At 63.3% G+C, this 55,500-nt stretch carries 65 protein-coding genes and 2 tRNA genes (2 of these 67 only partly in view); 9 read left to right on the top strand and 58 right to left on the bottom strand.

All coding sequences use genetic code 11. From position 1 onward, the window contains the following. The 16 genes from R2823_07950 to R2823_07875 all read right to left on the bottom strand — a co-directional run. On the bottom strand, window positions 1-476 hold the 5' end (the start) of the coding sequence (locus R2823_07950; GenBank protein ID MEZ5176122.1) for a D-alanyl-D-alanine carboxypeptidase family protein. 571 nt of this gene lie to the left of the window's left edge; 476 of the gene's 1,047 nt are visible here — the first part of the coding sequence; its start codon is at window positions 474-476; the stop codon falls past the left edge of the window. Then, window positions 476-1,195: a MerR family transcriptional regulator gene (locus R2823_07945; protein ID MEZ5176121.1), complete on the bottom strand. Its 720-nt coding sequence runs from the start codon at window positions 1,193-1,195 to the stop codon at window positions 476-478. Before R2823_07945 ends, R2823_07950 begins: the two co-directional genes overlap by 1 nt. After that, window positions 1,188-1,622, bottom strand: a complete 435-nt coding sequence (locus R2823_07940; GenBank protein MEZ5176120.1) for an FHA domain-containing protein — start codon at window positions 1,620-1,622, stop codon at window positions 1,188-1,190. The genes R2823_07945 and R2823_07940 overlap by 8 nt, the downstream gene beginning before the upstream one ends. 69 nt (window positions 1,623-1,691) lie before the next feature. Then, window positions 1,692-2,069, bottom strand: a complete 378-nt coding sequence (gene gcvH / locus R2823_07935; protein MEZ5176119.1) for a glycine cleavage system protein GcvH — start codon at window positions 2,067-2,069, stop codon at window positions 1,692-1,694. A 103-nt stretch (window positions 2,070-2,172) separates the two neighbouring features. After that, on the bottom strand, window positions 2,173-2,733 hold the full coding sequence (locus R2823_07930) for a CDP-alcohol phosphatidyltransferase family protein (protein ID MEZ5176118.1): 561 nt from the start codon (window positions 2,731-2,733) through the stop codon (window positions 2,173-2,175). Further along, entirely contained in the window at window positions 2,730-3,137 is a 408-nt protein-coding gene (locus R2823_07925; protein MEZ5176117.1) for a hypothetical protein, read from the bottom strand. The genes R2823_07930 and R2823_07925 overlap by 4 nt, the downstream gene beginning before the upstream one ends. Beyond that, window positions 3,134-4,510 carry an MFS transporter gene (locus R2823_07920; protein ID MEZ5176116.1) on the bottom strand — a complete coding sequence of 459 codons (1,377 nt, stop codon included), beginning with the start codon at window positions 4,508-4,510 and terminating at the stop codon, window positions 3,134-3,136. The genes R2823_07925 and R2823_07920 overlap by 4 nt, the downstream gene beginning before the upstream one ends. Before the next feature lie 27 nt (window positions 4,511-4,537). Further along, window positions 4,538-4,611, bottom strand: a tRNA-Ser gene (locus R2823_07915). Window positions 4,612-4,686: 75 nt separating this feature from the next. Further along, entirely contained in the window at window positions 4,687-4,965 is a 279-nt protein-coding gene (locus R2823_07910) for a type II toxin-antitoxin system RelE/ParE family toxin (GenBank protein MEZ5176115.1), read from the bottom strand. Next, entirely contained in the window at window positions 4,962-5,231 is a 270-nt protein-coding gene (locus R2823_07905) for a type II toxin-antitoxin system Phd/YefM family antitoxin (protein ID MEZ5176114.1), read from the bottom strand. Before R2823_07905 ends, R2823_07910 begins: the two co-directional genes overlap by 4 nt. Window positions 5,232-5,407: 176 nt before the next feature. Next, a tRNA-Pro gene (locus R2823_07900) sits at window positions 5,408-5,481 on the bottom strand. A 37-nt stretch (window positions 5,482-5,518) separates the two neighbouring features. After that, on the bottom strand, window positions 5,519-6,358 hold the full coding sequence (locus tag R2823_07895) for a penicillin-binding transpeptidase domain-containing protein (protein ID MEZ5176113.1): 840 nt from the start codon (window positions 6,356-6,358) through the stop codon (window positions 5,519-5,521). Between the two features lie 4 nt (window positions 6,359-6,362). Then, window positions 6,363-6,539 carry a hypothetical protein gene (locus R2823_07890; protein MEZ5176112.1) on the bottom strand — a complete coding sequence of 59 codons (177 nt, stop codon included), beginning with the start codon at window positions 6,537-6,539 and terminating at the stop codon, window positions 6,363-6,365. Further along, window positions 6,536-8,056 (bottom strand): acyl-CoA carboxylase subunit beta, encoded by a 1,521-nt coding sequence (locus R2823_07885; GenBank protein MEZ5176111.1) that lies wholly within the window; start codon window positions 8,054-8,056, stop codon window positions 6,536-6,538. Before R2823_07885 ends, R2823_07890 begins: the two co-directional genes overlap by 4 nt. Further along, window positions 8,056-9,366, bottom strand: coding sequence for a ribosome biogenesis GTPase Der (gene der / locus R2823_07880; protein ID MEZ5176110.1), 1,311 nt, complete (start codon window positions 9,364-9,366; stop codon window positions 8,056-8,058). The genes R2823_07885 and der overlap by 1 nt, the downstream gene beginning before the upstream one ends. Further along, window positions 9,363-10,751: a DUF512 domain-containing protein gene (locus tag R2823_07875; GenBank protein ID MEZ5176109.1), complete on the bottom strand. Its 1,389-nt coding sequence runs from the start codon at window positions 10,749-10,751 to the stop codon at window positions 9,363-9,365. The genes der and R2823_07875 overlap by 4 nt, the downstream gene beginning before the upstream one ends. 80 nt (window positions 10,752-10,831) lie before the next feature. Between R2823_07875 and ispH the strand changes: the two genes are divergently transcribed. Further along, the gene (gene ispH, locus R2823_07870; GenBank protein MEZ5176108.1) at window positions 10,832-11,878 is read left to right on the top strand and encodes a 4-hydroxy-3-methylbut-2-enyl diphosphate reductase; all 1,047 of its coding nucleotides are present in this window, start codon (window positions 10,832-10,834) and stop codon (window positions 11,876-11,878) included. Here ispH and cmk read toward each other — a convergent pair. The 33 genes from cmk to R2823_07705 all read right to left on the bottom strand — a co-directional run bounded on the left by cmk (window position 11,875) and on the right by R2823_07705 (window position 40,239). Continuing rightward, complete coding sequence (gene cmk, locus R2823_07865) at window positions 11,875-12,516, bottom strand: (d)CMP kinase (protein MEZ5176107.1); 642 nt, start codon at window positions 12,514-12,516, stop codon at window positions 11,875-11,877. The genes ispH and cmk overlap by 4 nt on opposite strands. After that, window positions 12,507-13,781 (bottom strand): 3-phosphoshikimate 1-carboxyvinyltransferase, encoded by a 1,275-nt coding sequence (gene aroA, locus R2823_07860; protein MEZ5176106.1) that lies wholly within the window; start codon window positions 13,779-13,781, stop codon window positions 12,507-12,509. The genes cmk and aroA overlap by 10 nt, the downstream gene beginning before the upstream one ends. Then, entirely contained in the window at window positions 13,778-14,434 is a 657-nt protein-coding gene (locus R2823_07855; protein MEZ5176105.1) for a pseudouridine synthase, read from the bottom strand. Before R2823_07855 ends, aroA begins: the two co-directional genes overlap by 4 nt. Before the next feature lie 38 nt (window positions 14,435-14,472). Then, window positions 14,473-15,051 carry an SMC-Scp complex subunit ScpB gene (gene scpB / locus R2823_07850; GenBank protein ID MEZ5176104.1) on the bottom strand — a complete coding sequence of 193 codons (579 nt, stop codon included), beginning with the start codon at window positions 15,049-15,051 and terminating at the stop codon, window positions 14,473-14,475. Then, entirely contained in the window at window positions 15,048-15,824 is a 777-nt protein-coding gene (locus tag R2823_07845; protein ID MEZ5176103.1) for a ScpA family protein, read from the bottom strand. Before R2823_07845 ends, scpB begins: the two co-directional genes overlap by 4 nt. 43 nt (window positions 15,825-15,867) lie before the next feature. Next, a complete protein-coding gene (locus R2823_07840; protein ID MEZ5176102.1) occupies window positions 15,868-16,323 on the bottom strand; it encodes a hypothetical protein in 456 nt (151 codons plus the stop codon). Window positions 16,324-16,326: 3 nt separating this feature from the next. After that, the gene (locus R2823_07835; protein MEZ5176101.1) at window positions 16,327-16,677 is read right to left on the bottom strand and encodes a TraR/DksA C4-type zinc finger protein; all 351 of its coding nucleotides are present in this window, start codon (window positions 16,675-16,677) and stop codon (window positions 16,327-16,329) included. An 84-nt stretch (window positions 16,678-16,761) separates the two neighbouring features. Further along, window positions 16,762-17,661, bottom strand: a complete 900-nt coding sequence (locus R2823_07830; protein ID MEZ5176100.1) for a tyrosine recombinase — start codon at window positions 17,659-17,661, stop codon at window positions 16,762-16,764. Beyond that, on the bottom strand, window positions 17,639-18,190 hold the full coding sequence (locus R2823_07825; GenBank protein ID MEZ5176099.1) for an NUDIX hydrolase: 552 nt from the start codon (window positions 18,188-18,190) through the stop codon (window positions 17,639-17,641). Before R2823_07825 ends, R2823_07830 begins: the two co-directional genes overlap by 23 nt. Beyond that, window positions 18,187-19,833, bottom strand: a complete 1,647-nt coding sequence (locus R2823_07820) for a CTP synthase (GenBank protein MEZ5176098.1) — start codon at window positions 19,831-19,833, stop codon at window positions 18,187-18,189. Before R2823_07820 ends, R2823_07825 begins: the two co-directional genes overlap by 4 nt. 73 nt (window positions 19,834-19,906) lie before the next feature. Continuing rightward, entirely contained in the window at window positions 19,907-21,511 is a 1,605-nt protein-coding gene (locus tag R2823_07815) for an AAA family ATPase (protein MEZ5176097.1), read from the bottom strand. Then, window positions 21,504-22,283: an NAD(+)/NADH kinase gene (locus R2823_07810; GenBank protein MEZ5176096.1), complete on the bottom strand. Its 780-nt coding sequence runs from the start codon at window positions 22,281-22,283 to the stop codon at window positions 21,504-21,506. Before R2823_07810 ends, R2823_07815 begins: the two co-directional genes overlap by 8 nt. Then, window positions 22,280-23,068, bottom strand: a complete 789-nt coding sequence (locus R2823_07805) for a TlyA family RNA methyltransferase (GenBank protein ID MEZ5176095.1) — start codon at window positions 23,066-23,068, stop codon at window positions 22,280-22,282. Before R2823_07805 ends, R2823_07810 begins: the two co-directional genes overlap by 4 nt. Then, a complete protein-coding gene (locus tag R2823_07800) occupies window positions 23,065-23,238 on the bottom strand; it encodes a hypothetical protein (GenBank protein ID MEZ5176094.1) in 174 nt (57 codons plus the stop codon). Before R2823_07800 ends, R2823_07805 begins: the two co-directional genes overlap by 4 nt. Window positions 23,239-23,274: 36 nt before the next feature. Next, the gene (locus R2823_07795; protein MEZ5176093.1) at window positions 23,275-24,633 is read right to left on the bottom strand and encodes a M20/M25/M40 family metallo-hydrolase; all 1,359 of its coding nucleotides are present in this window, start codon (window positions 24,631-24,633) and stop codon (window positions 23,275-23,277) included. Then, a complete protein-coding gene (locus R2823_07790) occupies window positions 24,626-25,117 on the bottom strand; it encodes a GNAT family N-acetyltransferase (GenBank protein MEZ5176092.1) in 492 nt (163 codons plus the stop codon). Before R2823_07790 ends, R2823_07795 begins: the two co-directional genes overlap by 8 nt. Window positions 25,118-25,148: 31 nt before the next feature. Beyond that, window positions 25,149-25,877 carry a polyprenol monophosphomannose synthase gene (locus R2823_07785; protein MEZ5176091.1) on the bottom strand — a complete coding sequence of 243 codons (729 nt, stop codon included), beginning with the start codon at window positions 25,875-25,877 and terminating at the stop codon, window positions 25,149-25,151. 60 nt (window positions 25,878-25,937) lie between these two features. Then, entirely contained in the window at window positions 25,938-26,357 is a 420-nt protein-coding gene (locus R2823_07780; protein ID MEZ5176090.1) for a DUF4193 family protein, read from the bottom strand. Between the two features lie 69 nt (window positions 26,358-26,426). After that, the gene (locus tag R2823_07775) at window positions 26,427-27,341 is read right to left on the bottom strand and encodes a YegS/Rv2252/BmrU family lipid kinase (GenBank protein ID MEZ5176089.1); all 915 of its coding nucleotides are present in this window, start codon (window positions 27,339-27,341) and stop codon (window positions 26,427-26,429) included. Continuing rightward, on the bottom strand, window positions 27,341-29,851 hold the full coding sequence (locus tag R2823_07770) for a DEAD/DEAH box helicase (protein MEZ5176088.1): 2,511 nt from the start codon (window positions 29,849-29,851) through the stop codon (window positions 27,341-27,343). The genes R2823_07775 and R2823_07770 overlap by 1 nt, the downstream gene beginning before the upstream one ends. A gap of 32 nt (window positions 29,852-29,883) precedes the next feature. After that, on the bottom strand, window positions 29,884-30,204 hold the full coding sequence (locus tag R2823_07765) for a hypothetical protein (protein MEZ5176087.1): 321 nt from the start codon (window positions 30,202-30,204) through the stop codon (window positions 29,884-29,886). Between the two features lie 78 nt (window positions 30,205-30,282). Continuing rightward, window positions 30,283-31,215, bottom strand: coding sequence for a WYL domain-containing protein (locus R2823_07760; GenBank protein ID MEZ5176086.1), 933 nt, complete (start codon window positions 31,213-31,215; stop codon window positions 30,283-30,285). Window positions 31,216-31,235: 20 nt separating this feature from the next. After that, the gene (locus R2823_07755; protein MEZ5176085.1) at window positions 31,236-32,159 is read right to left on the bottom strand and encodes a WYL domain-containing protein; all 924 of its coding nucleotides are present in this window, start codon (window positions 32,157-32,159) and stop codon (window positions 31,236-31,238) included. 40 nt (window positions 32,160-32,199) lie between these two features. After that, the gene (gene pafA, locus R2823_07750; protein ID MEZ5176084.1) at window positions 32,200-33,555 is read right to left on the bottom strand and encodes a Pup--protein ligase; all 1,356 of its coding nucleotides are present in this window, start codon (window positions 33,553-33,555) and stop codon (window positions 32,200-32,202) included. A 45-nt stretch (window positions 33,556-33,600) separates the two neighbouring features. Further along, on the bottom strand, window positions 33,601-34,281 hold the full coding sequence (prcA, locus tag R2823_07745) for a proteasome subunit alpha (GenBank protein ID MEZ5176083.1): 681 nt from the start codon (window positions 34,279-34,281) through the stop codon (window positions 33,601-33,603). Further along, window positions 34,278-35,069, bottom strand: coding sequence for a proteasome subunit beta (prcB, locus tag R2823_07740; GenBank protein ID MEZ5176082.1), 792 nt, complete (start codon window positions 35,067-35,069; stop codon window positions 34,278-34,280). Before prcB ends, prcA begins: the two co-directional genes overlap by 4 nt. Then, window positions 35,066-35,254 carry a ubiquitin-like protein Pup gene (locus R2823_07735; GenBank protein ID MEZ5176081.1) on the bottom strand — a complete coding sequence of 63 codons (189 nt, stop codon included), beginning with the start codon at window positions 35,252-35,254 and terminating at the stop codon, window positions 35,066-35,068. Before R2823_07735 ends, prcB begins: the two co-directional genes overlap by 4 nt. Then, a complete protein-coding gene (gene dop / locus R2823_07730) occupies window positions 35,247-36,731 on the bottom strand; it encodes a depupylase/deamidase Dop (GenBank protein MEZ5176080.1) in 1,485 nt (494 codons plus the stop codon). The genes R2823_07735 and dop overlap by 8 nt, the downstream gene beginning before the upstream one ends. 4 nt (window positions 36,732-36,735) lie before the next feature. Then, window positions 36,736-38,448, bottom strand: coding sequence for a proteasome ATPase (gene arc, locus R2823_07725; GenBank protein MEZ5176079.1), 1,713 nt, complete (start codon window positions 38,446-38,448; stop codon window positions 36,736-36,738). Window positions 38,449-38,539: 91 nt separating this feature from the next. Continuing rightward, window positions 38,540-39,322: a tRNA (adenine-N1)-methyltransferase gene (locus R2823_07720; protein ID MEZ5176078.1), complete on the bottom strand. Its 783-nt coding sequence runs from the start codon at window positions 39,320-39,322 to the stop codon at window positions 38,540-38,542. Between the two features lie 124 nt (window positions 39,323-39,446). Further along, on the bottom strand, window positions 39,447-39,707 hold the full coding sequence (locus tag R2823_07715; GenBank protein ID MEZ5176077.1) for a hypothetical protein: 261 nt from the start codon (window positions 39,705-39,707) through the stop codon (window positions 39,447-39,449). Next, window positions 39,704-39,901 (bottom strand): hypothetical protein, encoded by a 198-nt coding sequence (locus R2823_07710; GenBank protein MEZ5176076.1) that lies wholly within the window; start codon window positions 39,899-39,901, stop codon window positions 39,704-39,706. Before R2823_07710 ends, R2823_07715 begins: the two co-directional genes overlap by 4 nt. Further along, entirely contained in the window at window positions 39,898-40,239 is a 342-nt protein-coding gene (locus R2823_07705) for a hypothetical protein (protein MEZ5176075.1), read from the bottom strand. The genes R2823_07710 and R2823_07705 overlap by 4 nt, the downstream gene beginning before the upstream one ends. 77 nt (window positions 40,240-40,316) lie before the next feature. Between R2823_07705 and R2823_07700 the strand changes: the two genes are divergently transcribed. Beyond that, the gene (locus R2823_07700; GenBank protein MEZ5176074.1) at window positions 40,317-41,618 is read left to right on the top strand and encodes an MFS transporter; all 1,302 of its coding nucleotides are present in this window, start codon (window positions 40,317-40,319) and stop codon (window positions 41,616-41,618) included. 22 nt (window positions 41,619-41,640) lie between these two features. On the opposite strand, the gene R2823_07695 is transcribed toward R2823_07700, so the two are convergent. The 3 genes from R2823_07695 to R2823_07685 are packed head-to-tail and all read right to left on the bottom strand — an operon-like array spanning window position 41,641 to window position 43,481. Further along, complete coding sequence (locus R2823_07695) at window positions 41,641-41,763, bottom strand: hypothetical protein (protein ID MEZ5176073.1); 123 nt, start codon at window positions 41,761-41,763, stop codon at window positions 41,641-41,643. Then, window positions 41,760-42,923, bottom strand: a complete 1,164-nt coding sequence (locus R2823_07690) for an OmpA family protein (protein ID MEZ5176072.1) — start codon at window positions 42,921-42,923, stop codon at window positions 41,760-41,762. Before R2823_07690 ends, R2823_07695 begins: the two co-directional genes overlap by 4 nt. 39 nt (window positions 42,924-42,962) lie before the next feature. Further along, entirely contained in the window at window positions 42,963-43,481 is a 519-nt protein-coding gene (locus tag R2823_07685; GenBank protein ID MEZ5176071.1) for a DivIVA domain-containing protein, read from the bottom strand. Between the two features lie 129 nt (window positions 43,482-43,610). Between R2823_07685 and R2823_07680 the strand changes: the two genes are divergently transcribed. After that, window positions 43,611-44,291 (top strand): hypothetical protein, encoded by a 681-nt coding sequence (locus R2823_07680; GenBank protein MEZ5176070.1) that lies wholly within the window; start codon window positions 43,611-43,613, stop codon window positions 44,289-44,291. Further along, entirely contained in the window at window positions 44,288-45,274 is a 987-nt protein-coding gene (locus R2823_07675) for a threonine/serine dehydratase (GenBank protein MEZ5176069.1), read from the top strand. Before R2823_07680 ends, R2823_07675 begins: the two co-directional genes overlap by 4 nt. Window positions 45,275-45,300: 26 nt before the next feature. Here the strand turns inward: R2823_07675 and R2823_07670 are convergent, their stop codons facing one another. From R2823_07670 to R2823_07660, 3 genes are read right to left on the bottom strand one after another with little or no spacing between them, the layout of a single operon-like run. Continuing rightward, window positions 45,301-46,065, bottom strand: coding sequence for a hypothetical protein (locus R2823_07670; GenBank protein MEZ5176068.1), 765 nt, complete (start codon window positions 46,063-46,065; stop codon window positions 45,301-45,303). A gap of 33 nt (window positions 46,066-46,098) precedes the next feature. Beyond that, entirely contained in the window at window positions 46,099-47,292 is a 1,194-nt protein-coding gene (locus tag R2823_07665) for a THUMP domain-containing protein (protein ID MEZ5176067.1), read from the bottom strand. A 35-nt stretch (window positions 47,293-47,327) separates the two neighbouring features. After that, window positions 47,328-48,908 carry a DUF389 domain-containing protein gene (locus tag R2823_07660; protein ID MEZ5176066.1) on the bottom strand — a complete coding sequence of 527 codons (1,581 nt, stop codon included), beginning with the start codon at window positions 48,906-48,908 and terminating at the stop codon, window positions 47,328-47,330. 93 nt (window positions 48,909-49,001) lie between these two features. Between R2823_07660 and R2823_07655 the strand changes: the two genes are divergently transcribed. From R2823_07655 to R2823_07635, 5 genes are all read left to right on the top strand, one after another. Beyond that, entirely contained in the window at window positions 49,002-49,949 is a 948-nt protein-coding gene (locus tag R2823_07655; protein ID MEZ5176065.1) for an ABC transporter ATP-binding protein, read from the top strand. Beyond that, entirely contained in the window at window positions 49,946-50,629 is a 684-nt protein-coding gene (locus R2823_07650; protein MEZ5176064.1) for an ABC transporter permease, read from the top strand. The genes R2823_07655 and R2823_07650 overlap by 4 nt, the downstream gene beginning before the upstream one ends. Next, the gene (locus tag R2823_07645) at window positions 50,605-51,333 is read left to right on the top strand and encodes an ABC transporter permease (GenBank protein MEZ5176063.1); all 729 of its coding nucleotides are present in this window, start codon (window positions 50,605-50,607) and stop codon (window positions 51,331-51,333) included. The genes R2823_07650 and R2823_07645 overlap by 25 nt, the downstream gene beginning before the upstream one ends. Window positions 51,334-51,420: 87 nt before the next feature. Next, window positions 51,421-52,323, top strand: coding sequence for an ABC transporter substrate-binding protein (locus R2823_07640; protein ID MEZ5176062.1), 903 nt, complete (start codon window positions 51,421-51,423; stop codon window positions 52,321-52,323). A gap of 32 nt (window positions 52,324-52,355) precedes the next feature. Then, window positions 52,356-52,724, top strand: a complete 369-nt coding sequence (locus tag R2823_07635) for a cupredoxin family copper-binding protein (GenBank protein ID MEZ5176061.1) — start codon at window positions 52,356-52,358, stop codon at window positions 52,722-52,724. 3 nt (window positions 52,725-52,727) lie between these two features. Here R2823_07635 and tyrS read toward each other — a convergent pair whose 3' ends face one another. The 3 genes from tyrS to pheT form a co-directional block, all read right to left on the bottom strand. Next, complete coding sequence (gene tyrS / locus R2823_07630) at window positions 52,728-53,936, bottom strand: tyrosine--tRNA ligase (GenBank protein MEZ5176060.1); 1,209 nt, start codon at window positions 53,934-53,936, stop codon at window positions 52,728-52,730. A gap of 28 nt (window positions 53,937-53,964) precedes the next feature. Beyond that, window positions 53,965-54,501 (bottom strand): DNA-3-methyladenine glycosylase, encoded by a 537-nt coding sequence (locus R2823_07625; GenBank protein ID MEZ5176059.1) that lies wholly within the window; start codon window positions 54,499-54,501, stop codon window positions 53,965-53,967. A gap of 66 nt (window positions 54,502-54,567) precedes the next feature. Then, window positions 54,568-55,500 carry the end of a phenylalanine--tRNA ligase subunit beta gene (gene pheT / locus R2823_07620; GenBank protein ID MEZ5176058.1) on the bottom strand. It continues 1,458 nt past the right edge of the window, so 933 of the gene's 2,391 nt are visible here — the last part of the coding sequence; its start codon lies beyond the right edge, outside the window; it ends in the stop codon at window positions 54,568-54,570.

Here is a 55,500-nt window from a genome sequence, read left to right as displayed (position 1 = left end):
TTTGCGAAGTGGGTGTCTCGCAAGCCGAGCTCCACCGCCTTGGCGTTCATCATGTCGACAAACGACGAGACGGAATCGCCGCCGACATGGTACGCGAGGGTGAGGGCGGCATCGTTGCCGGACCGTACGAGCATCGCGATGAGCAGATCACCGATCGTCCACTCCTCCCCTGCCACAAGACCTGCTGTCGATCCCCTCGATCCGGTGGCAAACCCGGGTACGGTGACCGTCGTGTTCAGGTCGGCGTTCTCGAGGACGATGATCGCCGTCATCACCTTCGTGACCGAAGCCATCGGTGCCCGATCGTTTGCGTTCCATGAGGCGAGGACGACATCGGCGCTCGCGTCGTACACGATCCAGCGGTCGGCGGTGACCGTCGGGATCGATGGCGCGTCTGACGGTTCGGCCGGCGGGAGCCCGGGTGGGCCGAGGAGGGACGCGGTGAGCGCCATGGAGACGAGCGGGAGTGCAAACATCAGTGGTCGAGTAGCTTGCGAAGCCTACTGCGGATCAGCGTTTCCTGGATGATCGATGCCGCCTGGGCCGTGTCCGACAGGATCTCTTCGGACCGTCGCTGATTGTCGGGATTCCGGTGGCGGAGCATGGGAGCGACCAGCTGGCCAAGGAGATCGGTCTGTCGATCGGCCGCAAGGCGGATCCCACGCAGATGGCGAACCTCGATCCCCCGACCGAGGAGACGATGCACCGCTCTCGCAATAGTGAGATCTGCGTCGGAGAAGGTCCGTGTGCCGTCCGGAAGCGTCGTAGGAGCAAGGATTCCCTCCTTGATGACGGCCTCGGCCTGGTCGGGACTCAAGCCGGACGAACGCACAATCTCGGAAAACGACAGAGACACGCCTGAGGTCGCGAAGTATGCCTCTGGAGGGGCTCCCTTGTCTGGCGCGACCGGCGATTCCTCGCCATGCTCCCATGCTGTGAGCTTGGATTTGATCACCTTGAGCGGCAGATAGTGATCCCGTTGTTCGGAGAGCACGAAACGAATGCGTCGCACATCGTCGTCGGTGTAGATCCGGTATCCGGATGACGAACGATCAGGGGACACCAACCCCTTGGATTCAAGAAAGCGAAGCTTCGAAACCGACACTTCGGGATAGTCCTCACGGAGCAGGTTGATGACCTCGCCGATGGTGTGGGTGCGTCGTGGGGCCGATCCGACCGCCCGCAGCTCAGCCATGTCCGCGCGAAACCCGCAGGTGGAACTTGCCGATCATCAGCTCGTCCCCCTCGTTGAGCCGACCGGCTTCGTACCGCTTGCCGTTCACATAGGTACCGTTGGTCGACCCGAGATCGGTGACGGATAATGTGTTGGCGTCTACCGAGAAGCGAGCGTGCTCGCGCGACACCGTGACATCCGCCAGAAAGATCGCGCAGTCACCGCCGCGGCCTGCAACCGTATTGCCGGGTCCCAGCACATAGGTCAGGCCGGCTTGGGGCCCGTTCTCGATGGTCAACGCCCAGGCAAACGCGCCGGCAACGCGGCTGCCGGTGGTTTCGGATGCGGCGTCGGACCCTGCGACCGGTTTCCAGACGATCGTCGGGTCTTGGTCGATCGGGACATGGCCGGCGGTCCCGTCGCCTTCTGGAGCTTCCCTGTCGGACATGGGACCATGCTACCGGCAAACCCTCAAGTTGTGGTCGAACCTCATCCCTGAACGGTGGGAGGAAACCCGCTATGCGAGGTTGGCGCGGTAGGTCGAAGCATCGGCGAGCGCTTCGAGCTCGCCCGGATCGCTCATTTCGATCTTGAGAATCCAGCCTGCGCCGTACGGATCGCTGTTGATGAGTTCGGGCTGGTCTGCAAGCACCCCATTGACGCTCGTCACGGTTCCCGACACCGGTGCGTAGATATCCGAAAGAGACTTGGTCGACTCGACCTCGGCAAGGGCATCCCCCGCCGAGACCTTCGCACCGATCTGTGGGAGGTCGACATAGACGACATCGCCGAGGGCGTCCTGGGCGAAGTCGGAGATACCAACCGTCACGACATCACCGTCGCGTCGTGCCCACTCGTGGTTCGCGGCGTATCTGAGATCATCGGGGAAGTTCATGCCGGTGGTGCTCCCTGTTGGTCCGGTGCTGGCGCAAACGACGATATCAGACCGGCTTGCGGAACCCGGTCGCCACCCGCACCGGTTCTTCGCCGAACCCTGCCTACGGTGCCTCCGGCTGCGCGCGTCGGGCCGCCACCATGTCGCCTGCGTACCACAGCGCCACCCAGTAGTAGAGGATGAGGCCCGGGACACCGACAAGGTAGGCGCACACCGTCAGCCACTCAAGGTCGAACCCGTCCCCGATGTAGAAGCCCGACACGGCAGCGTACAAGGCGAAGGTCGCCACCTTGCCGGTCCATCGAACATCGAGCCGCGTGATGCCGTGCATCCACCCGTAGATGGCCCCGAGCCCGACCAGCAGCTCTCGGACGATGAGTGCCCAGCCGAACCATGCTGGAAGGATCCCCGCCCACAGCCCAGCAATCACGGCAACGGCAACGGCAATGCGGTCAGCGATGGGATCGAGGAGCTTCCCGATCTCGGTCACCTGATTCAATCGACGGGCCAGGTAGCCATCGACCCAATCGGTTGCTCCGATCACCGCGAGGAGTACCCCCGCCCAGCCTTCGTTGTCCGAGACGATGAGCCATACGAATACCGGGATGCAGAGGAGTCGGATGATCGAGACCGTGTTCGGAGCATTGAACAGTTCCCGATTCAAGAGATCAGGACCACCCGGAATCTCACCCTGCCAAGCTCTTCGCCGTTGAGGCTCACTTGAAACGAGTAGCCCTTGGCTTCCGGGAAGGTGATGTTGTGAAAGGGGCTCACAATCGGGATGAGGCTCGGCTCGCCAGCGGGAAGGTTCGGCGGTGTCCCGACCCGAAGACGGCCGGTTGCCTTGACCCCGACATCGGATCCGTCCTCGTCCACGAGCGTGATCGATAGTTCGAGGTCATGCTGGCGGTCCTCCGCATCGACCTCGGCAACCATCGCGAGGGAGAGACTCCGATGTGTTGCCGGCAGGGACCGAACGCTGATCGTGTCGAAGCCGCCTCCGAGGACGAACAGTTTGCCTGACTGGACCTGGGCAGCATCACAGAGCATCGCTGATGTCAGCTTCACGGTGTGTCGCTCCTTGTGTCGATGTCGGCACCAGCCGACGGTTCGATCTCGACACCATACGGTTCTTCGGTCCGATACTTCAGAGAATCGGGCGGGTCCTGGTTGGTCGATCCGACCGCAGTGTGGGGTAAGGAACCGAAATGGTTCGGCATTCGTGCGAACGCAACAAGCATCGCTGACAGGGCCATGGCCACCGCACCAAGGATCCAGCCGACGGCGATGCTCGTCGCGCCGGCGATCGGGATCAGCAGCAGTGATGCTCCCACATTTCCGAGTTGGCCGGCGAGTGAGTCCACGCTCACGATCGTGTTGCGTTGCTCGTTCGGCACCCATTCGTGCAGCATCTCCTGGCGAAGCACTCCCGAGAGCGACACAAACACATACACGACGAACAACAATCCGCCAAGCATCCAAGGATTCATCGACCTGGCCATTCCGACGAGGCCGATACTGCCACCGAGCAGCACCGCGCATGCCGCTACGCCCGGGCGATGGGCGAGGCCCTTCGGGAGGAACTGTGCAAGCCATGAACCAACCACACTTGCGGCGGCGATGACCGCGACGACGAACCCTGCAACCTGCGCCGCAGACTCAGGGCCACCGAGGATCTCGGCATACCTCGGCTGCCAGAGCACTTCGATGGTGACAAGGGCAACGGCGACGAGAAAGGTGGTCCCGAGGAGGATCCGAATCGACGGTGTGCGGGACGATATCCGAACTCCTTGCCTCACCACAGACGGCACATCGGCGATCACCTGACGAAGGGTCGAACGCGACCTATCGGGTTCATGCAGCGTGACGAGCACCACGGCCAGGAAGACACCGTCGGCGACAGCGGCTCCGAGGATCGGAAGCTGCACATTGGTGAAACCCGGGAGCAGCGTGTCTGGGAGGTTGGTGAACACAACACTCGCCAAGGCTCCTGCTGTGAGCGCGACGCCGCTGAGCACACCGGCGAGGGAGAGATCCTTGCGAAGCACCAGTGTCGGATCCACGGCGCGTGCGGAGTCCACATACCACGATTCGAGCGGCCCGCTCGACAGTGCACGGCCCGCGCCTCCGAGGGCGGCGACAGCCACGAACCATGGAAGGGACGACGCCATCACAACCCCGACATCGAACACGACGAACAGGACGCCGGCGGTGACGAGGGTCGGCTTCCGGCCGATCGCATCGGACAGTCCTCCGGTTGGCAGCTCGAACAGGACCGTCGTGGCCCCATACACGGCGAAGACGACGCCGACCTCAGCGAGACGGAGGCCGCTCGAAGTGAGCACGAGGACGAGTACCGGAACAATGAAACCGGGCCCAACCCAACGGAGGAAGCTGACGGCCAAAAAAACGCGTCGAAGGTTCGGAACCGTTGTGGACATGGGCTACCCCACAGGCCGCCAGCACGGTCGGGCTGGCCGGATTTGAACCGGCGACCCCTGGTCCTCCAGACCAGTGCGCTGCCTGACTGCGCCACAGCTCGTTGGGGTAAGGTTAGACAAGGTCATCCGTCACCAAGTCCGTGTTCGGGAATGACTGGACTCATGCGTGGCATTCGTCAGCGTGTGCGGTAGATATCGCGGCGATGTCCCACACGGAGAACGATGACCTCTCGCCGGCGAACATCAATCCGGTACAGAATGCGGTAGGTACCACGCCGAGCGCTCCAGATTCCGCCCAATTCGTTGCGAAGCGCCGCGCCAACCCGACGCGGATTCTCACGAAGGGGACCGGTGATGAAGTCAATGACCGCAAACGCGACCGCTTCCGGGAGCGTCTCCCTGATCACCCGCGCTGCAGGAGCGGCTACGACGATCTCATAGATCGGTTCGGTCACCGAGGCCGCAATGCCTTGACCGCGTCGACACCTCGGACCACATCACCTTCGAGATAAGCACGATGCGCGTCGACGAGTTCCGCGACTGCATCGGAGTCCCCAAGCACCGCAGCGGTTTCTTCGAGCGACTCGAGATCCTCGGGGCTGATGAGCACGGCAGCCGGCGTTCCGTTCCTGGTGACAGTCACGCGTTCGTGGTGTGAGTGCACTCGATCGATGAATTCGGAGAACCGGTCTCGCACTGTTCGCAATGATTCACTTGCCATGTACACAATTGTGCCACACCAACGAGACAATGGGAAGACCCACACTGATCAACAAATCGCCGATGAACACATCGAAGATGAGAACGAGCGTTTCGTCGGGTACAAGCTGATCGCCAAAGAAAGACGCGTCGAAGGTTCGGAACCGTCGTGGGCTACCCCGCAGGCCGCCAGCACGGTCGGGCTGGCCGGATTTGAACCGGCGACCCCTGGTCCCCCAGACCAGTGCGCTGCCTGACTGCGCCACAGCCCGTTCGGGCAAGGTTAGGCCAGGGCTACCCCTGTAACGCTCATCCCCCGTCGCCCGAGATGATCCCCACCTCGGCGAGGAGTGCCGTCGCCAAGCGCAGACGCTTGTCCGGGTCGATGGTCCGGTCCCAACCGACATCCATATGCATCCCGAGTGCCCACATGTCGTCGCCCGTGTCAAGGATGCCGACGAGCCATCCGATCCGATCCTCGGTTCCTGTGCCGGGCACTCTCCCCTGCTGGTAGGAGAGGGTCCAGCCTTCCCCGGCCTGTTGTGGGAGTGACTCGATGACCTCCCGGACCGCGACGGGGTTGAATGGCGAGGTGCCCGACGCGAGCTGTGCGAAGAACTCGACTTGGCCGAAAGTGTCGATCAGGAGCGTTCCGTCCATCCAGAACGAACCACGGCTCCCCCTGACATTGGCATTGCCGTAGCCAACCCGGTTGATCCAGACCTCGTAGGGGTCCTCACCGATCTTGTCTGCGGTTTGTTCGTACAGCCACTCCGCATCGGTCGCGATGGCCGTACGAAGGGAGTGTTCCCGGTGCCAGTCCTGGACAAACTTGCCCTCGCGGTTCCAGGTAAGCGGTTCGTCGAGTGACGACACGGTGTCCGATTCGACAAGGATCAGGGTTGCGAGGGGTCGAAAGGTCTCGGCGGGTGGCATTGGTGTTCTCGCGCGCTCGATGTTGTATGCGATCGGGGGCGAGTCGGACCCGATGTGGTCAGCGACGAACGCCCCCTCTGAGCCCTCCGCTGCGAACAGCCGCCGAAACTCGTGGTGAAGCTCGTATGGGGCCGCCGGTGTCGAGCTGCACGACGACATGACGAGGACAACGGCAAGGAAAGCCAAGGGTCCGAGGTGGGTGCGAGCACTCATCGCGTCATGTCACGAGGGACCTGACAAGCTCGAAGAGCCGAAGCAGGAGGTACAGCGCACCGGCGGTGACGAGGAGGAGAAACGAAAGGGGCCATCCGGGGTCGTCCTCGCCGTCGGTGTGGTCGTTGCCACCAGAGCCGTCGTCGCGCTGACCTCGGTGGCGTTCGTCGGATGCACTCATACCGGCGGGATTCCGTGGTGTCTCCCGGAGAAGGTGCGATCCTTGCGCTGAGCGATCGCGAAACGGCGAATGAGTTCGGACCGCAGGTCGGTTGGATCGACGACCGCATCCACGATGATCTCGCTCGCGAGACGGTACAGATCGACATCCTCCGTGTACTCGGCTCGCTTCGCCTCGATGAACTCGGCTCGCTGCGGCTCTTCGAGCGCTTCGATCGCGTTGAAGTACACAGCGTTGATGGCGGCTTCTGGCCCCATGACGGCGATCTCCGCCGTGGGGAGCGCGATCGTTGCTTCGGGTCGGAATCCCGGCCCCGAAAAGGCGTACAGGCCGGCCCCGTACGCCTTGCGAACGATCACCGAAATCCTCGGTACCGTCGCCTCGGCCATTGCGGTGAGCATCTTGGCGCCGTGGCGGATGATCCCCTCGGATTCGACTTGTGAACCGATCATGAACCCCGGGACATCGGCGAGGAACAACAGCGGGATGTTGAAAGCGTCACACAGCCACATGAACCGGGCTGCCTTGTCTGCGGAATCGACGAACAACACACCGCCGAGATGTGCGGGCTGTGATGCAACGATGCCGATCGACTTGCCGTCGAGGCGCCCAAAACCAGTGATGAGTTCCGGAGCGAAGAGATCTTTGATCGGGAAGAACGAACCCTCGTCGACGAGGCCGTCAATGAACCGATGCATGTCGTACGAAGCGCTCGGGGTGTCCGGAAGGATTGAAGCGAGATCAGCGTCGGGTGGTGGCGGTGCCGGTGCCCACTCAGCTGGCCGTACCCGATAATGGTCGGCCACATACGAGAAGTACTCCCGAGCCCATTCGATCGCACCCTCGTCGGATGCTACGAGAGCATCGCCGCATCCGGACACTTCGCAGTGCATGCGTGCGCCTCCCATGGCTTCGAGCGTGGTCGTCTCCCCAACCACCATCTCGGCCATGCGCGGCGATCCGAGGTACATCGACGCGCGCCCTTCGACCATAACGACGACATCACAGAAGGACGGGATGTACGCCCCACCAGCCGCCGAAGGGCCGAACAGGCAGCACACCTGTGGAACCCGACCCGAGAGCCTGATCTGGTTGTAGAAGATGTTCCCTGCACCCCGCCGTCCCGGAAACAGCTCGATCTGGTCGGTGATGCGCGCCCCTGCCGAATCGACGAGGTAGAAGACGGGAAGCAGCTCGTCGTACGCAGCTTCGAGCGCGCGAATGATCTTTTCGACCGTGACCCTCCCCCACGATCCGGCCTTGACCGTTGGATCGTTCGCGATGACCATGACCGGCCGCCCCTCGATTCGCGCCCGGCCGGTTACAACACCGTCGGCTGCGAGAACCTCATCGTCGTTGCGCGCCAAAAGGCCGTCCTCGACGAAGGAACCATCGTCGGTGAGCAGTGCAATTCGGTCCCGCACAAAAAGCTTGCCTTGCTCGGCGAGCTTCTCGTGGTACCGGGGAGGTCCACCCCTGAGGGCCCGCTTGGTCGCCTGTTCGAGCCGGTCGTCCATCAGTGCCTGTCCCTCGTTCTGATCCTGATCGGTGTCCCACCGAAATCGTAGGTGTCCCGAAGCCGGTTCTCGATGAACCGAAGGTAGTCGGGTCCCAGGTCACCGCCTCGCACGAACAGGACGAAGGTGGGCGGCTCGGTCTCTGCCTGCACGGCGTAGAGGATCTTCGGTCTCCGTCCCTTCCGGATGGGCGGAGGATGTGCCTGCTGGAGCGTTCGAACCAGCCGATTCACCTCAGCTGCGGGGATGTGCCGGCGCCGCTGTTCGAGGACGGCGCGGATGGTCTTCGCGAGCCGGTGGGTCCTTGCCCCCGTTCGGGCTGACATCCGCAAGACGGGTGACCAAGCAACAAATGCGAGGCGATCGGCGACGGAGTCCTCCGTATGGAGACGCTGGTCTTCGGTGAGGTCGTCCCACTTGTTGAGGACGAGGACGAGCCCCTTTCCCGCCTTGACGATTTCTTCGGCAAGTCGCTGTTCCTGGTGCGTTGCTCCGCGTTGGCCGTCGATGACGAACAGCACCACATCGGCCTGTCGGATGACATCATGGGCGCGAAGCACCGAGTAGTAGTCGGCGTCGTCGCTGATGCGGGTCCTGCGTTTGATGCCAGCCGTGTCGATCACCTCGAATGGCTCCCCATCGATGGACAGAACCAGGTTGATGGGATCCCTCGTGGTCCCGGGAACATCTGAGACGAGCACCCGTTCTTCGCCAGCGAGCCGATTCAACAGCGTCGACTTGCCCACATTGGGTCTGCCGATGATGGCGAGACGGGCCAGTGCCTCTTCGGGAGGTGTGCCGTCCACTTCGTCCGGAAGTACGGCAACGAGGCGGTCCAGAAAGTCGCCGGTCCGGCGGCCGTGAAGGGCCGAAAGCGGGAGGGGCTCGCCGAGACCGAGTCGCCACAGGTGCGTCAGGTCGGCTTCGACCGTCGGTGAGTCGGCCTTGTTGGCGACGAGGAGATACGGGATCGCGGCACGCTGGAGAATGCGCGCGATGCCAAGATCGTCATCGGTCACCTCGGTCGTGGCATCAGCAACAAACACCGCGACATCGGCGGTCTCGACGGCGATCTCGGCCTGTTCCCTGATGTCGGCCGTGAGCTCCTCCCCCGGCCGGGCTTCCCAGCCTCCCGTGTCGACGACATGGAACTCGCGACCGAGCCATTCGGCGTCGAACTGCCGCCGGTCTCTCGTGACACCTGCAACCGAATCGGTCACGGCTGCCTTGCGCCCGACGATACGGTTCACGAGTGTCGACTTGCCGACATTCGGACGCCCCAGGATGGCGACGACAGGTCGCCGGGTCACCGCAATGCCCCGATGAGGCCCGCGGCAGTCGCTTCGGCGACAACGACCGGGGCTTTCGCGACCGATGCAACCTCGGCGAGCGGCATGTCGTCGATGAACCGATCCGCCGCGAGCGCAACATCGGGAACGACATACGCGCCAGCAGGCTCCGCGTCTGCGTTGAGGCGATGCTTGATGTCCTCCCCTGCAAGGAGACCGGCGACAGCGGTGTTGCCCCCGAAAAAGTCGTTGCGCACGACGAGCAGACGCACCGATCGATTGGTGAGCTGCTCCAACCGGTCGAGCAGCGGTTCGAGAACCGATTCCCCGTATTCACCCGTCACGATGACGCCGGGGCCGTCGGACACGGCCGGATCGTCCGCGAGGTGTTTCGGGAGGCGATAGCCCTCCGCGGGCGCGGCGGGGACGGAGCGCCACTCTCCCGTGACGATCGGTCCCGCTATGTCGAGTCCCCGTTCGATTCCGTCGAGTTCGTCGTAGAGAGCCCGGATCATCCCGATGCCGTTCTCGTGCTGTGCGAACGCCTCGTACGCGGCGGCGGGTGGCACTCCTACGCCTGCCCTCACATAGAGCTCGTCGGATGCTTGGAAGATCCGGCGACCGACTGCATCGAAGGCGCGCTCAGCCCAGAAGTGGATGATCTCGAGGTCCTCGGCAGCCTCGGCATTCGTGTGGGTTCGCAGATCCGGTTCACGGTTGTACTTGGACAACCCGAGCGGCACGATACCGAGGGTTGCGAGTCGCGGGTAGCGAGCGATGATCTCGGCGAGGGTACGCTCGAGGACAACTCCGTTGTTGACGCCCGGACACAGGACCACTTGGCCGTGGACCGGGATGTCGGCATCGAGCAGGGCGGCAAGCCAGCGGAGGCTGGTTGCTCCCCGTCGGTTCCGGAGCATCGCGGCCCTGACATCGGGATCAGTCGCGTGAATCGAGACATACAAGGGTCCGAGCTTGTCCTCGATGACCCGTGCGAGGTCGAGTTCCGTGAATCGGGTCAGGGTCGTGAAGTTGCCGTAGAGGAACGAGAGCCGATAGTCGTCGTCCTTCAGATACAGGGTCTTGCGCATCCCTGGTGGTAGCTGGTAGATGAAGCAGAACGAGCAGTGGTTGTCACATGTCTGGACTCGGTCGAAGAGGGATGCATTGAGCCGCACTCCGATCGGTTCGCCAACTCCCTTGACGACCGCGACCGAGTGCTCGGCGCCCATGCGCCGAATCGAGAATGTCGGGTCATGGTCGTCGACGAGCTGCTGGTATTCGATGACATCGGTTGGCACGACGCCGTTGATCGAGATGAGCTCATCGCCCACACACAGGCCCGCCCGCGCAGCCGGTGAGCGCGGGACGATGTCGAGCACGGTTGGAAGGGATTCGGCGGCCATATCGTCGGAGGATACCTGCCCGTGCCTGTGCCGCCGGCAGGCAGGCGACGAGTTCCGATCCCACCCGTATCCTCCACGCCATGGTCACCAGGATCGTTCTCGCCGAGCCCCGCGGTTTCTGCGCAGGGGTCGAAATGGCGATCAAGGCGCTGACATGGATGGTCCAAGTGTTCGATTCCCCCGTGTACTGCTATCACGAGATCGTCCACAACGGTGCCGTTGTCGCGGCGTTCGAACAAGCCGGTGTCGTGTTTGTCGACGACATCGCCGAGGTGCCCGTCGGCCGTCCCGTGATGTTGTCGGCACACGGCTCGGCGCCGGAGGTCGTTGCCGCGGCACATGACAGGGCAGCGGTCATGGTCGATGCGGTGTGCCCGTTGGTCACGAAGGTGCATCATGAGGTTCGCCGAATGGCCGACAAGGGGTATCACATCATCTATGTGGGACACGACGGTCACGATGAGGCCGTCGGTACGGTCGCTGAGGCTCCCGAGGTCGTTCACCTTGTTGACCCCGTGGTCGGGCTCGACCCATCTGGCGTTCGCGATGGTGCGCCGGTTGCATTGCTCGCCCAGACGACGCTGGGTATGTATGAATGGGACGGTGTACTCGCGGCGGCAAGGGAGCGGTTCCCGGATCTGTGGACCGCCCGAAAAAGCGACCTGTGCTACGCAACCACGAACCGGCAGCTCGCCGTTGAGTACCTCGCCGGTCGCGCGGACCTCATTCTCGTCATTGGTTCGGAGAATTCGTCCAACACACAGGCGCTGGTACGCGTCGGGCGCAATGCCGGGGTTCCCACGCATCGCATCGATGGGCCGGAGGGAATCGGGCCCGACTGGCTGCGGGATGTCTCAACGGTCGGGGTGACCGCAGGTGCGTCCGCGCCCGACCAACGAGTTCGGGCCGTGATCGATCTGCTTGCGCCATCGGAGGGCATCGAGATCGTACCGGTGACGGATGAGGACGAGTATTTCCCGCTTCCGCCACAGCTCCGGAGCTTGATGACGGCACTTCAGGCCCTCGTCGAGGGGGGCTTTGCCTGCCGCACGCCTGGGCGATACGGGCCGGGAGAGCTCGACCGTGAGCTGACGGCAACCGAGGCCCTCGCGATTCTCGGTGTCTAACCAACCACCTTGGCCCTGATCTTCCGGACGACCTCATCGATTGTCAAGGCTCCCGTGTCGATGATGATCGCGTCGTCGGCCGGTCGCAGCGGAGATGCTTGCCGCGTGGCATCGGCACGGTCCCGCCGCGCAAGGGCATCCGATATCTCGTCGAGCGACTTGCCGGCGGCCTCCCTATCGGACGCCCGCCGGGTTGCTCGAACGGCCGGTGATGCGGTCAGGTAGACCTTGACGGTCGCACGCGGAAACACAACGGTACCGATATCGCGGCCCTCGACGACCGCCTTCCCGCCACGGTCGTTGACCCATCGGCGCTGAATCTCGACGATCTCGGCCCGAACGGCTGGATGTGCCGAAACGGCGCTCACGGCGTCGGTGACCGCTTCGGTCCTGATGTCCCGAACGACACACCGGCCATCAAGCAGGATGCCGTCGGCGCCATAGTCGATCACGCGGTGCGCGATCGCATCGAGGACGGCACCCTCCTCGGAGGGGTCGGCTCCTGCCTCGAGCACCGCAAGCGTGGCAGCACGATAGGTCGCACCGGTGTCGAGGTATGCAAGCCCGAGGTCCTCGGCGAGTCGTTTCGACACCGTGGACTTCCCGACGCCGCTCGGCCCATCGATCGCTATGACCACAACGACTCCAGCGTCTCGTAGAAGTCGGGCCACGACACGCCTACCGCATCGGCATCCCTGATCTGTATGGGATCACGCGCTCTGGTCCCCGCGACGGCCGCTGCCATCGCGATCCGGTGATCGCCGAAGCTGTCGACCGTACCGCCTTCGAGCCTGCCGGTTCCGACGATGTCGAAGCCGTCCGGTTTCGAGACGATGGTTCCTCCGAGAGCTGAGAGCATCGCAGCGATGGAGTTGATCCGATCGGACTCCTTCACGCGTAACTCTGCGGCACCAGACACCGCGGTGACCCCTTCGGCGTTGGCGCCAAGGACCGCAACGAGCGGTAGTTCGTCGAGGGTTGCGGCTACCAGCTCGCCGTTCATCTCCACCCCGACGAGTCGACCGGCACCGACCCTGACATCCCCGACCGGATCGCCGCCGATCGAGCCCGTGACAACAACCTCGATGTTCGCTCCCATGTCGTCGAGCACCTGAAGGAAACCCAAGCGACCCGGATTGAGCGAGATGCCCGGTGTGATCACCGTCGAGCCTGGGGCGATGGCTGCGGCGGTCCAAAGAAACGCCGCCGATGAGGGATCGCCCGGGATGTCGTACCGTGCCGGCGGAATGGGGCCAGGATCGACCCTGAACCGGGTCTTCGTCTCCCAGTCACCCCGCCCGATGGCGTGCAGCCATCGCTCCGTGTGGTCCCGGAACCCCGGAGGGCTGTCAATCGTTGACGAGCCAACACACGCCAAGGCGGCGAGCTCGAACGCCGTCCGAACCTGGGCCGACGCCATCGGGATGGCGATATCGGCGGGTGAGGTTATCTCCGCACCGCCAACCCGCAGGGGTGCATGGCCCCCCGATGTGGTGATGATCCCCCCGAGGGAGCGTAACGGGTCTTCCAATCGGGTCATCGTGCGTTTCGACAGAGATGCATCACCAACGAGCTCCACCGAAAAGGCCGACATCGACAGCACACCCGCCAGGAGCCGCATCGTTGTACCCGAGTTGCCACAGTTGATCGGCTCGCCTGGTTCCGACCATCTCTTGAAACCGGGTGACCGGATCTGTTCCCCCACAATCTCGACACCGAGAGCGCCAAGGGCCGATTCGGTCGCGGCCACATCGCGGCCGGGTCCGAGTCCTGATACCAAGCTGTCCCCTTCGGCCAAACCGGCAAACAACAGCGCTCGATGGGAGAGGGACTTGTCCCCCGGAACCGTGATGGATGCGGCGAACGGTTCGTCCTTGTGTTCGATCTTCCGGACCGAGGTCATTGCCGGGAAGCCTTCTCGTAGATCGAACGAATCTCTGTGACCGACAAGGCCCGATATGAGCCGGGGGCAAGAGACCCGTCAGAGATCCCCGCGATCGATGTTCGCACCAATCGTTCGATGCCGATTCCGAGAACCTCGAAGATCCGACGGATCTCCCGCTTCCGACCCTCTGTCATGACGACCTCGACCATGGAACGGTTCCCCTGAGTCGTCACCACTCGTGCCCGCATCATCCTTGCGTGACCGTCGTCGAGATCGACCCCGGCAACCATGGCAGCCAGGTGCTGTTTCGAAACAGCAGAAGTCGTGAGGATCCGATAGACCTTCTCGATGCCGAACCGTGGATGGGTGACCCGCAACGCGAGATCGCCGTCGTTCGTGAGCAGCATCAATCCCTCTGAATGGACATCGAGGCGACCGACCGGTTTGGTGACCGGTTCCGGCGGGACGAGATCGGTGACGATGGGACGCCCGTACGGATCATCCATCGTTGCGACCACACCGGGTGGCTTGTATACGAGCCAAGTGACAAGCCCCGTGTCGAGCGGAAGCATGACACCGTCGATGGCGACGCGCATCATTCCGGGATCGATGCGGTCGCCAAGCTTGGCGCATGTCCCGTCGACGGTCACCCTGCCCTGCTGGATCAGCATGTCGGCGTTCCGCCGTGACGCAATGCCGGTTCGGGCAATCAGCTTGTTGAGTCGTTCGATGATGGCTCCGGTCTCAGGGGCATCTCGAGGGTTTCGACGATCTGGGCGGGCGGTACATGATCCGCGAGTGGGGGCAGGTCTGCGAGCGACGAGATTCCCATCTTCTCGAGGAACGCCGTCGTGGTGCCATACAGGATCGCCTGACCCGGACCCGGAGCTGTCCCCACCTCGGCAACGAGCCCGCGGCGTTCCAGTGTTTTGAGGGCTCGCTCGGAGTCGACGCCCCTGATCTCGGTGACTTGCCCGCGCGAAACCGGCTGACGGTATGCCACGACTGCAAGTGTCTCCATCGAGGCGCTCGTGAGCTTGCGGGCACCGTCGCTTCGCGCGTAGGCCTCGAGGTATGGGTGGCAGTCGGTGTCCGTGTACAGCCGCCAGCCACCCCCAACCTCCCTCAGGACGATTCCGTGCCTCCCAGCGAGCTCACCTTCGAGTTCGACGAGCGCCTCTTCGACGACAGCTCGGGGCTGCTCGATGACCTGTGCGAGTTCCGTCGCTGAGATCGGTTCTTCGGCAACGAAGAGGATCGCCTCGATGATCCGGGCCGCGTCGTTCATGGTGTGCCTTCCGCGTTGACGACGGTGTCGAAGTGCCGATCCGAGGCCGCCCGATCGAACCGGATTCCGATCGTGGAAAAAGCTTCCGGTTGTTGAACCTCGAGAATGCCCCACCTGGCGAGTTCGAGAAGGGCGAGGAAGTACGCGACGACATCGGCCTTGCGGGTGCAGTGCTCGACGATCTCATCGAAGCTCGCCGTTGTCACCGAAGCCATCCTTCCGCGCAGGTCGACCATCGCGTCATGCACCGATGGCAACTCCAGATCGAGGTGGCCGACATCGGGTTCTGCCCACCGGGTTGAAAGAACCGTCTCGGCGAGCGCTGCGAAGCCGACGGCATCGACTGGGATGACCGCATCAGGTTGTTGGTCGACGCCGACGCCTTCGAGCCCGACCTCGCGGCCGACATGGCGCTCGCCCATCTCCATGCGGTACCGCAACACAGCGGCGACATCCTTGAAGGTGAGGGCTGCGAGCAGCCGCGACAGGAGGCGGTCCCGCTCTTTTGCGAGGGCGATTTCTTCGTCCAGATCCAAAGGTATGTCGTCCGGGAGCAGGTGGCGAGCCTTCATCTGGATGAGTGTCGATGCAATCAACAGGAACTCGGATGCTGCTTCGAGATCGAGTTGTTCCATGGCATCGACATACGCGAGGTACTCATTGACGATCTCGATGAGGCTCAGCTCCGTGATTGCGAGCTGATGGGAGGTGATGAGCTGAAGCAAAAGATCGAGGGGCCCTTCGAACACGCGCGTCTTGACTTCGAACGACATCGGACAACATGCTATCGAGTCGGATCCCCTGAAGGTTGTTTCCTCACTGGCGATCGGCGCGTTCGAGAAGATTCCACGCACGGGAATCGACTGAGTCTGGACGAGGTCCGGGATGGTGCCGCGTGAACGCAATGGCGACCGCATCAGCCCCGGATGCCTCAAGGAGATCGGCGCCGAGGGTGCCGTGATCGCGATACCGGGCCCACGAGCCATGGACGGGAACACCGACGAAGGTGATCACGGTGATGAGCGCCCGAACGAAACCAGAGCATGGGGTTCCGGTCTTCCCGATGTCGTGGAGCAAAGCCGCCTCGGCGAGACAAGGCTCGGCGCCAACGCCGCGGTAGACCTCGTAGGCATGTCGCTGGTCGCCGTGACACATCCCGAAGAAAAGGTCGGCCAGCTCGGGAGAAAGGACGCTCAGAACCTCAGCTCTCTCATCGTCGGAGAGGACAGTCGCTCGCAGGTGAGCGAAGAAACGCCTGGCAAGATGGAACACCGATCAGGCCGACGCCGACTTGCACGGCACGCAACGAATGGAATTCGGTCGGAACTCGAGCCGGGCAGGGCTGATCGGCTGTCCGCAGTCGACGCAGATTCCGTAGGTTCCGTCCTCGACCTTGCGCAGAGCAGCGTCGATGTCGTCGAGCTCGGTCTTGAGATTCTCGATAATGCCGATGGTCTCGGTTCGTTCGGCGGTGGCTGCACCCGCATCGGCGAAAGCATCGTCATATTCGACGGCGCCGGTCAATTCGCCTCGTTCATCGGCGCCGAGTTCGGCGAGCTGATGCACGAGTGAGGCACGCTCGTCGTTGAGCGCCTTGCGAGCTTGATTCAGGTCGAAGGTCGTCATAATGGCCTTGGTCGAGGTCGGATCGATGGCGTCCAGCAACTCCCCCTTGGCTGCAAGCGTACCGGATCGTCGGGCGAATTGGGGTCACCGTGCCCTCGGATGGCTCGTGAGCAGCACCTCGCGAAGGTGTTCCGGCGACACCCGCGTGTAGGTCTGCGTCGTCGAGAGGCTTGCATGCCCGAGGATCTCCTGGACCGTGCGCAGGTCCGCTCCTCCTTCGACCATATGGGTTGCAGCCGAGTGTCGAAAGACATGGGGTGAGAGGCGTTCGGGGTCGATCCCTGCCGCCGTACCGTGCTGTTTGACGGATCGCCACACCGATTGGCGGCTCATCCGGTTGCCGCGAACGGTCAACAGGAGCGCGCCGGGGTCGACGCCGGGTCGTCTGAGGTCCATCCGATGCGGCAGCCATCGCGCAATGGCATCGACGGCATACGATCCAAGGGGAACCAGGCGTTGCTTGTTCCCCTTGCCCGTGACGATGACGGTGCGGGTCTCCAAGTCGACATCATGGAGATCGGTTGCGGTGAGCTCGCTGACGCGGCAACCGGTTGCGTAGAGGAACTCCAACATCGCCGTGTCGCGACACGCGAGCGGCGTCGTATCGCCCGGAGCGGCGATCACCGCTGCGACCTCTTCGACGGTGAGCGCTTTCGGCAAGGATGAACCACGGGTTGGAACACCGATGGCGGCGCTCGGGTCATTCTCGCGAATGCCCTCGGTGACGAGATATCGGTAGTAGGACCGGATCGACGCGAACTTCCTCGCTATGGACGATTCGGAGAGACCGAATTCGACAAGTCGGACGAGATGGCGGTGAATTGCCGCCTCCTCATCTCCCGCGTCGTCGATGACGCGCAGCGTCTCAGCGTATTGGGCGAGATCGCTGTGATAGGCAACGATCGTGTGGCGCGACAGTCCCCGTTCGACGCCAAGGGACGCGAGGAAGTCGTGAGCGTGGTCAGGCAGTTCGCGCGTCTGCATCGGCAATGAGGATGCCAACGGCCGTCTTGGCGTCGGCGATGATGCCGGTGGTCACCATCTCGACGGCCTGGCGGAGTGGGATCCGTTTGATGGTTGCAGCGATCTCCTCGGCACCCTGGGGTTCCCTTTCGCCGGGTGACAGATCCTCAGCGAGAAGAATCGTGATCCGCTCGTCACAGAAACCGACGCTCGTCCAGATGCTCGTCAGGATCTTCCAGGATCGGGCCGTGTATCCGGTTTCTTCGCGGAGTTCTCGCTTGCCGGCGGCCACGGGATCGTCGTCCCCTTGGTCGAGTTTCCCCGCCGGGAGTTCGAGAATCGTTCGATCGATGGGAGCGCGATACTGCTCGAGAAGGAGTGCCGTGTCGCCGTCGAGGGCAACGACCGCAACGGCACCGGGGTGCGTGACGACGAATCGATCGATGTGGTTTCCCGACGGAGTCTCGACGGTGCGTGTTTCGATGGCGAGGAACCCGTGCTCGTTCAGCGGGGTTCGCTCGATGATACGGAAACCGCCGGAGCGCTTCACGAGGTGATGGAGCCCACGGAGGTCTCGACCGATGCGCTCAGTGCTCCGGCACGCGCAGCCGCTGCCCGCATGAAACCCGCAAACAGCGGGTGCGGGCGATCGGGTCTGGACCTGAGTTCGGGATGCGCTTGCGTTGCGATGAAGAACGGGTGGTTTGGCAGTTCGATGAACTCAACAAGGCGGTCGTCGGGGGACACACCGGACATCACGAGGCCCCGATCCTCGAGTTGGCGTCGGTATCGGTTGTTGACCTCCCATCGGTGGCGATGTCGTTCGTAGACGACCTCCTCGCCGTAGAGCCTTCGTGCGAGGGTTCCCTCGTTCAGCCGTGCCGGATAGAGGCCAAGACGCATCGTTCCGCCCTTGTTCTCGACATCCTTCTGGGTCTCCATCAGATCGATCACCGGGTGCGGAGTCATCGGATCGAACTCGGTCGAGTTGGCCTGGGAGAGGCCAGCGACATTCCGTGCGTACTCGATCACGGCCGATTGGAGGCCGAGACACAAGCCGAGGAGGGGGATGTCGTTCTCGCGCGCATATCGGATGGCGTGAATCTTGCCTTCGACACCCCGATACCCGAACCCGCCAGGGACAACGATGCCGTCGATGCCGTCGAGGTAGCTCTCGGCGAGAAGGCCATCGATCTCGTCGGCGGGGATCCACCGAATGGTCGGTGTCACCCCGGCCCCGGGACCGGCGTGGCGGAGCGCTTCAACCACCGAAAGGTACGCGTCCGGCAAGTCGATGTACTTGCCAACGATCCCGATCGTCGTATCGGCGGCTGTTGCCGACATCGCATCGACCATGGATCGCCACGGGCCGAGGTCCGGTTCGGGGCTGTCGAGATGGAGTTCTCGGCACACGACTTCGTCGATACCGGCCTCATGGAGCGCGAGCGGGACGGCGTAGATGTTGTCGACATCGACGGCGTTGATCACCGCGTCGGGACCGACATCACAGAACAGGCTGATCTTGCGCCGCACCGCGTCATCGATAGGTCGGTCGGATCGCACGACGATCACCTCGGGGAGAATGCCTCGCGACCGAAGTTCGGCAACCGAGTGTTGGGTCGGTTTCGTCTTGAGTTCTTCCGATGTCGAAAGGTACGGAACGAGCGTGACATGGATGTAGCAGGTGTTCTCACTCCCGATGTCTTTGCGGAATTGTCGGATGGCTTCGAGAAACGGCAGGCTCTCGATGTCCCCGACGGTGCCGCCCACCTCGGTGATCACGACATCAATGTCATCACGCTGGCCGAGTCGGCGAATTCGGGCCTTGATCTCGTTGGTGATGTGCGGGATGACTTGCACGGTTGCACCGAGGTAGTCGCCTCGGCGTTCCTTGCTGATCACTGACTGGTAGATGGCACCGGTCGTGACATTCGAATCCCGTGAGAGGCTCTCGCCGACGAACCGCTCGTAGTGACCGAGATCGAGATCGGTCTCGCCGCCGTCATCGGTGACGAAAACCTCCCCGTGCTCGAACGGGTTCATGGTGCCAGGGTCCACATTGATGTACGGATCGAGCTTCTGAAGCACGACCCTGAGTCCTCTGGCCTTGAGGAGTCGCCCGAGCGATGCCGAGGTGATGCCTTTGCCGAGGCTCGATGTCACCCCGCCGGTCACGAACACGTGCTTGGTCACGCTGCTCCTCCGCTCGGAAGACCGCATGCTACCAGCCGAGTGTCGCGGACCGGTGATCCGCCTGCCCGGCCGTTCACGGGACGCTGCGGTCCGCTATCTCGAGGAGTTCGGTCGCGTGCTGCTGACCGGTCTGCGAATCGTCGAGTCCTGCGAGCATGCGGGTGATTTCAGCAATCCGTGCGTTCCCGGAGACTGGTGTCACGGTGGTGGTGTTCCCGACGCGTTCGATGACGAGGTGTTGATCACCGAACGCGGCGACCTGTGGGAGGTGGGTGACGCACAGGACCTGTCGATCGCGGGCAAGGGTGGCGAGCTTGCGCCCCATCGCGAGCGCCGTTGCCCCGCCGATCCCGGCATCGATCTCATCAAAGGCCACGATCTGGGCGTTGGCACCTCCGGCAGCGAGGGTGAGGGCGAGAACGAGTCGACTGAGTTCGCCTCCCGATGCGATCGATGCGACCGGCGCGGCCCCGAGGGCTGCATCTGACGCGAATTCGAGCGTGACCCGGTCTGTCCCGACCGAAGTGGGGTCGACGCGGTCGACCTGCACGGCGAGCGCAGGATGAGCAAATCCGAGGTCGGTGAGATGTGTTGTTGCGGCTGCTTCGAGGACCGCCGCGGCCCGACGGCGCGCCTCGATGAGCTGATCTCCCGCAGCGATACAGGCGGCTCGCGCCGACGCGAGCCGACCGTCGATGGATGCTGCTGCACTCAGCAAGCCAGCGAGGTGGTCACCGCGCTCGCCCGCTTCCTTGCGGAAGAGGAGAATCTCTTCGACCGTGGACCCATACTTGCGTTTGAGCGATTCGAGCAGTGCGAGGCGGTCTTCGATGTCGGCGAGGCCGACCTGATCAGGTTCGAGATCGGAGGCGTATCCCACGAGCTCGCCGATGAGGTCGCTGAGGACGGCAACAACATCGCTCGCTTGAGCCGCGACGGTTTCGAGTTCGGGGTCGAGCCGCCTGGCCCGATCAAGGGATGCCACCGCGGCAGTGAGGCTCGGAATGGCACCCTCTTCCCCGAGATGTGCAAGACCGGAGGCAACCTCTGAAGCCAAAGCCTCGGCGTTGCGAAGGCGACCAGCAGTCGCCCTGAGTTCGGCTTCGTCATCCACGCCGAAGCCCGCTTCGTCGATTTCGCCCGCCTGGAAGGCAAGCATCTCCGCCTCGCGGGCAAGGGCTCGTACATCCCCGCCCGTTGACGCCGCCTCGCGCTCGAGCGCATCGAGATCATTCCAGCGTTCCCGATAGGCCGCTCGGGCCGCAGTTCCGTCCTCGTCGAGGAGCCGATCGAGCAGTGCACGAACACCACGCTGGCTGGTGATCGAATGCCGATCGTGTTGGGCGACAATGTCGATGTGGTCCCCGATCAGGTCCCCGAGCGTGCCCGCAGTGACGATTGCCCCGTCGGCATAGGCCCTCGATCGGGCCGCATCGAGCGAGCGGCGCACGATCACCTCACCGTCGGGCGTGATGAATCGAGCCGAGACATCGAGGGTGTCGCCGTGCGGACCGATCGCCGACCGCGACGCGTTCGCCCCCGAAAGCAGGCGGAGTGCCCCGAGCATGAGGGTCTTGCCCGCACCGGTCTCACCGGTGAGAACGGTCAACCCTTGGCGCAACTCGATGGAGGCAGTCTCGATGAGGCCGAGATTGGAGACGACGAGCTCGTCAAGCATGGTCGAGGCCGAACTGCTCCCTCACCGCGTGCGGGAACGGATGCTGCCCGAGACTGATGAACCGGCAGTTCGGTGTTCCCCTGCGGACCGTGATCGTGGCTCCGGGCTCGAGGTCGGCGAGGTGGCGCCCGTCGACATTGACCGTTGCCGGTCGGTCGCTCCGGATTGCCAGATCGATTCTCGCGTCAGGGGCGAGGACGATCGCTCTGGACAGGAGACTGTGCGGTGCCACCGGTGTCAGCACAAGCGCATCGAGTTCCGGAGAAACGATCGGACCACCCGCGGAAAGGCTGTAGGCAGTCGAGCCGAGGGGTGTCGCTGCGATGATGCCATCGGTTCGGTAGGTGGCAAGCAGTTCGTGATCGATCATGACCTCGATCTCGATGATTCGTTGTGGCCGCGCCTTTTCGACGACCACATCGTTGATCCCGTTTGCGATGTGGTCACCGATCTCGACCCCGACCGTGCCGTGCGTCTTGATCGAATAGGTTTCGTTCGCCAATGAACCGGCAAGATGACCGATGTCTGACGGTTTGAACTCAGCGAGATAGCCCACCCGACCCACATTGATACCGCACACAGGCAGATCTGCTTCGATGGCGCGTGCGGCTGCACCGAGGACCGTGCCGTCGCCACCGATCGCGACGATCCCCTCCGGATCGTAAACGGCTGGCCCCGCCTCGATGCCAACAGCCTCACAGGCCTCGACGAACGACGCGACTGTGGTTCTCGTTGTGTCCTCGTTGCGGACGACCGTGAGGATCCGTTTCATCTTGGCGGCTCTTTCAGGGCATCGAACATATCTTCGAGCGCGACACTCGCCGCTCCTCTCCGAAACCATGCTACGTACTCGATGTTGCCAGTCGTTCCTGCGATCGGTGAGGCGACGAGTCCGCAAAGTCCGAGTCCCACCTCCGCGAAGGTGTCGATGACGCCTGCCACGGCGGACCGGCGGACTTCCCGGTCACGAACCACCCCACCTTTCCCGACTGCGGTTCGCCCGGCTTCGAACTGCGGCTTGATGAGCACGACCCAGTCCGCATCATCGGCGCCGAGTTCGGCAAGCTTGTCTGCGACGAGGCGTAGGGAGATGAACGCCAAGTCAGCAACGACCACATCGAACGGTGCACCGAGGGCTGCGGCATCAGCGGTACGGATGTTGGTGCGTTCCACCACGACGACACCAGGATGCTTGCGTAGGCTCCAATGGAGCTGTCCATATCCCACATCGATGGCGGTGACTTGGGATGTGCCCCGTTGGAGTAGGCAGTCGGTGAACCCACCTGTTGACGCCCCGACATCGATGGCTCGCCGGTTCGTGACATCGACATCGAACTCGTTCAACGCGTGAGCGAGCTTGCGTCCCGCCCGTGAGACGAAGGGCTCCGGAAGGCTTGCGAGGTGCACGGAGTCGTCGGGGGCAACCAGTGTCGCCGGCTTGGGTTCCGGGTTTCCCGACACGCGAACCCTGCCGTCGTCGATCAACCGGCGAGCCTCCGAGCGGGTCGAGGCGAGTTTGCGTCGTACGAGCTCTGTGTCGAGGCGTCGGCGGGTCAGGAGTCTGATCCCTGCAGGTCCGGTTGCGGCGACGGGGCGCTCGTTTGGCTTTCTTCGAGGGCCTTTTCGAGTGCGTCGGTGAGTCGTTCCGCGACTGCCGGAGCGTTGGCCGGGTCGGCCTCTGCGAGGGCAGCCTCGAGGGCCTCGTCATCAATGGGCGGTTCGGTCATGGTGACAGTATCGCCGATCAATGCCGGTCATCCCAGTCATGCGAATCGGCCTTCGATGAGCCGCTGTCCGTATGCATCGACGACCGTGGCAAGGAACTGCGTCGATGCGACGACGGATGCTGGTGAGATCCGTTCGTCCACGCCATGGAACATGCCGAGCATGTCGGGGAAGGACAGCGAATCGTCGAAGAGCCCAACGCCATAAGCCGGTATTCCTCGTGCTCGAAAGAACCGAGCATCGGTGGAAACCGGTGTCAAGGTCGGCGCGAGCGCACGGCTTCCGGTGTGGCGTTCGGCGGCATCCCCGATGGCATCCCACATCAGTCCTTCAGGTGGTGAGCCGTTGGCAGGCATCTCCTGGATCGGTTCCACGCTGATCTGATCGAAAAGGTCGGGTCCGAGCACCTTGCGCAGATGTTCTTCGACATCCGTCGTTGCCTGCCCCGGCAGCAACCGCGCATCGAGGCCCAACTCGGCGGTATCGGGGATCGTGTTGACCTTCGACCCTCCCGTTACGACATTCGGCGAAAGGGTGAGGTGGGTGCATGCATGGATCCACCTCGCGAGGATCGGATCCTCATCACCGATCTCCGCGATGGCTGCGTCGACCGTGTCGCCGTCGAGGAGCCTTTCGGCAAGCTCGGGAGTGATCGGGAGGTGTGGGACGAATCTCCGCCATTCGTCCGTGATCAGGATCGGCTGATCGTGGGTAGCGATTCGATGGATCGCATCTGACAGCGCTACCACCGCATTGGTCCTCGCGTAGGGCTGACTGCCGTGGCCGGGGGTTCCCCGGGTCGCGAGTCGACGCCATGCAGGACCCTTCTCGGCGACCGTGACGGGGAGAGCCCGGGTGTCGACGGGGCCGATCATCGGCCCGGCGACCTCGGTGAGGACATGGTCGCATGCGATGAGCGGCCAGTGGTCCTCGACGAGGTGACGGGCTCCATGGACCCCGCCGGCTTCTTCATCTGCGACGGCGGCAAGGATGATGTCCGATGGGATCGGCCGCAGATCGCCATCGCGAAGAGCTTTGAAGACGACGACCATCGCAGCGGTGATGTTGAGCATGTCAACCGCTCCCCTCCCCCAGATGAATCCGTCGGCTTGCGTCGCCGCGTACGGGTTGTGTGTCCATCCGTCCGCCGATGCCGGCACGACATCGAGATGCGGGATCATCAAGATGGTCGGAGCGTTGGGATCCGATCCTTCGTGTCGGTAGACGACCGATGCGCGGCCGGGCAAGGGTTCGATCACCACCCCCGTCTGTCCAAGGTGTCGTTGAATCGTTCGCACCGAACGGATCTCACCTCCCGACGCGGGATCGCCGGTGTTGACACATGCGTTCTGGATCATCTCCGTAAGCAAGGTGATGGCATCGGACCCGTCAATCATCACCAGCGTTCCCAGTGTCGCTGTGGTGCATCACGATGGATCGAGCAGCAAACTCGTGGCCTTCGAAGAAGTTCTTCGTCAGCCGTTGGCCGGGACCGACTCGGGCGTCGAAGTCGCCAATGCCGAGCTCCCGCATCGGTCGAAGGACAGCCTCGAGCATGTGATGGCCAACACCGACCCCTCGCGCGTCGGGCTCGGTGTAGATGAGCCGAATCGTCCCGATCTGTCTCCCAGCGGCCCGATCGAGCATCGATTCGACCGTCGCCCAGATGAAACCGACGACGACGCCGTCGATCTCTCCGACGAGGAACCAGGACTCAGGATCGGAGATGGCCGAAGAGAGCGCATCTCGGAGCGGTCGGTCGAGTCCGTCGGTGAGCGCCCAGACCGGCTTGCGGGCCGTTTGCTCCTCCTCGGCGAGGGGGTACAGCGCTGTGAGTCGTGGAAGATCCTCAAGGCTCGCGGGCCGGACGCTGATATGCATGCGCGGAGCGTAGTTGGATGGTGTCGAGGACCTATCGTCGACGGCCGAACAGCCGGGCGACTCCCCACCTGGTCACGAGCCGGATTGCTTCCAGCGCGATGCGCCCGTCCATCTTCGAGCTGCCAGCGACGCGCTCGGAGAAGACGATTGGCACCTCAACCACGGTAAGTCCGGCGCGCTCCGTTCGCCACGCCATCTCGATCTGGAATCCGTATCCGGACGCTTCGCACGACGAAGGTTCGAGCTTCCGAATCGTTGTGTCGCGAAACGCCCTGAAGCCGGCCGTTGCGTCGCGCACGCGCAGCCCGAGCATCATCCGGGCATACAGATTCCCCATTTGGGACAACAAGCGGCGGTGCCATGCCCAGCCCCTCGTACCGCCCCCTTGGACATATCGAGAACCGATCGCAAGGTCTGCGCCGTTGCGAACCGCGCCCACCAATCGGGGAAGATCGTTCGGGTCATGTGAGAAGTCGGCATCCATCTCGCAGATGATCTCGGCGCCGAGATCGAGCGCCCGCGCAAAACCGGCCGCATAGGCCGGTCCCAACCCCGACTTCTCCGCCCGGTGAAGGACATGGATTCCCTCGTCGGCTGCTGCAAGGCGGTCGGCGATGTCTCCTGTGCCGTCGGGTGATCCGTCGTCGACCACGAGCAGGCCAAACCCGTGGGACCGAACCGCCGCGGCGATTGCTGCGATGTTCTCCGCCTCGTCATAGGTGGGAACGATGACCATGGTTGACATACCGAAGTCTTGCATGTCAACGACATCGGCGCAGTGCACCGTGGTCTTGAGGTGTTGGCGGTCCGCCTCGACGGATCAACTGGCGCAGTCGAAGCAGATCCGCTTCCGCTTGTTCGCCATCTGGCCCTTCCTCTTGACGAGGAAGCAGCTGGTGCAGACGAATTCGTCGGACTGGGCGGAATCGGCGCTGTCGTCCTCGAGAGCGATCTCGGCACGACGAATGGCTCGCATCTCTGCAGCCTCGTCGACGACGATCGCTTCGTCGGACTCGTCCTCGGTGAGCATCTCGAGTTCCTCCGCCTCGAGTTCATCGAGGGCGTCGGTGTCGGCAGGTTCTTCCCGCTCCTCGTCGTCTTCGTCATCGTCGTCGGGATCCCCGTCGAGGACATCGTCGACGGAGTCCTCATCAAGGTCTTCGAGATCATCGAAATCGACATCGTCTGGCAAGTCGTCATCGATGTCATCGGTCATCTCATCGGTGAGTTCGTCAGTCATGGTGTGCCTGCATGGTCGTGGTCGCCTCAGTGACGGCGCGCAGATTACTCACTTCGGGAGATAGGTCAATCACACAACCAGATCGACTGCCCCAGGGATCAGCTCGATAGTGACCGGTGTTGCGCCGATGACCTCTCCGTCAGCTTCGACCGGCGTGGCGGCGGCGGCATCGACGACCACGCGACTCCCGATGTAGCGGTGGACCGCGCGGTGCGTGAGATGGGTACCAACGAGGAGGCGGGGCATGACGGTGAAGGCGTGGCGCTTGGGTCCGGAGAAGACCTGCACATCGAAAAGCCCGTCGTTGGTCGAGGCTCGCGGTGCGATGTTCATACCCCCTCCGAAGAACTGACCGTTCGCGATGACGACATTGGTCGCCTCGCCGGCAAACCGGTGGTGGTCGACCGCTACATCGAGAGAGCCCACACGGTATCGGGCGAGTGACCACCAGAACGCGACAATGTAACGCAACCCCCCGAGCCGGCGCGGGAGGCGTTCGGCGGCTCGAGCCGATACAGCGGCGACGCCGATGTTGGCGGCGTTCAGGAAGTACACGCTTCGGTCCGGGAGCCGAACGACACCCACATCAATTGGATACCGATCGGGGATGGCCAAGCGCCGAAAACCTTCGTCCAAGTCCCGGTTGTGCCCGAAGGTACGCACCAAATCACTTCCCGAGCCCGACGCGACGAGGCCAAGCACGAAGCACCGGCCGTCTGAGCGCAACGGCATCAGCGCATTCACGATCGTGTGTGCCGTCCCATCACCGCCAACGGCGACAAAGTGGTCGAAACCTTCCCGAACTGCTCGTGTGACCGCTTCGTGAGCCTCAGAGGTCGAAGCGGTGATCTGGAGAACGAGCTGGACCCCTGCGCTGGTCGCGCCCTTCCGGAGTCGATCGATGTCGATCGTGCGCCTCCCCGCGGTTGGGTTCACGACGGCAAACCACCGTGTCTCAGATCTGTCGTCTTGGTGCTCGTCCATCAGGGTCCCCCGACCGCAACGATGCCGCGATCGATCGCCGTGATTGCACGATCCGCGAGATTGTGATAGCCGGGAAACCCGTCGCGAATCTGACGAAGGAGGTCGAGAAGCTGACGCGCTGATCGTACGAAGTCGCCAGCCCCGACATCGTCGCGTCCGAACACCTCATCGAGGGCGAAGCCCCCGGCCCACGCCTCAATGACTTCCACAAACCCCGAATCGGGGACCCGCTGTTGGTCGATGCCATGACGGTGCTCGGCGTCGATGATGGAGGCATGGCGCACGCCGACCGTGTCCAAGACGCCATCGAAATCGGTGGGGGTGAACGACACCGCGTCATCGCCGCGTGACTCGAATGTGAACAGACTGATCGCTGCCGCGAAGGTCGGAACCGACAGCCCCATGAGGGCACCCGATTCGAGAACTTCGGCGAGGAGAAGGTCGAGTTCGTTGTACAGCCGTCGCAGCGATTCGCCGCGAGGGCTGAGCGACCAACCATCGACATATCCGAGGTCGGTCAGCACACCATGAAGGGACCAGAACGCCTCGACAATGTCATCACCGGTCGCCTTGACGAGGCGCCGTTCCAGGCGCTCGATCTCTCTCCGTGTCCGTCGTGCCCGATCGACCCATGCCATGTGCTTGTCAAAGTCGGGGCACGATGCAATCCCTTCGACGGCCGGGATGAGGGGCAGTGGGTTCTCGTCGGGAATGAAGGCCTCCATCAACGCGGCAACCTCGTCGCGATAGGTCTGGTCCGACGCGCGAACCGGCCTCGGGAGGTTGAGAAGCCCGACACGCTGCGCTTCCTTCGGGAGACGACTCGACCGAAGCGTCGTCTTTCGTCCGCGTTCGTCGATGAACTCGAGCTTCGGATGACCTCCCCCCCACGAGCGATTCGCAAGCGTGAACAGCCCGCCATCGATGCGCACGACGGCACCGATCACAAGGAGGCTCCGGTCGACCTTCGCTTCGGTGTTCAGCCGCTGGGATCCGTCGTACACATCCCAGATCTCCCCCCGCTCGCACCTCGCTGCCTCCTCGAAGGTGGCGAGATCACGGTGCTTGTCCGCGAGGTTCTCCTCGAGTGTGTGGATTCGATGCTGGGCTGCGTGGTTGGCGAACGAAGCGCCGAGCAGATCCAAAGCGCGGCTGCGGTCGTAGCGTGCGATCAGGTTGACAACCATGTTGTAGGTGGGCGCGAACGATGATCGAAGCGGATTCGACCCGCTGCCCGCAATACCGGTCGCGCGGTCGAACGGCACATGGGGGCTGTAGAGCACCACCGCGGTTCCGTGTTCGTCGATGCCTCGACGGCCGGCACGACCGGTCAACTGCGTGAAGTCACTCGCCATCAGCAGGTCGTGTCCTTCGCCGGTGAACTTCGAAAGCGAGTCGAGTACGACCGTACGCGCCGGCATGTTGATCCCGAGCGCAAGCGTTTCGGTTGCCACAACGACCTTGACCAGACCACGCAGGAACAGCTCCTCGACCGCTTCTTTGAAGGCGGGAATCAATCCGGCGTGGTGAGGCGCGGCACCCTGTTCGAGGGTCTCGAGCCAGCCTCCATAGCCGAGGACGGCGAGATCCCGCTCCGAGATCGCGGCGGTGTGGCGTTCGGCCACCGCACGGATCTCTGCCTGCTCACCGCGTGTCGTAAGGCCGAGACTCGAAGCGGCGATCTGCCGAGCTGCATGGTCGCAGCCCTTCCGGGAGAACACGAAGTAGATCGCCGGAAGCAACTCCTCTGCGGCGAGCAGGTCGACGATCTCCGTTCGTCGCGGGACCGACAACCGGCGATGCCGATCCCGCGTCGGTCGAGTGAGCCGGGCCAGATGGGGGTTCGGTTTCCCGTGAGAAGTGAACATCGGGTGCATCAGCGTCGCGTTCCCGGCATGTCGATCGCGATAGGCGTACATCGTTGTCAGGGGAACCGGACGGAACGCCTCCACAACGAGGTCGGCGTTGCCGCGCCGTGCTCGGATCCACGAGGTGAACTCCTCTGGATTGGCGATCGTCGCTGAGAGACAGACGAGGGTGATGTGTGAAGGAAGGTGGATGATGACCTCCTCCCACACCGATCCTCGCGCTCGATCAGCAAGGTAGTGAACCTCATCGAGCACGACCACCGTCAAATCGTCGAGCCCACGAGATCCCTCGTAGATCATGTTGCGCAGCACCTCGGTCGTCATCACGACAACGCTCGCGTCACCGTTGATGACATTGTCCCCCGTCAGGAGCCCCACAGCGTGGACGCCGAGTTGTGCAACGAGATCCTGGTACTTCTGGTTTGAGAGTGCCTTGATCGGCGTGGTGTAGAAGGCGCGGTGCCCACCTTCACGGGCAACAGCGATCGCTCCCTCGGCAATGACGGTCTTCCCGGCGCCGGTCGGCGCCGTCACGACGACCGAACGACCGTGCGCAATCGATCGGAGGGCGGTCTCCTGGAACGCGTCAACCGAGAAGGGGAGATCGTCGAGATAGCGGTCGATAGCGGTGTGGGCGGACATAAGCCGCCATGGTAGGAAGACGCGTTAGGCCGCTAGCGTGATTCGGTGTGGTCTTCGCTCGGGACGAGGCGTGAAAACCAGTCGTCGGTGTCGAGGAGCGACACGAAGCGTTCCACCTCAACCGGGGTGATCGGCCCGCGGTTGTTCAGCAGCGCCACATCGTAGGTCACACCGGTCGCGAGCAGAATCGACACAACGCGGTGGGATGCAGGTCGCCGCTGGATGGCGAGACAACTCGGACAGGCGAAGCGGTATGACCCTTCGGTGCCGTCCCCGTGGAGCTCCAGCGAGATGTCGGAGGTCCCGAGATGGACCTCTCCGCAGTCGTCGCAGGTTGTCTTGATGGTTGTCATCAGCCCAACTTCCGTATGCCAGCTTCACCAAGGACATCGGCATGCGGCGGAATGGATAAAGGACTATTCGTGGGATAGTCACTTCGGGACAGCGGGGACTGACGCGTACTTGGCGGCGATTCTCTCGCGCAGATCGTCGAGGGCTCCTCGCACCGACTCACCATCTTCGAGGACCGCATCCGCGCCAAGGCGGTTGAGCAATCGGGCTGCTACGACAGGGTCCGACACCAGCATGGTGATCCGTTGTTCGCCACTGTCGAGCGCTTCGACCGTCACCGGGTAGTACTCGGCGATCCAGCGAGCCTGCCCCTTGACTCGGAAGACGGCCTGAGCGTCGTCAGGACTCGGTTCATAGCGAACCATGGCACCGGTGTCACTCCGGGGTCGTTGATACCGGTCCGGAAGGAGGTTGACCGTGTCGATCCGATCGACGCGAAAGGTGCGGTTGGCTTTGGCGAGCCGGCAGTATCCCGACAGGTACCAGTTCCCGAGGTTGAAGAACACCGCAGCACCCTCGACGACCCGCTCCGTCCGCTCGTTGGTCCCGATCGCGACATATCCGATAGTGATCGGCGTCGATGCATCGATGGCGTCCCGCAGTTCCGCGACGATGGGCGGGACCGGTACATCGAAGACGACTGCGTCGTCCCCTTCGATCCCCATCGCTCTCGACAGCTTGTCCATGGCGGTTGTGAGGGCAGGTGGCGCCTGCCCGGTTGCGAGGAAGGTGGACCCGGCGGCGAGCAGGCCAAGGGCTTCTGCGGGTGAGAGGCGAAGCGGCCTTGCGAAGTACTCGGCGAGATCGATCGTCACCTCGTCATCGAAGATGTCGACATCGATGAGATCTCCCGGGCCATAGCCGGGGAGGCCGGTCATGAAGATGAGATGGAGGTCCTTGACGAGGTCCTTGTCCGAGTCGTATCCGAACCGGGCGACGAGATCGTCGACGGTGGCCGTGCCCTTGTCGAGTACATACGGGATCAGGGCAAGGATGCGGCTGATCCGATTCACGGTGCGTTCTGAGCGTGGCGTCACGGTACGGCGCCGATGTGGGCGAGAAGTCGATCTCTGAGGTCCTCCGGTGCCACGATGACCGCCTTGTCATCGAATCCGAGGAGCCAGTTGATGAACCCTGCGTCGTCGCGCACCGGCACCTCCGCCGTTGTCCTCAGACCGTCGGTTGCGGTCACCTCCGCTCCGGGGACCTGGCCGACGGCGACCCGGCCGACATCAGCATCAAACACCACCGTTGCCGACCGGTCCGACCTTCCCTCAGCGGCACCAGAGGGAAGCACCTCGTCGGGATTGAAGGCGGCAGGGCGATCGAAGCTCTTGGAAGCACCCTCGATGGCAGGTGGTCCCATGCGGTCCACACGGAACGCTTTGACGATCTCGGGAGCACCGATCTCGGGTGCTGTGAGATACCAGTGTCCGAAGCGATGCCCGAGGGCATATGGCAGCACGGTTCGGCGCTTTCCAGCATATTCGAATGACAGCTTGGTGCGTGTCGAGATCGCCTCGAAGAGCACACCGAGTAGGTCGAGGTCGTGACCGAGGTCGGCGGCGAGAGACGGAGGGTTGAGGATTGGAGAAGCGCCGCCGAGCTTGAAGATCGCCGTCAGGCCGGTGGATCGACCGGTGAACTGCACCGCCTGGACCGCTGCGAGCAGCGCAGATCGCTCCTCGTCGGTCAGCCCGGGATCCTCGATCGCGTACTCCTCGGGAGGGATGACATAGCCGTGCTCCACCTCCCAGATGTCCGTGGCTGACATCGTGAGAGGAACGCCGAGGGACCGCAGCAGATCCTTGTCCCGTTCGAAGGTCCTCCGAAACGCTGCGTCGCTGTCGTGGCTGTAGCCCGCCACGGTGTTGCGGATCTCGTCAGCGGTGACGGGTCGACCGGCGGTGAGGAGGTACGCAAGCAGGTTGAGCACTCGTTCGACAACACGCTGCATGGCTCCACTGTACCGCCAACCCCCTCCACAGAGAAAGGGGCTAGAGGCTGTCGATGAGACGGTCGACGCGCTCGTCGTAGGCCTTGAACGGGTCCTTGCACAGGACAGTTCGCTGCGCTTGGTCGTTGAGCTTGAGGTGTACCCAATCGACGGTGAAGTCGCGTCGCTTCTCCTTGGCTGCACGAATGAAGGCTCCCCGGAGGCGTGCTCGTGTCGTTTGGGGAGGTTCCACCATGGCTCGGGTGATGTCATTGTCGGTCACGATTCGGTCGACGAGCCCGGCAGCAACCAGCTTGTAGAACAGTCCCCGGTCGCGGTCGACATCGTGGTAGTTCAGATCGATCAGTGCCAGGCGGGCCGATGAAAGGGCCAGTTGATAGCGCTCGCGATATCGCTCGATCAGGTGGTACTTGGCAACCCAATCGAGCTCCCGGTTGAGCGTCATGGGGTCCTTTTCGAGGCCGGTGAGGATGTGTTCCCACATGCCGACGGCCCGCTCCACCTCTGGGGAAAGACCCGTCGTTCGCGTGTACCGAATGACCCGCTCGAGGTACTCCCATTGGATGTCGAGAGCGCTCAACTCCCGACCGTTGGCGAGGCGGACCTTGCGACGGCAGGTCATGTCATGGCTCACCTCGCGGATGGCGCGGATGGGATTCTCCAGCGTCAAGTCACGAAAGACAACTTCGTCCTCGAGCATCTGGAGCAACGCCACCGTCGCACCGAGCTTGGCGTAGGTCGTGTATTCGGACATGTTGGAATCACCGGCAATGACATGCAGCCTCCGATAGCGCTCCGCGTCGGCGTGCGGCTCGTCGCGGGTGTTGATGATCGGCCGCGATCTCGTGGTCGCTGACGACGATCCCTCCCAGATGTGTTCTGCGCGTTGGGCAAGGGAGAAGATGGTGCCCCGCGCCGTGCCGAGGAGCTTGCCGGCACCCGACCAGATCTGTCGTGTCACGAGAAACGGGATGAGCGTGTCGATGGTCCGCTGGAAGTCGGCGTTCCGGCGAATCAGATAGTTCTCGTGGCACCCGTACGAGTTTCCGGCCGAGTCGGTGTTGTTGCGGTACAGGTAGATGTCACCGCGAATACCCTCCTCGCCGAGACGCCGCTCTGCGGAGGCCACGAGACCCTCGAGGATCCGTTCGCCGGCCTTGTCGTGGGCGACGAGGTCGTACAAGCTGTCGCACTCGGGCGTGGCATACTCGGGATGTGACCCCACATCGAGATACAGCCGTGCTCCGTTCTCCAGAAACACATTCGACGATCTTCCCCAGCTGACAACCCGTCGGAACAGGTAGCGAGCCACCTCGTCCGGCGAGAGGCGTCGCTGGCCACGCAGCACGCAGGTGACACCGTATTCGTTCTCAAGGCCGAAGATTCGTCGTTGCACGATCGCAGCGTACCCGATGGACACGAAAGTGCCGCACGCCGGGAATCAGCCGCGCGCGTCGGAGATCTCGGACGCAGACAGCCGACGAAAGGCTCGGCGCGTCGCGGTACGATCGAGCAGGGCGGCCTCCCAGTCGGCGGGGTCGATCGGTTGGCCCGTGGCTTCCTCGATCGCCGTACATGCCGCCGCGATCGCCGGTCCGACATCGATGCCCTCCGCGATGGATGCTTCAAGGGCAGAACCGATCTCGTCCCCGAATGCCCCGAGCACCGCGAACGACTCGGCATCGCGCAGCGTCCCGTCGAACTGGATGCGGAACAAGTTGTCGCCCTCTCGCGTCGCGCCGAGCTCCGCGACCACGATGTCGACCTCGTACGGTTTGATTTCGTGCGAGAACACCTGGCCGAGCGTCTGGGAGTACGCGTTGGCGAGACCCTTGCCGGTCACATCGGCCCGCGAATATGAGTAGCCCTTGAGGTCCGCATACCGAATCCCGGCCACTCGCAGCAACTCGAATTCGTTGAAGCGACCCACACCGGCAAAGGCGATCCGGTCGTAGACCTCTCCGATCTTGCGCAGCGAGGGAGAGTGGTTCTCGCCGATGAGCAGAATGCCCGCATCGAGTTGCACGACGACGATCGGCCGCCCCCGACTGATTCCCTTGCGGGCGAACTCGGCGCGGTCCTTGACGAGTTGTTCGGGCGGGACATAGAAGGGCATGCTCATGGGCGTTCCTCGATGATCGGGCCTGCGATCCCGGCAAGGGCGTCGTCGTCGATCTCGTCGACGCCGTCTGCGGTGACGCTGAGCACATTGGGGAAGATGCCGCGCCTGAGATCCGGACCCCCTGTTGCGGCGTCCTCCTCGGCGGCCGCGATGAGGGCTTCGACAGCAACCCCAATCGCCTCGTCGCGGGAGAGGTCCGCACGCCATGCACCTTTGAGGAACGACTTCGCCTGAGCGCCACCCGATCCGGTTGCTGCGTAGTCGAGCTCTTCGTACCGGCCCCCGACGAGGTCGAAGGAGTACAGTCGCCCGACTCCCTCGGCGGCGTCGTAGCCGCAGAAGAGGGGAATCACGACGAGGCCTTGGAACGCCATCGAGAGGTTTCCCCGAACCATTCGTGCGAGGAAGTTCGCCTTCCCTTCCACGCTGAGCGTCGACCCTTCGATCTTCTCATAGTGCTCGAGTTCGGTGCGGAACAGCTTGATCAGTTCGAGCGCCATGCCCGCCGTCCCCGAGATGGCAACCGCCGAATGGTGATCGGCCTCATACACCTTGCGGACCCGCCGATGTGCGATGAGGTTTCCAGCCGTCGCTCGGCGATCACCGGCCATGATGACCCCCTCGGCCCAGGTGAGAGCGAGGATCGTTGTTGCTTCCGGGACAGCGAGGCCCGAAGCGCCGACCGCGTCCCAACGGGGCGCAACGCCGCGCTGTTCGAGCACGGAGAGGAACGAGGCGTCGGCGACCGGCTCACCGAGGTGCAGTGGACCGAGCGGGCGTGAGGTCACTCTCCGCCCTTCTGCACATAGTTCTTCACGAACTCTTCCGCGTTCTCCTCGAGCACGGTGTCGATCTCATCGAGGAGGTCGTCGATGCGCTCGGCCACCTCCTCACCACGATTTGTCGTTGTCGCGTCGACGGCGTCGTCGGTTGTCTCGGATGCTCGGCGGTGGGCGCGTTCTCTGTCACTCATTGGTGTCTCCGATGTTGTTGATCAACGCAGCGGCGTCCTCGCTGGCGGCAAGGAGGTGTTCGACGAGCGCTTTGGTGCCCCGCCTCGGTTCCATCATAGGAACGCGAACCAGTGTCGAGGCCCCCGTGTCGAAGACGAGTGAGTCCCAGTTCGCAGCAACGACCGCGCTTCCGTACTGGCGAAGGCATGCGCCGCGGAAGAACGCTCTCGTTGCTTCGGGTGGCGTGGTCGTGGCCGCTGCCACTTCCTGGTCAGTGAACAGACGCCGCACGCGGTTCGACGCGACGAGACGATGGAAGAGGCCCCGATTGGGATCGATGTCGTGGAACTGAAGTCCGACGAGTCGCAATTTCGGATCGTTCCAGCCGAGCCCGTCCCGATCGCGGTACGCCTCGAGAACCGAGAGCTTTGCGGCCCAATCGAGTCGGTCCGACACCGGCTCCCATCCACCCTCGAGGTCCTCAAGCAGGCTGCGCCACTCGTCGAGGACCTGCTTGTAGGCAGGCGCGAGGTCCGTGGACATCACATAGCGCTCCGCGACTGCGAAGAAACGCCACTGAAGGTCGCGAGCCGTGATCGTGGTTCCGTCCTCGAGCGCCACCGTTGCGCCAAGCGAGATGTCGTGGCTGATGTGGGTGATCGAACCGACCGGGTCGCGCAGCACGATCGGATCTCCGGCCCTCCCATCCTCGAGCGCCATGAGCATGAGCGAGGTCGCGCCGAGCTTCACAAGCGTTTGGACTTCGGACAGCGTTGCATCGCCGAAGATGACATGGAGCCTCCGGTATCGCTGCGCATCGGCGTGGGGCTCGTCCCGTGTGTTGATGATCGGCCGCTTGAGCGTGGTCTCGAGGCCGATCTCCTCCTCGAAGAAGTCAGCCCGCTGCGAGATCTGGTAGTCGACATCGGGCCTTGCGTGTTCTGAGCCGATTTTGCCTGACCCGGTGAGAATCTGCCTGCTCACGAGAAAGGAGGTCAGGTGGTGGACGATCGATCCGAATGGCACCGAGCGGGCGACGAGGTAGTTCTCGTGCGCCCCGTATGAGTTTCCCTTGCCATCCGAGTTGTTCTTGTGCAGCAGCAGGCGCTGCCCCTCTGGCAGCATCTCGGTGGCGGCCGACGCCGCGGTCTGCATGACGCGTTCCCCGGCCTTGTCGTGCAGTGTCGCTTCGAGCGGGTCGCCACATTCCGGAGTCGAATACTCCGGATGGGCGTGATCCACATACAGCCTCGCCCCGTTGAGCAGCACCGAGTTGATCAGTCCCGAGTCGGTCTCATCGACCGGAAGCACACCGACCGTGAACCCCCGAGCATCTCGCCCCGGTGTCTCGTCGTCGTACGACCATCGAATGCGTGCGCCGCCGTCTCGGTGGGCGTTGACGACAAGGGCAGACGCTGCGACCGGGTTGAACGACTCGTCGCCCGCCACCGTGATGCCGTACTCGACTTCGGTTCCGATGATCGGTTCGAGGGCCACGGTTCTACAGATACTGGCCGGGTGACGCCGTCTCGATGGAGCGTTGCTCTCCCTCACCGTCGATGAGGGTGCGAACATACACGATGCGTTCGCCCTTCTTCCCCGAGATCCTCGCCCAGTCGTCGGGATTCGTCGTGTTCGGAAGATCCTCCTGCTCCTTGAACTCCCGCTGGATGGCGTCGATGAGATCCTCGGCGCGCAGCCCCGAAGTGCCACCGTCGATCTCGCGCTTGATCGCCTCCTTCTTCGCCCTCCTCACGATGTTCTCGATCATTGCACCCGACGCGAAGTCCTTGAAGTACAGCTCTTCACGGTCACCGTTTGCATAGGTGACCTCGAGGAAACGGTTCTCCGCCGACTCCGCATACATCGCATCCACCGCCGCGTCGACGGTCGCTTCGACAAGGCTTTCGACCGAACCGGCAGCGGCGACCTCTTCGTCATCGAACGGCAGCGAACCGGCGAGGTAGATCGCGAAGATCCGGCGTGCGGCATCCGGGCCCGGGCGTTCGATCTTGATCTTCACATCGAGGCGTCCCGGCCGCAGAATGGCCGGATCGATGAGATCCTCTCGGTTCGATGCCCCGATCACGATCACATTCTTGAGGGATTCCACCCCGTCGAGTTCGCTGAGGAGCTGTGGCACGATCGTCGATTCCACATCAGATGAAACGCCCGTCCCTCGGGTTCGGAACAAGGAATCCATCTCGTCGAAAAAGACGATCACCGGTACCCCTTCGTCTGACTTCTCCTTCGCGCGCTGGAAGATGAGGCGAATCTGTCGCTCGGTCTCCCCCACATACTTGTTGAGGAGCTCGGGACCTTTCACATTGAGGAAATACGAACGGGTGTCTTCGCTCTGGGTGTGCTCGCCGACTGCCTTGGCGAGGGAGTTCGCAACGGCCTTGGCGATCAGCGTCTTGCCGCAGCCGGGTGGTCCATACAACAGGACTCCCTTCGGAGCTGTCAGGTCGTACGCGGCGAAACGATCCCGATGGAGGTAGGGAAGCTCAACAGCGTCGCGAATGATCTCGATCTGCTCGTCGAGTCCCCCGATGTCGTGATAGGTGACATCGGGCACTTCTTCCAAGACGAGCTCTTCGACCTCGGGACGCTCGATGCGCTCGAGCACCAGGCCGGTCTTGGTGTCGAGCCGCACATGGTTGCCCGCCCGGATGTGGACATCGGTGGCTGGTGCGCCGAGCGATACCACGCGTTCTTCGTCTCCTCGTCCGATCACCACGAGCCGGGCGTCGTTGAGCACCTCCTTGACGGTCACCACATCACCTGTCGTCTCGAACGAGCGGACATCGACGATGTTGAAGGCCTCGTTGAGAATCACCTCTTGGCCCTTTTCGAGCTCTTTCACCTCGACGGTCGGCTCCACCGCCACACGGAGCTTCCGTCCCGATGAGGTGACATCAACCGTCCCGTCCGCATTGACCTGGAGCACCGTACCGAAGGGATTGGGGGGCGCGGTCAACTTCTCGACCTCGTCGCGCAGCAGCGCAAGCTGTTCGCGGGTCTCACGAAGGACGAGGCTCAGCTTCTCGTTCTGACCCTGTGCCTGCGTCAGCTGGTTGCGCACATCGACGAGCCGGTCCTCGAGGAGTCGTACTCGGCGTGGTGCATCCTGGAGTCGACCTCGGAGCACATTGATCTCAGCCTCGAGCGCGCGAACCTGCTGCTGGAACTCGGCCTGGTCCCTTTCGGACATCTGCGACCTCCTCGGCGGTCGGTTGACATCGTCGATGGCGAGTGTAGGACGGCATCTCGGCTGCGTCTGCGACCATCGTGGCGCGGCGTGCCTACAGCCGTCGCCTCCCGACGGTGATGAACCCCGTATGGCCCACCATCCGGTGTTCGGGGCGCACCGACCGTCCCGAGACCGACCATGAGCGCATGATGATCTCGAAGGTGTCGATCTCGAAGAACACCCCTGCATCGGCGATTGCGTCCCTGAGCTGCTGAACCTGGGGCACCGTCGGGAGGTAGGCGGCGAGCACTCCCCCGCCGGTGAGCTGTGACGCAGCGACCGGCACGACGGCCCACGGTTCGGGAAGGTCGAGCACGACCCGGTCCGGAACGATGGATTCGAGCTCGTGTTCGACGGAGCCCTCGATGAATGTCACATTGTGCGGTACGCTTCCCGCGAAACCGGCGATCACCCGTTTGGCATGCGTCAAGTGGTCGCCGCGCCGTTCGACGGTCACGACCCGTCCCTCGGGTCCGACGGCCCGGGACAACACAAGGGTGAGCGCACCCGAACCCGTCCCTGCCTCGACCACGCTGTGACCGGGAGCGATGTCTGCCCAGGTCACGATCGCTCCGGCATCCTTCGGATAGACGACGGCGGCGCCCCGCTTCATCTTCAGCACATAATCGGCGAGTCGGGGACGCACGACGACGACCTCGGAACCCATCGTGGAAACAACAGCGGACCCTTCCGGCCTTCCGATGATGTCGTCGTGCGCGATGGTGCCGCGGTCGTAGTGGAAGGTGTCACCAGCTTTCAGGGACAACAGGTGCCGCTTCCCGCGATGGTCGTATGCGAGGCACGACTCGCCTTCTGCAAAAAGCGGGTCGCTCATGTATCCGGGATGTGGTCGGTCATGTCACAGCGGGAAGCAACGCAGCTACGAAGGTGAGCGTCATCATGACCACGACGATCCAGATGACGATCTGGATCATGCGACGACGGTTTCGGGACACGATTCAGCGGCCGATCGTCGTGTCGGCGAGGGGCACGGCTCCCTTCCGGACCGTGATCCGCACGCTTTCGCCGTCACCGAGGATGTGGGTGTACAAGTGAGCCTTCTTGGTCCTCCGTTTCAGGTACCAGCCAGCGCCGATCAGGGACAGACCAACCATCGTCTGTGTGTTCGTCCCCGCCGTGCGCGTCGTTGCCCATCCGATGCGGGTCAGCGGATGAAACCGGCGGCGGAACCAGAACCGGAGGAGTGCGCCGGGCTTCACTGCTGGTATACCTCGACGCGGATCTTCGAGCGTCGGGACCTCCATGCGATCACCGCCACGATCACGACGACGGCGATACCCGCGACCACTGCGACGGTGGCGGCATTGGATCTCGCCTCCTCCTCGAAGTCCGTCACGACCCCTTCGATCTCGCGCAGTTTCGCTTCGAGATCTGCCTTGTTGATCGTGGTCATGCCGACTCCTCATCGAGGGCCGGACCAGCGGCATCGTGTACCCCTCGGTCCGGGACAAGCCCGATGAGGATGCCGCACAGCGCGACCAGCACGAGCACGAAGATGCCGTAACCGAGCGCCTGCCAGTACGCCCCCGTGGGGAGCACATCGAGCAGTGCCCTGAGACCGGCAACCGAAAGGAGAACAAGTGCCGCTGACCACAGCAACGCAGCGGCGATCGACTTGCCGGCGAAGGCTCCGAGCTTCTTGACTGGCTCGATGGTTTCCTGACGAAGGTACTCCCTGGCCATCGTCGTGAACTCACCGACCATTCTTGGGATGTCCTGTAGTTCTGCCATGGGTCCTCCACGAGACAGGGTACCGCTCCCGCGTGCTCGAAGCGTACCGCGAGGGCGGGTTGCTACGATGGGAGATCGTGGATCAGCCAGCGGAAGGCAACACCGTTCCCGGTGCCGTCATCGGACGCGCCCGCGCCAACCTGCTTCCACTTGTTGCGGGGCAGAGCGTCTCCCTGTTCGGGGACTATGTCGCGTTCTTCACCCTCCCGTACTTCATGCTTTCCCTCACCGGAGAGGCACTCGACCTCGGACTGACGGCGTTTGCCGAGACCCTTCCCATGGTGCTTTTCGGTCTTGCCGCGGGGGTACTGCTCGATCGGATGAAGCGTCTCGGTCGGTTGCTCGTTGCTGCGGATCTCGCACGGGCGCTCGCATTCGTGTTGCTCGCATTCCTCGCCTCGGAGTGGGGACCCGAGTTGACCGTGCGAACCAGCGCCATCGCGGTGTTCGTCGTCGCGTTCCTCGTCGGCTCCCTGTCGGTCCTGTTCGATTCGGGGCTTCAGACTTACATGACGCGGTGTCTTCTCGATTCGGATCTGATCACCGGCAACGCTCGACTCGGGCTCGCTCGCACCATTGCCCTGTCGGTTGGGCCCCTCGTCGGTGGGCTCGCCGTGACCGTGAGCGGAGGCTTCGCCGTGGCATTCGGCCTGAATGCCCTGACATTTGTGGTCTCGGCGGTGTTCCTTGTCCAGATTCGGCCGATTCGCCGCAGCGCGGCAGTCGCTGCGGAGCGGTTCCGCGTCGCGCTCGCAAGCGGACTTCGGGTGCTGTTTTCCGAGCCGGTCCTGCGCTGGGGAACGCTCGGCGGCACCATGACCAACCTCGTCTTCCAACCGCTTGAGGCGCTCTTGGTGCTGTTTGTTGCCCAAGAAGTGCTCCACATCGAAGCCATCACCGATGTCGCATCACGGGAGGGGCTTGCTGTTGGGCTCTTCATCGCCCTTCAGGCGGCTATCGGCTCGATCGGCGTGGCGTTCGCTGGGAGGGTTGCACGGCATGTCTCGCTCGGCACGATGTACATCGTGGGGCTCGTCATGCTCGGTGGGGGTTTCCTCGCGGTGGCCATGCTGCGCAGCTGGGTTGCTGTCGTTCCTGCGGGCGTTGCCCTCAGCGGGGTGACCTGGGTCAATGTCTCGCTCATGACGCTGCGACAGAAGCTCGCACCCGCCGATCAGATGGGGAGGGTGATCTCTGCCTCTCGAACGCTTGCATGGTCAGGGCTCCCGGTCGGGGCGGCGCTCGGGGGCATTCTTGCTGGCATCTTCGGCATCATCCCGGTGTATGTCGGAGGCTCGAGCGCCGTGCTGCTCGTTGCGTTGCTCCTGGTCCGCACGCCGCTGCACAGGGAACGGGTGATGGCGAGAAGTACCCCATGAGGGAAGGACCCGGGAATCCTACTCAGAGTCGACGGCGGCGTTTCCGGCGAGCCCCGCGTCGTGATTGCACCGTCCATCCGATGAGGAAGCCGAAGATGACGGCGATGATGATGAAGATGAGGATCTGGCCAGCGACATAGGTCATGGCGTGTCCTCCTCTTCGTACAGAGCCTTGAATTCGATTCTACGGTTCCGTGCCCTGCCTTCTTCGGTGTTGTTGTCGGCGATCGGCTGCGACTCACCGAACCAGACGACATCGAATCGATCGGGTGACTGGCCGTGCGCGACGAAGTATGCAAGGACCGCCCTTGCTCGGTCCTCGGAGAGCTGCATGTTGGCTTCCGCGGATCCATTCGCGTCGGCGTGACCGGCGATCTCGACGCGGATCTCGGGTGCGGTCTCAAGTTTGACGAGGATGCCGTCGAGGAGCAGCTGCCCTGCCTTGGTGATGACATCGCTCTGCACTTCGAACTCGACGACCTGGTCGAGAATCAGTTCGTTGATCTCGGTCTGGAGAGCGTCGACCTCCTCCTTGGTGGGTTCGTCCTCGGGCACACGGATGGCAGGATTCACATCGAAACCTATCTTGGAGGCCGCCTCCGCGATCGTGTTGTTGAGGGCGTTCCGGAGGCCCTTGTCGGGCACCTCGCCTGCCACCACAAGCAACTGGTCCACTGGGAACACCATCACCCGCCCGTCGGTCACCTCTTTCTCCACAGCGATGACCAGAGACAGAACGGTTCCGATCCAGTCCTTCTCATCGGCAATGCCTTCGACGACGGTGAGCTCCTCCACATCGACGCTGGCAAACGAACCAGCCAGCGTCGACTTGATGTGGCTTCTCCGCTCGTCGGTCGAGATCTCTCCCGAAACGACCGCTGCATCGTTGCTCCAGACGACCTCGATCGGATCACCGACAAGAACCGCATCATCGATCTGGTCAGCGGTGACAATCCAAATCTTGCCATCAACGCGGGTCACCCCGGCGAGTTGGAGAACGGCATCGAAGACTGCCTCTTCGGACATGCCTTCTTGCATCGATCCAGAGAGTTCGACATCGGTTCCGTGCGCTGCGACGAGGACACCGTCGAGGCCGTTCGCCGCCAGCAGTCCCTCGGTACGGCTTTCGATATCCGACTCGATCCATGAGGTACCGATGACGATGGCGGCAACAGCGAGGACGACAAAGGCGACAAGGACGAGGAACCCGAAGGCGCCGCCCGACATGACAGCATCATCGTCATCTGGCACCGTGAAGCCAGGGGGTGGCCGTTTCGGATGGGGAGTTACGGTTCGTTGCGCCATGGTCCGCACATTTTTCGCGTCTTGGAATGGTATCGGCAACTATCCGTACCGGTGAAGGACCTCTCTTGGTTGCGCGTCGTCGCCGGCTTTGGTCACGACCTCGGCGTCGTCGCGGATTCGCTTCGCTTCGGCTTGGGCGTCGGCCGTGATCGATGCGGCGATCTCGTTGGCTGCGCGTTCGATCGCGGCTGCGACCGCGAGCGCATCGTTGATCGAAGCGTCCACCGACTCGGCAGTCGGTTCGTGGGTGAGCCGCTGGGCCTCCTCCTTGGCGGCCGCGACAATCGCTGCCGCCTGCTGATCCGCCGCTTCGAGCAGTTTGGTCTTGGCCTCCGCGGCGGTGAAAAAGACGCCGCTTGCATCGATGTCCTGGATCTGAAGCCCACTCAGTTCGCGTTCGAGGCGCCGCACCCGGACTCCCTCGCGACGCAGGTCGGCCTGCAGTTGTGCGACCTCGTCCGCAACGGTCTCGAGGAAGGTATCGACCTCCGATCGATCGTATCCCTTCCGGTGGCTGGCGAATGCCGTCGTTCTGATTCGCTGTTCGAGATTGTGCATGGTGCGACCCTCACAGTTGTCGGTCGCCTTCCATGACCTCGAACCCACCATACCACTACCTCCCGTGTGCGTATACCTACTATGAGTGGTGTGCCTTCGTTGCGTCGGAAGGACCGGTACGGTGGTCCCATGGTGCATCTCGGGCGTGTCCTCCACGCTGGTGGCGGTGACTGTGAGGCGCTCGCAGCAAGGGGTCTCCTCCAGGCCGCCAACGCGATTTCGAGCCTCGGGTTCTCCGTTGCAGGGGTGCTGATCATCCTGTGGGCGCGGTCGGCGCCCGGTGTCGAACGAAGCTACCGAATCGGGTTCGGGTCACTGATGGTTGCAACCGGCATCGGGAGTTTCGTGTATCACGGCTCGGCCGCTGAATCGGGGCAGTTCCTCCACGACTTCACCTTCCTTGCAACGATCTGGACGCTCGCGATGATCAGCTTTGGCCGCGTGCGAGGGATGCCATGGACCTTGACATGGGGGTCCGTTGCGGGCGGCTCGGCAGTGCTCGCACTCCTCCTCGTTGCTGCGCCGTCCATCACGAACCTGCTCACAGCTGGCCTTGTCGTCGCTCTTATTGCTTCTGATATCGTGCTCGCGCGGAGCGGACACTTGGCGCGCGGGTGGCGGGTCGCGGCGATCGTGCTCATGTCCGCGGCAATCGTGGCGTACTTCGTCGGGCGCACCGGCGGCCCACTGTGCGAGCCCGGCTCGCTCCTCCAACCTCACGCGATCTGGCATCTGCTCGCGGCCGGCGCGCTCGCTGCCTACTTCGTCGCGACATCGGCTGTGCGGGCCGTCGACCGGGCAGCGTCATGAGCACCGTGACGATCGCGCAGATCCGGGATGCTGCGAACCGGATTTCTCGCCATGTGCATCGAACGCCGGTGATGACCTCCCGTGCGGTTGACGACCTTGTCGGTGCGACGGTGTACCTCAAGTGCGAGAACCTTCAACGCGTGGGAGCGTTCAAGGCGCGCGGCGCGACAAACGCCATCATGTCGCTCACGGATGCGCAAGCCGAACGCGGGGTGATCACCCACTCATCGGGGAACCACGGGCAGGCCGTCGCGTACGCGGCCCGAATGCGAGGCATACCCGCCACGGTGGTGATGCCGAACGACGCGTCAAGGGTGAAGATGGAAGCGGTTCGTTCCTACGGTGCGCACATCGTGCTGGTGCCTGCGCTTGAGCGTGCTGCTGCCACGGCGCAAGTCGCTGAGGCCACGGGGGCTGTTGTCGTGCATCCCTTCGACGATCCTTCGGTCATCGCCGGGCAGGGCACGGTCGCCCTCGAGTTGATTCAGGAGATCCCTCGGCTCGATCTGCTGGCTGCGCCCATCGGGGGCGGCGGGTTGCTTTCGGGGACCGCGATCGTTGCCGGGCACTACGGTCTTGGGGCGGTTGGGGCCGAACCAGAACAGGTCGACGATGCCTTTCGGTCGCTGCGTGATCGCGTCCGATATCCGGCGACGGGGAAGGCGAGCATCGCCGATGGTCTTCTGACCGGTATCGGGGAGCTTCCGTTTGCCATCCTGTCGGGCGAAGGGACTCGGGTCCTCGTCGTTTCCGAGGCCGAGATCATGGCCGCCACACGCTTCCTCGCCGAGCGGATGAAGCTCATCGTCGAACCGTCCGGGGCAGTGGTGCTCGCAGCGCTGTTGCGCTACCGGGATCAGTTCGCCGGCGCCCGCGTGGGGGCGATTCTCTCGGGCGGCAACATGGATCTCTCCCTGTTCAGCGAGTCGAGCGCTCCGTCTGATCACGATGCTGATGTTCACGGGCAGTCTCGGCCGGTATGAACGCGGCGAGCAGTGGCGTACGCCTCTCAGATCACCCCGGACAGGGCCGTCAGGGCTTCCGCATAGCCTGCCCTTGCGGTGTTGAAACTCACCGAGGCCCTCACTTCACGATCGCGGGCCGCTCCGAGTTCTGACGGAGGAGCGGACGGGTCAGCATCGATCACCCGATACCGGTACCGCGATTCCGCACGCGCGTCGAGTGCGTCCCTGAGCACGAGCATGGCCTCCACCGCTGCGCGGGCTGTTTCGGCTGTGCGCCGATCAGGTGCCGATGCTTCGAGTGCGTACAAGCGATCCTTCACCCGGTCGAACCGACCCGACAACGCCCTCCAAGTCTCCGCCCGCCCCGTTCCGGCCGTATCACCGACTTCGGTGGTGCCTGCGAACTGCGCATTCCCCCGCCACAGGGCCGTGTCCTCTGCCATCGCGTCGTAGAGCCATCTCGCATCTGCGTACGCGGCGCGTGCATGGTCCTTCCAGGTGGGCGCCGACGGGCTCGCCACAACGACCGTGCTCTTGCGGCCCCTCGCCACAAACGACGCGACGAGGATCACGAAGAGGAAACCGACCATGACGAGGATCCACCAAGGCGTCTCCGTCGCATCGGGCGTCTCGGCATCGACCGTTGTGGTCGGTGGAGTCGTCGTGTCGGGTGTCGTTGCTTCCGTTGTCTCCTGCGTCGCAACGATGACGACACCGGGGCCCGTCTCAGCGCCGAACGCCGAACCGGCGACCGCTGCAATCATCGACATGGCCACGAGGGCGACCAGCACGGTTCTGACGATGCGCATCTGGCGCATGCTACCGGTGGTCGCTACCGAGGATCAGAATCCCCCTGGTGACCAGTCTCGCAGCGCGAAGCTCTTGCGGGTTGCAACTGCGTCGAGCATCACCATCTCAGGGATGGCGCGGACGCCAACATCGATGTCACGCTCCCCCGCCCGGGTGGCAACCCGATGGCCTTCCGAAAGGTCGCACACCTCCTGTGCCCGTGCCGACAACTCCGCAGTGCCGATACGACGCGCCATGTCGATGATCGCCTCCTTGTCGAGACCGACGAGGGGACGCAATACCGGTATCTCGACGGCTGTTGACACGGCGATGAGATGTGGGAGGGTTTGTGACGAGACCTGGCCCAAGGCATCACCGGTCACGATGGCGCCGATCTCGGCCTCCCGTGCTATCAGCTCTGCGGCTCTCGCCATCAACACCTTGAGGATCACCTGACGCATGCGAGGGTCCACATGCTCGAACAGCGCGTCCTTGACAGGCTGGAACTCGACGAGATGCACCATCGGCTGGGTGCCGTGACCCCACCGCTTCCACAGCTCACAAGCAACGGCAAGCGCATGATCCGACTGGGCACAGTTGAGCGTGAAGTGGACGAAATCCACCGGGCATCCACGCGACATGAGCATCCACGCGGCGACGACCGAGTCGAAACCGCCCGAGATGAGGCTGAGAGCCCGTTCCTGTGTCCCGAGCGGAAGCCCTCCAGGGCCCTGTGTGTGGTCCGTGACCAACAAGGCGTCCCGATCGATCACCCGAACAGAGACCTCCACCTCGGGATCCGTGAGGTCGACAACACCTCCGGTCTCGACGAGCCGGGCTCCGATCAGCCGTGCAAGGTCGACCGAGGTCCAGTCGTGGTCACCGCTGCGCTTGACCCTCACCGCGAAGGTAGCTGATCCGACGGTGTCGGCGGTAAGGGCTGCAATGCTCGTCGCGAGATCTTCGATGTCGTCGAACGGAACAGCGACGACGCCGTCGACCGACGCGATCCCGAAGACCGTGGATGCGGCCGCTCGCACGCGTTCCACCGATCCTGGATCCGGTTCGATTGCGAACCGATGCGTCCCGATGCGTTCGATCGGTCCGTCGTAGCCCGCATCTGCGAGTGCCTTGGCCAGATTGGCCTTGACGGTGCGCACAAGCCCGCGCTGGGTGCGTCGCGACTTGAGATACACATCTCCCGAAGTCGTCAGATGCAGCACATGGCGGTCAAGCGTTGGATCCATACCGACAGAATACGGCGCTGAAGCGCACCCCTCCCCTATTGGTCTGCCGAGGTGAGGCGCTCCGAGGGAAAATACTCGACGATCACTTCGACCTGCTCAGTGAATTCCTTCTGGAGGGATTCCTCGAGCGTCGCGATCGGAGGCAAGTCCCCCTGGCCCGTGATCACGACCTCGACGGTCGTGCCGCGGACCGAAACCCGATTGATGCGCAGCCCCGGTTCTCCTCCGATCCAGGCACTGGTCAGCTGCTGAGCCTCGGATTGCCGGTTGGCGGACACGATGATCCCTTCGGAGGTAAACGCGAGCGGGACGATGATGATCATGGCCCCGAGCAACACCGTTCCGATGATCGTGCGCATCTTGTCCGAGTTCTCCCGCATCTGGTCGATGGGCGCAAGCCCTCCGACCACGAACACGATGGATGCCACGAGGATGATCGACACGAGGTTGGTAGCGAACAAGAGGAATGCCCCGAGAGCGTCAGAACCCGCTCCGTCCTGAAGGGTGACGCCCACGACCGCGAGGGGCGGAACGAGGGCGACGGCGATCGCGACCCCGGTGATCGACGATGAGACTCGCTTGTCGATCGTGGCATAGGCCCCTGCTGCACCGGCCGCGACCGCGATCATCATGTCGATCAATGTCGGGGACACGCGCGACAGAACCTGGGTATTGCTCGAAAGGGCGATCAGCTGCGGTGTCCAGGTCGCGATGAGCCATGACACACCGATGGCGACGACGACACCGCCAACCACCGTTGCAAACGAGGTCGAGACGCGTCGGACCCAGCCGTTGACGATGCCCGCACTCACACCCATGATCGGCGTCATTAGCGGAGCGACGAGCATCGCACCGATCACGACTGCGGTGGAATCAGCGAGGATGCCGAGGGTCGCGATCGCGACGGAAAGCACGAGTAGAACCCAGAACCCGACCTGTTTCTGGACCGAGTCGGGTGCCTCGAAGTAAAGGCTGTCGATCACCTCGCCTCGCATCTCTTCACCGAGATCACGCTCAGATAGCCACTCCTTTGCGAAGGCGCCCAGATCGCCAGGGCTGACATCGCTTGCATCGGGGTCGGTGACACCGATCGCGAGCATGATCGCCCCGGTCACGATGGCTGCGCTGGCCACCACGAGAACGAGCGACCCGGCGATGGTCTCAGGAAGAACGGCAATCAGAACACCCGCCGCGATATAGATCGTCCCCCGAACCGTGTTGAAGACCCAGTTCTCATCGACGCGCCGCGAGCGGAGCGCGCGCAAGATGACCCCGAAACCGACCAGCCCGAAGACGAAGCCGATGGCTTTCGCGATCACCCCAACGGCAGGGTCGGCAAACACGACGAGAAACGCAGCAGTGGCGAGGTACAACGCACCGGTGAGAAGCTCGAGATACCGCCTCGATTCGGTTCTCACCGCCGACCAGACGGTTGCGAGACCGAGGACGACGAGGGCAACGATCACGATCCACTGAAGAACTCGCTCGGTGAAGGCCTTGGCGGTGAGAGCCACGAGACCGGCAACGAGGAGCGTCAGCCCACGAGCGGTGACCGGGTTGATCCACTCCGGGACATAGCGACGGGACGGCTCCCCGGTCCGGTCAGGTGAGGTCATGGTCGGGACACGATAGCCTCGATCCGTGCCGGGACCCCAACCGTGACGAGATCGTGCTGGCGGCCGTAAGGTGCTCCCGTGCTACCGACACCCATGATCGAACTCGAGCGGGTCACGAAACGCTATTCAGACACCGACGGCAATGTCGTTTCGGATCTGACCCTCACGGTGAACGAGGGCGAGGTTGTGGTGCTCGTGGGGCCATCCGGCTGCGGCAAGACCACAACCTTACGCATGATCAACCGTCTCGTGGATCCGACCTCAGGGTGCATTGTTGTCGCTGGCGCGGCGATCGATGCGGTCCCCGCACACGAACTGCGACGCACCATCGGCTATGTGATCCAGCAGATCGGCTTGTTCCCGCATCGAACCGTTGCCGAGAACATGGCCACGGTCCCGACCCTCCTCGGTTGGGGCCGTGGCCGAATCCGCCGTCGCGTCGACGAACTCGCCGACCTCGTCGCCATCGACCGCTCCATGCTCGATCGCTACCCCGATGCGCTCTCCGGCGGCCAGAGGCAGCGAATCGGAGTCGCGAGGGCACTCGCCGCCGATCCACCCGTTCTGCTCATGGACGAGCCTTTCGGCGCCGTGGACCCAATTGTCCGCAAGCATCTCCAGCGGGAACTCCTCGATCTTCAGGCTCGGCTGCACAAGACGATCGTCATGGTCACCCACGACATCGACGAAGCTGTCCTCGTTGGGGACCGTGTCGCCATGCTGAGCCATGGCGGTGTCCTCGAACAGTACGCCGCCCCAGCGGAGCTTCTCGCACATCCGGCCAACGACTTCGTGGCAGGGTTTCTCGGGAGCGACCGTGGCCTCAAGCGCCTTTCCCTTCTTCCGATCGACGACTCCTGCATCGAGGATCTCCCGACAACGATCGAGTCTCCAACGGGCGTCGTCGAGGTGACCGGCAGCCTCAAGGATGCTCTCGACGCAATCGTGTCAGGAAACGGCATGTCCGCATCCGTCCACGACAACGGGCAACCCATCGGGATCATCACGATCGACTCCGTCCACCGACCCATCAGGCCATGACCTCGATCGCGCAAACATCCCAACCACTCGTCGTGTGGGAGTGGATCGGCCGAAACCTCGATGTCATCTGGGACCGGACGATCGAGCATCTCGTCCTCACAGGCATCGCGATCGGAGCCGGGATCGTGGTCAGCATTGCCTTGTCGGCGGTTGCGATGAGGTGGCGACGAACCTATCCGCCGATCACTTGGGTGGCTGGTCTGCTGTACACGATTCCCAGCCTTGCCCTGTTCACCTTCCTCGTACCGATCACCGGCTTGTCGATCCTCACGGCCGAAATCGGGCTGGTGTCGTACACGCTGCTGATTCTCATCCGCAACATGGTCACCGGCGTCGATGAGGTGTCCCGTGAGGTCCTCGACGCCGCCGACGGGATGGGTTTCACCCGCGCGGGACGCTTCATGCGTGTCGAACTACCTCTTGCACTCCCGGTGATCATTACCGGCATCCGGCTTGCGACCGTGACCGTCGTCGGCCTTGTGACCGTCACATCCCTCATCGGTCTCGGTGGCCTCGGGTACTTCATCCTCAGGGGGCTTCAGAACTTCTCAAGCCCGATCGGTACGACCCAGATCCTCGTCGGGAGCGTCCTCTCGGTTGTCCTCGCGGTGGTTGTGGATCTCTCGCTGGTCATGTGTCTGCGCGCCCTGACGCCGTGGCGCAACCGAAAGCCGGTGTGATGGACGGATTCGTTGGCGATGTCGTCGACTGGTTTATGGATTCCGGCAACTGGACCGGGATCGACGGGATCCCGAATCGGATGTGGGAACACATTCAGATGTCGGCGCTCGCGATGGTGATTGCCTCGCTCTTTGCAATCCCAATCGCCGTTGTGCTCGCGCATCGCCGCCTTGGTGGCTCGTTCGTGGTCGCCATCGTGAACATCGGTCGAGCGGTGCCGTCATTCGCGATCATCGCCGTGTCGCTCCCGATCACGATCCGGATGGGCCTCGGCCTCGGATTCTGGCCAACGCTCCTTGCATTGCTCTTTCTTGCCATTCCGCCGCTGTTTTCAAACGCCCACGCGGGCATCTCAGGCATCGATCCGCCGGTCGTCGACGCAGCGAGAGGAATGGGCATGACCGAGACCCAGATAATGGTTCGCATCGAAGTCCCCCTCGCAATGCCCGTCCTGCTCGCGGGTGCACGCGTCGCAGCGGTGCAGGTGATCGCGACGGCGACCCTTGGTGCGTTGGTTGCGTGGGGAGGCCTCGGACGCTACATCATCGACGGCTTCGCGACCCAGGACCTCCCCGAGGTCTTCGCCGGCGGGTTGCTGGTCGCCATTCTCGCCATCGCTGCCGAGCTCGCCTTTTCGGTCGCGGAACGCGCCGCTCGGACGACACAGCACTCCCACATGAGCGAAGGCCTTCCATCACGGTGACCGTCATTCATCTGTTCTCCGAGCAGTACCGTTGACTCGTCGGCATGTGGTCGACCCACGACGAGCGTGAAAGGGAGAACCATGCGGATGTTCCGCAACCGACTGTTTGGGACCGTGATCGTGTGCGTTGCACTCGTTGCAGCCGCGTGTTCGTCGGATGGTGGCTCACAAGACGGCACCACGATCGTGATCGGTTCCGCGAGCTTCGGGGAATCCGAGCTGCTCGCCGAGATCTATGCCCAGGCCCTCGAAGACAAGGGATTCCCGGTTGAACGCAAGTTTGGGGTTGGGTCCCGTGAGATCTACGCCACGGCACTCGAATCGGGCGAGCTGCACCTGGTTCCCGAATACATCGGCTCAGCCCTCACCTACCTTGGCGGGACGGCGTCCTCTGATGTGGAAGCAACCACCGAAGCCCTTCGTGAGGCATGGTCCCCGAAAGGGATCAGCGTCCTCGAACCTGCGGACGCCCAGGACAAGAACGGATTCGTGATCACCGAGTCGACCGCTACGGCGCTCGGGGCAACCAAGGTGAGCGATCTGGCCGCCGCCGGGGGCTCCCTTGTCCTCGGCGGACCACCCGAATGTCCGGAACGGCCATTCTGCCTCATTGGACTCCAGGATGTCTACGGACTGACCTTTGCCTCATTCCGTCCCCTCGACACGGGTGGCCCCCTCACCGTGACGGCACTCAAGGAAGGCGAAATCGATGTCGGCCTGCTGTTCACAACCGACGGAGTCATCGCCGCCGAAGGGTTCGTGCTGCTCGAGGACGACAAGGGCCTCCAGCCCGCAGAGAGCATCGTCCCGGCGATCGCAACCTCCATTCTTGACGAATACGGTGATGATCTCACCGAGGCACTGAACGCGGTGAGCGCCAAGCTGACCACCGCGGGTCTCACCGAGATGAACCGGCTCGTCGGCTATGTCGGTGACGACCCCGTGCAGGTCGCAACGGATTGGCTCAAGACCGAAGGCCTCATCGACTGAGAGCGTGACAGCTCGATCTGAGGAGGAACACGATGCGGATTCATCGAACACGAACAGTGCTCGCAACCGCGGTTTTCGCCGTGAGCGTCGCCGTCGTCGGATGCTCGTCGGGAACCGACGAAGCGCCTACCACCACGGAAGCAAAGGCTGAGGCGTCAGAGGTGACGATCGACAACTTCCGGTTCGATCCCGCCGAGGTGACGGTGGCGGCTGGCGACACGGTGACATGGACCAACCGCCAAGGGGTATCGCATACCACGACCTCGGCAAACGGGACCTGGGACTCAGGATCGCTCAGCACGGATGGGTCGTTCGCATTCGTCTTCGATGAAGCCGGGACCTACGACTACTTCTGCGCGATCCATCCGTCGATGACGGGATCGATTGTCGTCACCGGCTGACGCTCAGGTCGTGAATCGGACGAAGCGGCGTTTCCCGACCTGGACGACCGCGTTGGTGAGTGCCGAACGCGTGATGGTTTCGTCGTCGTGGCGTTCGCCGTCGATCCTGACAGCGCCTTGGCTGATCATCCGGCGGCCCTCACTGTTGGAGGTGACCATGCCGGCATCGTTGAGGAGTCCCGGCAGCCACACCTCATCGACATCGGGGAGCGCAAAGGTCTCGATGTCGACGGGTGCTTCCTTGTCGCGGAACACCCGGTCGAAAGCTGCCTCGGCATCCGTCCCTGCGCCTTGTCCGTGATACCGGTCAACGATCGTCCGCGCGAGAAGCCGCTTCTGCTCCCCTGGATGAAGCGACCCGCTTGCGAGTCCCCGGTCGATCTCGCGTGTTTCCTCGGTGGTTGATCCGGCTGCGAGACGGAACCACGGCACCATCGCCTCGTCAGGAATGGACATGGTCTTACCGAACATCGTATCTGCGTCGTCCCGGACCGAGATGTAGTTGCCAAGGGACTGGGACATCTTGTTGGTACCGTCCGTTCCGACGAGCAACGGAACCGTCGCGACCGACTGGGGTTGCTGTCCTGCGCGCTCCTGGAGGTCCCTGCCCATCAGGAGGTTGAGGAGTTGGTCCGAACCTCCGATCTCCACATCAGCCCTCACTGCCACTGAATCGGTACCTTGCAGGAGCGGATACATGAACTCGATCAGCGAGATCGGTTCGTTGGCCTTCCAACGGCGGGCGAAATCGTCTCGGTCCATGAGTCTCGACACCGTCACGCTCGCTGTCATGTCGAGCACGGCCGCCATATCCATGGCTCCGAGCCACTCCGAGTTATGTCGGATCTCGAGGCGTTCGTCGAGCAGCAAGGACTTGATGGTCGGGAGGCATCCCCTGGCGTTGGCCGCGACCTCGTCATCGGTGAGACGCTTTCTCGTCGCTGACTTGCCCGACGGGTCGCCCACCTGTGCCGTGAAGTCGCCGAGGATGAGAACGGCGAGGTGTCCCATCTCCTGGAATCGCCGCAGAAGGTCGAAGACGACAGCCCATCCAAGCGTCACATCGGGCGCGGTCGGATCGACGCCGAGCTTCACACGAAGGGGTACACCCGTCTCGACCGAGCGCTCGATCTGTTCTCGAAGGGCACCTTCGGGGAGCGTCACCTCGACGGTTCGCGTGATGTAGTCGTACTGCTCTTCGGGGCTTGGCATCGCGCCGAAGCGTAGACGACTGGGGTGCTCAGGCATGATCGGGCCCGGGCTGCGCGACGAAACGCCAGAGACGGTCCTTCGCTCGCGAGATTCCGACCCGAGGTGTGGCAAGCACCCGAGTGGGCGCCTTGCCGGGCGCGAGCCCGATGCGTGCGTTGTCGATCGGCAAACCCGAATGGCGGGTGGTCAGTCCCAGTGCCTGGCCGAGCTTTCCCGGTCCGTCCGCGAGATGCTGCGAACGCCCCCGACGATGCTCCATGATCTCGCGCCCTTCGACCGGTGTTCCACCTCGCAGCAGCACCGCCTGTGCCGCTCCCTGTGGCCCCGTCACGACATTCACGCAGTGGTGGACGCCGTAGCTCAGGTACACATAGATCAGCCCGCCCCTTGCAAACATGGGAGCGGTCCGAGCCGTCTCGCCCCGGTAGGCGTGGGAGGCAGGATCGTCGACTCCCATGTACGCCTCGACCTCGGTCAGCTCCACCGCTGTCAGCCGACCGTCGATTCTCGTCGAGAACACGCAGCCGAGGAGTCTCGGCGCGACCTCGGTGGCGCTTTGCGCCAGAAGATCTTCGATCCATCCATCGCGTCACATCAGGTCGGCGATCCGCAAGCCTTCAAAGTAGGGCACTCAGAGCTCCCCACGCAGCGAGCCGCCGACGGCCCCACCCACCGCGTCGACGATTGTCCTGCGAACTTCGCCTGCTTCGGCATCGGTGAGGGTTCGGTCGGGTGCCCTGAGCGTGAAACGGATCGCGAGCGATTTGTTGCCCTCACCGACCGCATCACCGCTGAAGACATCGAAGACCCGCATGTCCTCGATCAGGTGTGGGGCCGCCGTTGCCGCCGCGTCGAGCACGGAACGCGCTGGTGTCGATGCCGACACGACGAACGCCATGTCGAAGATCGCAGGTGGGAACACGCTCGGCGCCGTGTATTGCCATGGCCCCCGATCAACGAGCAGTTCGGCGAGATCGAGCTCGCCGGCTGCAACCGGCCCGTCGAGGTCGAACCTGCGGACGACCGCGGGGTGCAGCTCACCGGCCGTCCCGATGACCACATCCCCGATCGTGAGCTCGGCACACCGTCCGGGATGGAAGCCGGGCGCCTCCGCCTTCCTGACCGCCGCGTCGGGAATGGAAAGCGCACCGCCGAGCACCTCCCAGATGCCGGTCGCGTCGTAGACGGTCGGCTTGCGGCCTCGGCCGTCCCATGCCACGGGTGGCTCGCCAGCGAGGATGAAGGCAAGCCGATCCGGCTGTTCGGGGAGTTTGCCGACACCGCTGAGGAACACCTTGCCGATTTCGAACAGTCGCGACTCGTGAGTCGTTCTGGCAAGGGCCGACGCCGCCGCCTTCGCAAGACCCGGCAACAGGGTCGTCCGCATCACACCTTCGGCGTCGTTGAGGGGATTCACGACGCGAATTCCGGTGCGTGCCGGGTGGCCCTCCGGGTAGTTCATCGCGTCGACATCAGCGGTTCCCATGAACGAGAAGGTCAGCATCTCGTGGTATCCGGCACCGACCATGATCTGGCGGATCAGCCGAAGCCTTCGTTCCTCATA

It is taken from the genome of Acidimicrobiia bacterium (assembly GCA_041393965.1).
Classification (GTDB): Bacteria; Actinomycetota; Acidimicrobiia; order Spongiisociales; family UBA5794; genus UBA5794.
This window is presented reverse-complemented; position numbering and strand designations above follow the sequence as displayed.

Excerpts from the sequence above, each read along its gene's own strand:
- aroA (MEZ5176106.1), bottom strand. The coding sequence starts at position 13,781 with ATGACCTCGGTCCGGAAGATCGAACACAAGGACGAACCGTTCGCCGCA.
- R2823_07695 (MEZ5176073.1), bottom strand. The coding sequence starts at position 41,763 with ATGACCTATGTCGCTGGCCAGATCCTCATCTTCATCATCATCGCCGTC.
- R2823_07945 (MEZ5176121.1), bottom strand. The coding sequence starts at position 1,195 with ATGGCTGAGCTGCGGGCGGTCGGATCGGCCCCACGACGCACCCACACC.
- R2823_07780 (MEZ5176090.1), bottom strand. The coding sequence starts at position 26,357 with ATGACTGACGAACTCACCGATGAGATGACCGATGACATCGATGACGAC.
- R2823_07765 (MEZ5176087.1), bottom strand. The coding sequence starts at position 30,204 with ATGACAACCATCAAGACAACCTGCGACGACTGCGGAGAGGTCCATCTC.
- R2823_07845 (MEZ5176103.1), bottom strand. The coding sequence starts at position 15,824 with ATGTCGTTCGAAGTCAAGACGCGCGTGTTCGAAGGGCCCCTCGATCTT.
- R2823_07735 (MEZ5176081.1), bottom strand. The coding sequence starts at position 35,254 with ATGAGTGACAGAGAACGCGCCCACCGCCGAGCATCCGAGACAACCGAC.
- R2823_07855 (MEZ5176105.1), bottom strand. The coding sequence starts at position 14,434 with ATGCTGATCCAGCAGGGCAGGGTGACCGTCGACGGGACATGCGCCAAG.
- R2823_07800 (MEZ5176094.1), bottom strand. The coding sequence starts at position 23,238 with ATGACCGAACCGCCCATTGATGACGAGGCCCTCGAGGCTGCCCTCGCA.
- R2823_07755 (MEZ5176085.1), bottom strand. The coding sequence starts at position 32,159 with ATGCAGCGTGTTGTCGAACGAGTGCTCAACCTGCTTGCGTACCTCCTC.
- R2823_07690 (MEZ5176072.1), bottom strand. The coding sequence starts at position 42,923 with ATGGCGCAACGAACCGTAACTCCCCATCCGAAACGGCCACCCCCTGGC.
- R2823_07875 (MEZ5176109.1), bottom strand. The coding sequence starts at position 10,751 with ATGGCCGCCGAATCCCTTCCAACCGTGCTCGACATCGTCCCGCGCTCA.
- arc (MEZ5176079.1), bottom strand. The coding sequence starts at position 38,448 with ATGTCCGAAAGGGACCAGGCCGAGTTCCAGCAGCAGGTTCGCGCGCTC.
- R2823_07885 (MEZ5176111.1), bottom strand. The coding sequence starts at position 8,056 with ATGGACGACCGGCTCGAACAGGCGACCAAGCGGGCCCTCAGGGGTGGA.
- R2823_07890 (MEZ5176112.1), bottom strand. The coding sequence starts at position 6,539 with ATGAGTGCATCCGACGAACGCCACCGAGGTCAGCGCGACGACGGCTCT.
- R2823_07775 (MEZ5176089.1), bottom strand. The coding sequence starts at position 27,341 with ATGGACGAGCACCAAGACGACAGATCTGAGACACGGTGGTTTGCCGTC.
- R2823_07790 (MEZ5176092.1), bottom strand. The coding sequence starts at position 25,117 with ATGCATATCAGCGTCCGGCCCGCGAGCCTTGAGGATCTTCCACGACTC.
- R2823_07635 (MEZ5176061.1), top strand. The coding sequence starts at position 52,356 with ATGCGGATTCATCGAACACGAACAGTGCTCGCAACCGCGGTTTTCGCC.
- R2823_07810 (MEZ5176096.1), bottom strand. The coding sequence starts at position 22,283 with ATGAAACGGATCCTCACGGTCGTCCGCAACGAGGACACAACGAGAACC.
- R2823_07720 (MEZ5176078.1), bottom strand. The coding sequence starts at position 39,322 with ATGAGCGACCCGCTTTTTGCAGAAGGCGAGTCGTGCCTCGCATACGAC.
- R2823_07770 (MEZ5176088.1), bottom strand. The coding sequence starts at position 29,851 with ATGTCCGCCCACACCGCTATCGACCGCTATCTCGACGATCTCCCCTTC.
- R2823_07640 (MEZ5176062.1), top strand. The coding sequence starts at position 51,421 with ATGTTCCGCAACCGACTGTTTGGGACCGTGATCGTGTGCGTTGCACTC.
- R2823_07830 (MEZ5176100.1), bottom strand. The coding sequence starts at position 17,661 with ATGCAGACGCGCGAACTGCCTGACCACGCTCACGACTTCCTCGCGTCC.
- R2823_07650 (MEZ5176064.1), top strand. The coding sequence starts at position 49,946 with ATGACCTCGATCGCGCAAACATCCCAACCACTCGTCGTGTGGGAGTGG.
- R2823_07655 (MEZ5176065.1), top strand. The coding sequence starts at position 49,002 with ATGATCGAACTCGAGCGGGTCACGAAACGCTATTCAGACACCGACGGC.
- R2823_07785 (MEZ5176091.1), bottom strand. The coding sequence starts at position 25,877 with ATGCAAGACTTCGGTATGTCAACCATGGTCATCGTTCCCACCTATGAC.
- R2823_07895 (MEZ5176113.1), bottom strand. The coding sequence starts at position 6,358 with ATGAGTGCTCGCACCCACCTCGGACCCTTGGCTTTCCTTGCCGTTGTC.
- gcvH (MEZ5176119.1), bottom strand. The coding sequence starts at position 2,069 with ATGAACTTCCCCGATGATCTCAGATACGCCGCGAACCACGAGTGGGCA.
- R2823_07905 (MEZ5176114.1), bottom strand. The coding sequence starts at position 5,231 with ATGGCAAGTGAATCATTGCGAACAGTGCGAGACCGGTTCTCCGAATTC.
- tyrS (MEZ5176060.1), bottom strand. The coding sequence starts at position 53,936 with ATGCCAAGCCCCGAAGAGCAGTACGACTACATCACGCGAACCGTCGAG.
- R2823_07675 (MEZ5176069.1), top strand. The coding sequence starts at position 44,288 with ATGAGCACCGTGACGATCGCGCAGATCCGGGATGCTGCGAACCGGATT.
- prcA (MEZ5176083.1), bottom strand. The coding sequence starts at position 34,281 with ATGAGCATGCCCTTCTATGTCCCGCCCGAACAACTCGTCAAGGACCGC.
- ispH (MEZ5176108.1), top strand. The coding sequence starts at position 10,832 with ATGGTCACCAGGATCGTTCTCGCCGAGCCCCGCGGTTTCTGCGCAGGG.
- R2823_07710 (MEZ5176076.1), bottom strand. The coding sequence starts at position 39,901 with ATGACCACGATCAACAAGGCAGATCTCGAAGCGAAACTGCGCGAGATC.
- R2823_07660 (MEZ5176066.1), bottom strand. The coding sequence starts at position 48,908 with ATGACCTCACCTGACCGGACCGGGGAGCCGTCCCGTCGCTATGTCCCG.
- R2823_07685 (MEZ5176071.1), bottom strand. The coding sequence starts at position 43,481 with ATGCACAATCTCGAACAGCGAATCAGAACGACGGCATTCGCCAGCCAC.
- R2823_07835 (MEZ5176101.1), bottom strand. The coding sequence starts at position 16,677 with ATGACGACCTTCGACCTGAATCAAGCTCGCAAGGCGCTCAACGACGAG.
- R2823_07920 (MEZ5176116.1), bottom strand. The coding sequence starts at position 4,510 with ATGTCCACAACGGTTCCGAACCTTCGACGCGTTTTTTTGGCCGTCAGC.
- R2823_07705 (MEZ5176075.1), bottom strand. The coding sequence starts at position 40,239 with ATGGCAGAACTACAGGACATCCCAAGAATGGTCGGTGAGTTCACGACG.
- R2823_07670 (MEZ5176068.1), bottom strand. The coding sequence starts at position 46,065 with ATGCGCATCGTCAGAACCGTGCTGGTCGCCCTCGTGGCCATGTCGATG.
- R2823_07680 (MEZ5176070.1), top strand. The coding sequence starts at position 43,611 with ATGGTGCATCTCGGGCGTGTCCTCCACGCTGGTGGCGGTGACTGTGAG.
- R2823_07815 (MEZ5176097.1), bottom strand. The coding sequence starts at position 21,511 with ATGCTTGACGAGCTCGTCGTCTCCAATCTCGGCCTCATCGAGACTGCC.
- R2823_07795 (MEZ5176093.1), bottom strand. The coding sequence starts at position 24,633 with ATGATTGACGGGTCCGATGCCATCACCTTGCTTACGGAGATGATCCAG.
- R2823_07665 (MEZ5176067.1), bottom strand. The coding sequence starts at position 47,292 with ATGGATCCAACGCTTGACCGCCATGTGCTGCATCTGACGACTTCGGGA.
- R2823_07940 (MEZ5176120.1), bottom strand. The coding sequence starts at position 1,622 with ATGTCCGACAGGGAAGCTCCAGAAGGCGACGGGACCGCCGGCCATGTC.
- scpB (MEZ5176104.1), bottom strand. The coding sequence starts at position 15,051 with ATGAACGACGCGGCCCGGATCATCGAGGCGATCCTCTTCGTTGCCGAA.